The 56714-nt window shown below is 71.8% G+C and carries 47 protein-coding genes, 1 tRNA gene and 3 pseudogenes (2 of these 51 cut by a window edge); 27 read left to right on the top strand and 24 right to left on the bottom strand.

What is annotated here, in order from left to right; all coding sequences use genetic code 11:
- From CRV15_RS01830 to CRV15_RS01785, 10 genes are all read left to right on the top strand, one after another.
- A protein-coding gene (locus CRV15_RS01830) for an FAD-dependent oxidoreductase (protein WP_003962576.1) crosses the window boundary here: on the top strand, nucleotides 1–1313 show its 3' portion. Its footprint begins 517 nt before the window's first position; only the last 1313 of its 1830 coding nucleotides appear in the window; its start codon lies off the left edge, out of view; the stop codon is at nucleotides 1311–1313.
- Nucleotides 1310–2161 (top strand): hypothetical protein, encoded by an 852-nt coding sequence (locus CRV15_RS01825; protein ID WP_003962577.1) that lies wholly within the window; start codon nucleotides 1310–1312, stop codon nucleotides 2159–2161. Before CRV15_RS01830 ends, CRV15_RS01825 begins: the two co-directional genes overlap by 4 nt.
- A gap of 224 nt (nucleotides 2162–2385) precedes the next feature.
- On the top strand, nucleotides 2386–3312 hold the full coding sequence (locus tag CRV15_RS01820; RefSeq protein WP_009998062.1) for a hypothetical protein: 927 nt from the start codon (nucleotides 2386–2388) through the stop codon (nucleotides 3310–3312).
- Nucleotides 3313–3437: 125 nt separating this feature from the next.
- A complete protein-coding gene (locus CRV15_RS01815; protein WP_003962579.1) occupies nucleotides 3438–4133 on the top strand; it encodes a TNT domain-containing protein in 696 nt (231 codons plus the stop codon).
- 31 nt (nucleotides 4134–4164) lie between these two features.
- Nucleotides 4165–4452: a hypothetical protein gene (locus CRV15_RS01810; RefSeq protein WP_009998063.1), complete on the top strand. Its 288-nt coding sequence runs from the start codon at nucleotides 4165–4167 to the stop codon at nucleotides 4450–4452.
- Nucleotides 4453–4896: 444 nt separating this feature from the next.
- Nucleotides 4897–6018 (top strand): polyprenyl synthetase family protein, encoded by a 1122-nt coding sequence (locus tag CRV15_RS01805; protein ID WP_009998064.1) that lies wholly within the window; start codon nucleotides 4897–4899, stop codon nucleotides 6016–6018.
- A gap of 195 nt (nucleotides 6019–6213) precedes the next feature.
- Complete coding sequence (locus CRV15_RS01800; RefSeq protein ID WP_003962582.1) at nucleotides 6214–7029, top strand: sulfite exporter TauE/SafE family protein; 816 nt, start codon at nucleotides 6214–6216, stop codon at nucleotides 7027–7029.
- Between the two features lie 18 nt (nucleotides 7030–7047).
- Nucleotides 7048–7866: a (Fe-S)-binding protein gene (locus tag CRV15_RS01795; RefSeq protein WP_003962583.1), complete on the top strand. Its 819-nt coding sequence runs from the start codon at nucleotides 7048–7050 to the stop codon at nucleotides 7864–7866.
- Nucleotides 7863–9290, top strand: coding sequence for a LutB/LldF family L-lactate oxidation iron-sulfur protein (locus CRV15_RS01790; protein WP_009998066.1), 1428 nt, complete (start codon nucleotides 7863–7865; stop codon nucleotides 9288–9290). Before CRV15_RS01795 ends, CRV15_RS01790 begins: the two co-directional genes overlap by 4 nt.
- Nucleotides 9287–9925: a LutC/YkgG family protein gene (locus CRV15_RS01785; RefSeq protein ID WP_003962585.1), complete on the top strand. Its 639-nt coding sequence runs from the start codon at nucleotides 9287–9289 to the stop codon at nucleotides 9923–9925. The genes CRV15_RS01790 and CRV15_RS01785 overlap by 4 nt, the downstream gene beginning before the upstream one ends.
- A 143-nt stretch (nucleotides 9926–10068) precedes the next feature.
- Here CRV15_RS01785 and CRV15_RS01780 read toward each other — a convergent pair whose 3' ends face one another.
- Nucleotides 10069–10554, bottom strand: a complete 486-nt coding sequence (locus tag CRV15_RS01780; protein WP_029183132.1) for a DUF309 domain-containing protein — start codon at nucleotides 10552–10554, stop codon at nucleotides 10069–10071.
- Between the two features lie 105 nt (nucleotides 10555–10659).
- On the opposite strand from CRV15_RS01780, the gene CRV15_RS01775 reads away from it, so the two are divergent.
- A tRNA-Pro gene (locus CRV15_RS01775) sits at nucleotides 10660–10736 on the top strand.
- A gap of 316 nt (nucleotides 10737–11052) precedes the next feature.
- Here the strand turns inward: CRV15_RS01775 and CRV15_RS01770 are convergent.
- The 3 genes from CRV15_RS01770 to CRV15_RS01760 form a co-directional block, all read right to left on the bottom strand.
- Nucleotides 11053–11949: a PaaX family transcriptional regulator C-terminal domain-containing protein gene (locus CRV15_RS01770; RefSeq protein WP_003962588.1), complete on the bottom strand. Its 897-nt coding sequence runs from the start codon at nucleotides 11947–11949 to the stop codon at nucleotides 11053–11055.
- 196 nt (nucleotides 11950–12145) lie between these two features.
- Nucleotides 12146–12700, bottom strand: a complete 555-nt coding sequence (locus CRV15_RS01765) for a hypothetical protein (protein ID WP_003962589.1) — start codon at nucleotides 12698–12700, stop codon at nucleotides 12146–12148.
- Nucleotides 12701–12703: 3 nt separating this feature from the next.
- A complete protein-coding gene (locus CRV15_RS01760; RefSeq protein WP_003957002.1) occupies nucleotides 12704–14305 on the bottom strand; it encodes a flavin-containing monooxygenase in 1602 nt (533 codons plus the stop codon).
- A gap of 93 nt (nucleotides 14306–14398) precedes the next feature.
- On the opposite strand from CRV15_RS01760, the gene CRV15_RS01755 reads away from it, so the two are divergent.
- On the top strand, nucleotides 14399–15631 hold the full coding sequence (locus CRV15_RS01755) for a saccharopine dehydrogenase family protein (protein ID WP_003962591.1): 1233 nt from the start codon (nucleotides 14399–14401) through the stop codon (nucleotides 15629–15631).
- A pseudogene (locus CRV15_RS37835) lies at nucleotides 15621–16052 on the top strand (alpha/beta fold hydrolase); the annotation flags it as partial. The gene CRV15_RS01755 and the pseudogene CRV15_RS37835, both read left to right, overlap by 11 nt.
- A gap of 165 nt (nucleotides 16053–16217) precedes the next feature.
- Here the strand turns inward: CRV15_RS37835 and CRV15_RS37830 are convergent.
- A pseudogene (locus CRV15_RS37830) lies at nucleotides 16218–16826 on the bottom strand (MFS transporter); the annotation flags it as partial.
- 323 nt (nucleotides 16827–17149) lie between these two features.
- Entirely contained in the window at nucleotides 17150–18136 is a 987-nt protein-coding gene (locus CRV15_RS01745; RefSeq protein WP_009998072.1) for an Lrp/AsnC family transcriptional regulator, read from the bottom strand.
- A gap of 235 nt (nucleotides 18137–18371) precedes the next feature.
- Here CRV15_RS01745 and CRV15_RS01740 point away from each other — a divergent pair, with 235 nt between their 5' ends.
- Complete coding sequence (locus CRV15_RS01740) at nucleotides 18372–18773, top strand: Rid family hydrolase (RefSeq protein ID WP_003956997.1); 402 nt, start codon at nucleotides 18372–18374, stop codon at nucleotides 18771–18773.
- A gap of 83 nt (nucleotides 18774–18856) precedes the next feature.
- Here the strand turns inward: CRV15_RS01740 and CRV15_RS01735 are convergent, their stop codons facing one another.
- Nucleotides 18857–19636 carry an alpha/beta hydrolase gene (locus tag CRV15_RS01735; protein ID WP_003956996.1) on the bottom strand — a complete coding sequence of 260 codons (780 nt, stop codon included), beginning with the start codon at nucleotides 19634–19636 and terminating at the stop codon, nucleotides 18857–18859.
- A 587-nt stretch (nucleotides 19637–20223) separates the two neighbouring features.
- Between CRV15_RS01735 and CRV15_RS01730 the strand changes: the two genes are divergently transcribed.
- Entirely contained in the window at nucleotides 20224–21486 is a 1263-nt protein-coding gene (locus CRV15_RS01730; RefSeq protein ID WP_003962595.1) for an NAD(P)/FAD-dependent oxidoreductase, read from the top strand.
- A 355-nt stretch (nucleotides 21487–21841) separates the two neighbouring features.
- On the opposite strand, the gene CRV15_RS01725 is transcribed toward CRV15_RS01730, so the two are convergent.
- The 4 genes from CRV15_RS01725 to CRV15_RS01710 form a co-directional block, all read right to left on the bottom strand.
- Nucleotides 21842–22030 carry a hypothetical protein gene (locus CRV15_RS01725; protein WP_003956994.1) on the bottom strand — a complete coding sequence of 63 codons (189 nt, stop codon included), beginning with the start codon at nucleotides 22028–22030 and terminating at the stop codon, nucleotides 21842–21844.
- Nucleotides 22031–22108: 78 nt separating this feature from the next.
- Nucleotides 22109–22663: a GerMN domain-containing protein gene (locus tag CRV15_RS01720; protein WP_003956993.1), complete on the bottom strand. Its 555-nt coding sequence runs from the start codon at nucleotides 22661–22663 to the stop codon at nucleotides 22109–22111.
- Nucleotides 22660–24132: a sensor histidine kinase gene (locus CRV15_RS01715; protein WP_003956992.1), complete on the bottom strand. Its 1473-nt coding sequence runs from the start codon at nucleotides 24130–24132 to the stop codon at nucleotides 22660–22662. The genes CRV15_RS01720 and CRV15_RS01715 overlap by 4 nt, the downstream gene beginning before the upstream one ends.
- Entirely contained in the window at nucleotides 24129–24830 is a 702-nt protein-coding gene (locus CRV15_RS01710; RefSeq protein ID WP_003956991.1) for a response regulator transcription factor, read from the bottom strand. The genes CRV15_RS01715 and CRV15_RS01710 overlap by 4 nt, the downstream gene beginning before the upstream one ends.
- A gap of 148 nt (nucleotides 24831–24978) precedes the next feature.
- On the opposite strand from CRV15_RS01710, the gene CRV15_RS01705 reads away from it, so the two are divergent.
- The 5 genes from CRV15_RS01705 (at nucleotide 24979) to CRV15_RS01685 (ending at nucleotide 29816) form a co-directional block, all read left to right on the top strand.
- A complete protein-coding gene (locus CRV15_RS01705) occupies nucleotides 24979–25788 on the top strand; it encodes a polysaccharide deacetylase family protein (RefSeq protein ID WP_003962596.1) in 810 nt (269 codons plus the stop codon).
- A 246-nt stretch (nucleotides 25789–26034) separates the two neighbouring features.
- The gene (locus CRV15_RS01700) at nucleotides 26035–26859 is read left to right on the top strand and encodes an SGNH/GDSL hydrolase family protein (RefSeq protein ID WP_003956988.1); all 825 of its coding nucleotides are present in this window, start codon (nucleotides 26035–26037) and stop codon (nucleotides 26857–26859) included.
- Between the two features lie 100 nt (nucleotides 26860–26959).
- Nucleotides 26960–28246, top strand: a complete 1287-nt coding sequence (locus CRV15_RS01695; RefSeq protein WP_003956987.1) for an acyltransferase family protein — start codon at nucleotides 26960–26962, stop codon at nucleotides 28244–28246.
- An 848-nt stretch (nucleotides 28247–29094) separates the two neighbouring features.
- Nucleotides 29095–29295: a maleylpyruvate isomerase N-terminal domain-containing protein gene (locus CRV15_RS37825; RefSeq protein WP_157849187.1), complete on the top strand. Its 201-nt coding sequence runs from the start codon at nucleotides 29095–29097 to the stop codon at nucleotides 29293–29295.
- An 11-nt stretch (nucleotides 29296–29306) separates the two neighbouring features.
- Entirely contained in the window at nucleotides 29307–29816 is a 510-nt protein-coding gene (locus tag CRV15_RS01685; RefSeq protein WP_003956986.1) for a DinB family protein, read from the top strand.
- A gap of 47 nt (nucleotides 29817–29863) precedes the next feature.
- Here the strand turns inward: CRV15_RS01685 and CRV15_RS01680 are convergent, their stop codons facing one another.
- Entirely contained in the window at nucleotides 29864–30526 is a 663-nt protein-coding gene (locus CRV15_RS01680; protein WP_003956985.1) for a GntR family transcriptional regulator, read from the bottom strand.
- A 130-nt stretch (nucleotides 30527–30656) separates the two neighbouring features.
- On the opposite strand from CRV15_RS01680, the gene lhgO reads away from it, so the two are divergent.
- The 3 genes from lhgO to CRV15_RS01660 all read left to right on the top strand — a co-directional run bounded on the left by lhgO (nucleotide 30657) and on the right by CRV15_RS01660 (nucleotide 35956).
- Nucleotides 30657–31904: an L-2-hydroxyglutarate oxidase gene (gene lhgO / locus CRV15_RS01675; protein ID WP_003956984.1), complete on the top strand. Its 1248-nt coding sequence runs from the start codon at nucleotides 30657–30659 to the stop codon at nucleotides 31902–31904.
- Between the two features lie 96 nt (nucleotides 31905–32000).
- The gene (locus tag CRV15_RS01670) at nucleotides 32001–33404 is read left to right on the top strand and encodes an MFS transporter (protein WP_003956983.1); all 1404 of its coding nucleotides are present in this window, start codon (nucleotides 32001–32003) and stop codon (nucleotides 33402–33404) included.
- A 920-nt stretch (nucleotides 33405–34324) separates the two neighbouring features.
- On the top strand, nucleotides 34325–35956 hold the full coding sequence (locus tag CRV15_RS01660) for an amidase family protein (protein ID WP_003956981.1): 1632 nt from the start codon (nucleotides 34325–34327) through the stop codon (nucleotides 35954–35956).
- 30 nt (nucleotides 35957–35986) lie between these two features.
- Here the strand turns inward: CRV15_RS01660 and CRV15_RS01655 are convergent, their stop codons facing one another.
- Nucleotides 35987–36721 carry a response regulator gene (locus CRV15_RS01655; RefSeq protein ID WP_003956979.1) on the bottom strand — a complete coding sequence of 245 codons (735 nt, stop codon included), beginning with the start codon at nucleotides 36719–36721 and terminating at the stop codon, nucleotides 35987–35989.
- A gap of 459 nt (nucleotides 36722–37180) precedes the next feature.
- Nucleotides 37181–37621 carry a hypothetical protein gene (locus CRV15_RS01645; protein WP_003956977.1) on the bottom strand — a complete coding sequence of 147 codons (441 nt, stop codon included), beginning with the start codon at nucleotides 37619–37621 and terminating at the stop codon, nucleotides 37181–37183.
- A 648-nt stretch (nucleotides 37622–38269) separates the two neighbouring features.
- Here CRV15_RS01645 and CRV15_RS36485 point away from each other — a divergent pair.
- Nucleotides 38270–38763, top strand: a pseudogene (locus CRV15_RS36485) (response regulator transcription factor); the annotation flags it as partial.
- Nucleotides 38764–39002: 239 nt separating this feature from the next.
- On the opposite strand, the gene CRV15_RS01635 reads toward CRV15_RS36485, so the two are convergent.
- From CRV15_RS01635 to CRV15_RS01610, 6 genes are all read right to left on the bottom strand, one after another.
- Nucleotides 39003–40235, bottom strand: a complete 1233-nt coding sequence (locus CRV15_RS01635) for a GNAT family N-acetyltransferase (RefSeq protein WP_003956974.1) — start codon at nucleotides 40233–40235, stop codon at nucleotides 39003–39005.
- A gap of 50 nt (nucleotides 40236–40285) precedes the next feature.
- Entirely contained in the window at nucleotides 40286–41410 is a 1125-nt protein-coding gene (locus CRV15_RS01630) for a peptidase C39 family protein (protein WP_003956973.1), read from the bottom strand.
- A 111-nt stretch (nucleotides 41411–41521) separates the two neighbouring features.
- Complete coding sequence (locus CRV15_RS01625) at nucleotides 41522–43606, bottom strand: iron ABC transporter permease (RefSeq protein WP_003962603.1); 2085 nt, start codon at nucleotides 43604–43606, stop codon at nucleotides 41522–41524.
- A 14-nt stretch (nucleotides 43607–43620) separates the two neighbouring features.
- Nucleotides 43621–44685 (bottom strand): iron-siderophore ABC transporter substrate-binding protein, encoded by a 1065-nt coding sequence (locus tag CRV15_RS01620; RefSeq protein ID WP_003962604.1) that lies wholly within the window; start codon nucleotides 44683–44685, stop codon nucleotides 43621–43623.
- Nucleotides 44686–44813: 128 nt separating this feature from the next.
- Complete coding sequence (locus CRV15_RS01615) at nucleotides 44814–45689, bottom strand: ABC transporter ATP-binding protein (RefSeq protein ID WP_003956970.1); 876 nt, start codon at nucleotides 45687–45689, stop codon at nucleotides 44814–44816.
- A 116-nt stretch (nucleotides 45690–45805) separates the two neighbouring features.
- Nucleotides 45806–46681 (bottom strand): helix-turn-helix domain-containing protein, encoded by an 876-nt coding sequence (locus tag CRV15_RS01610; protein ID WP_009998083.1) that lies wholly within the window; start codon nucleotides 46679–46681, stop codon nucleotides 45806–45808.
- Nucleotides 46682–47773: 1092 nt separating this feature from the next.
- Here CRV15_RS01610 and CRV15_RS01605 point away from each other — a divergent pair.
- Nucleotides 47774–48631 (top strand): MerR family transcriptional regulator, encoded by an 858-nt coding sequence (locus tag CRV15_RS01605; RefSeq protein ID WP_003956968.1) that lies wholly within the window; start codon nucleotides 47774–47776, stop codon nucleotides 48629–48631.
- Between the two features lie 429 nt (nucleotides 48632–49060).
- Here CRV15_RS01605 and CRV15_RS01600 read toward each other — a convergent pair whose 3' ends face one another.
- Complete coding sequence (locus CRV15_RS01600; RefSeq protein WP_003962607.1) at nucleotides 49061–50494, bottom strand: hypothetical protein; 1434 nt, start codon at nucleotides 50492–50494, stop codon at nucleotides 49061–49063.
- Nucleotides 50495–50849: 355 nt separating this feature from the next.
- Here CRV15_RS01600 and rutA point away from each other — a divergent pair, with 355 nt between their 5' ends.
- A complete protein-coding gene (rutA, locus tag CRV15_RS01595) occupies nucleotides 50850–51932 on the top strand; it encodes a pyrimidine utilization protein A (RefSeq protein ID WP_003956965.1) in 1083 nt (360 codons plus the stop codon).
- A 130-nt stretch (nucleotides 51933–52062) separates the two neighbouring features.
- On the opposite strand, the gene CRV15_RS01590 is transcribed toward rutA, so the two are convergent.
- The 3 genes from CRV15_RS01590 to CRV15_RS01580 all read right to left on the bottom strand — a co-directional run bounded on the left by CRV15_RS01590 (nucleotide 52063) and on the right by CRV15_RS01580 (nucleotide 56115).
- A complete protein-coding gene (locus CRV15_RS01590) occupies nucleotides 52063–52836 on the bottom strand; it encodes a DJ-1/PfpI family protein (RefSeq protein WP_003962610.1) in 774 nt (257 codons plus the stop codon).
- A 170-nt stretch (nucleotides 52837–53006) separates the two neighbouring features.
- Nucleotides 53007–54083 (bottom strand): tRNA (adenosine(37)-N6)-threonylcarbamoyltransferase complex transferase subunit TsaD, encoded by a 1077-nt coding sequence (tsaD, locus tag CRV15_RS01585; protein WP_003956962.1) that lies wholly within the window; start codon nucleotides 54081–54083, stop codon nucleotides 53007–53009.
- Between the two features lie 103 nt (nucleotides 54084–54186).
- Nucleotides 54187–56115, bottom strand: coding sequence for a CocE/NonD family hydrolase (locus tag CRV15_RS01580; RefSeq protein WP_003956960.1), 1929 nt, complete (start codon nucleotides 56113–56115; stop codon nucleotides 54187–54189).
- A 226-nt stretch (nucleotides 56116–56341) separates the two neighbouring features.
- On the opposite strand from CRV15_RS01580, the gene CRV15_RS01575 reads away from it, so the two are divergent.
- Nucleotides 56342–56714: the 5' end (the start) of an AbgT family transporter gene (locus CRV15_RS01575; RefSeq protein ID WP_009998084.1), read on the top strand. It continues 1202 nt past the right edge of the window; only the first 373 of its 1575 coding nucleotides appear in the window; its start codon is at nucleotides 56342–56344; its stop codon lies off the right edge, out of view.

The following is a 56714-nucleotide window of genomic DNA, read 5'->3' as shown; positions in this document are numbered from 1 at the left end:
CGCTCCCCGGCGGCTATGTCTTCCCCATGCGGCCCATCCCCGCGAGCCATCTGGACCGGCTGTTCGCGGCCCGCCTCGACGGACGGCTGGTCACGGACCCCGTCGCCGGGGACGAGGTCGCGCTGCGCGTGGTCGGCACCCCGCACGCCCGCAACGGCGTCCCGGACCCCCGTTACGACGGCGGGCGCGGCTATGTCCCGCGCGGGCGGGGCGGGCGCCCGGACCCGGACAGCCGCTGTCTGGGCAGCGCGAGCTGCATCCCGCACTGCCCCACCCACGCGAAGTACACCCCGCTCAGGACCCAGGGCCGGTGGAGCCCGTCCGTCACCCTCCGGGACCGGTGCGTGGTCAGCCGGGTCCTCGTCGACGGCACCGGCCGCGCCACCGGCGTGGAGTACCGCGCGTACGACGGATCGGCCACGGTCGTCCACGCCGATGCCGTCGTGCTCGCCGCGCACGCCGTGGAGAACGCCCGGCTGCTGCTCCTGTCCCGGCTCGCCGACCGCAGCGGCCAGGTCGGACGCAATCTGATGGACCATCCGGTCGTGCTGACCTGGGGCCTGCTGCCCGAGGCCACCGGCGCGTACCGGGGCCCGGGGTCGACCTCCGGCTTCGAGGGCTTCCGCACGGGCCCCGCACGCGGGCGGCGGGCACCGTTCCGGATCGAGATCGGCAACTGGGGATGGGCCTGGGCCCGGGGGCCCGCCGGGACGGACGTCGCCGAGATGCTGGGGCGGGGCCTGCTCGGGGACGAACTGCGCCGGGCCGTGACGGACCGGGTGCGCCGTCAGTTCGCCCTCCAGTTCGAGATCGAGCAGAGCGCCGACCCCGCCAACCGGGTCACCCTCCACCCCCGCGAGCGCGACCCGCTGGGACTGCCCCGGCCCCTGGTCACCTATGACCTCGACACCCATGTCAGGGACGGCATCGCCGCGGCCAAGGCGGTCTCCGACCAGATCTTCGCGCTGCTCGGCGCCGAGGACCGCACCGCGTACACCCCCGACGCCGCCTGGCCGGGCCGCTTCGAGCACCGGGGCCGCCGCTACGGCTACCGGGGGGCCGGTCACGCCGCGGGCACCCACATCATGGGCGACTCCCCGGCCACCTCCGTGGTCGACTCCTGGCAGCGCTGCTGGGACCACCCCGGCCTGTACGCCGTGGGCTGCGGCAGCATGCCCTCCGTCGCCACCGCCAACCCCACCCTGACCATGGCCGCGCTCGCGCTGCGCAGCGCCGACCGCGTCGAGGCCGACCTCGCCGACCGCGACCGGCCCGCGGCCCTCACCCCCGACACCCCGGGAGCCCCCGCATGACCCCGCTGCCCCTGCCGCCCGTGCCCGAGCCCTTCCGGCTGCCCTTCCACTACGGGGCGCTGCACCACCTCGGCATCGACTGGCTGGTGGACCCCGCCCCGGTGCGCGCGCTCCTCGCCCGGCACCACCCCGCCCTGACCGCAGCCGAGTTCGGCGGGCGGGCCCTCGTCTCGCTCAACTACCAGCTCTACTTCGCGCAGTACCCGTTCGGCGGCAGTGTCACCCAGGAGATCGAGTACAACGTCGTCGCCTTCCCCACGGCCGGGCGCGAGCGTGTTCCGGAGCTGACCTATCCGCAGTACGCGCAGGGCTGGGAGCAGACCAAACTGCTCGGTATCGCCCGGATCCACGTCGTGTGCGACAACCCGTTCGCCATCACGGCCGGACGCGCGCTGTACGCGGAGCCGAAGCACCCGGGCTGGTTCGAGGCCGACCTGCCCTCCCTCAACGGCCCCGCGCACGAGACCTGGACCATCCGGTGCAACGCCGCCACCGCCGGACCGGACGACACCTTGGAACGGGAGGACACCGCCCTGCTCGGCCTCACCGCGGCGCTGGACGGCCTCACCCCCGCCCCCGCCAACACCGCCCCCGTCACCGGCTACGGCACCGACCCCGAAGGCCGGCTGCTGGCCGGCCCCATGAACGTCTACCAGCCCTACTGCTGGTACGACCTGGACGCGCCCGAGCACGCCGACCGGGTGCGGCTGACCGTCCACAGCCCGGACAGCGCACTCGGCCGGGACATCGGCACCCTCCTCACCGGCGCCCCGGCCGCCGGTGCCTGGACCTGCCAGTCGCCCCCGGTGGCCGCCCACAACCGCGCCTACTACCTGCCGGAACGCTGAGCGCGGCCCCTGCCGCCCGGTCGGCGCCCGAGGCGCCGACCGGGCGGCAGGGGGCTTCGGGGCGCCGAAGTTTCCACGGTGGCGCGTTTTTCTGTCTTGCCTTCTTTCTCATTCGTCACTTAGACATGCATGAGGAGTGTGCAGTCAAAGGAGATCTTGTGATGCCCATGAGTCCCGCCGCTGCATTACCGCCCCACGCGGTACTCGACCGTGAGCACCGCAGGATGGTGGACACCGTCCTCCGCTCCGGTCTGCTGGACCCCCTCCTGGTGGAGGCGGAGGAATTCACGCCACGGTTGAATGCCGCGCAGGCGGGGCGCAACCGTGCTGTGGTCACCGGCGAGATGCGGGAAGCGGGACTGCCCTGCCCGCCCGACGTCGCCCATGATCTGGTCGTCCTTCAACAGCTCATCCTGCCCACCCAGGACGAGGCGCTCTCCCTGGCGCTGGTCCGTATGCATGTCTTCACCACGATCATGGACGACATCGTCAGCCATGACCGGACGGCCCTGCTCGCCGCGATCGAAGGGTTCGGCGGCACCGGCCCCGCCGCCCGGACCCCCGACGGGTCCCCCTATGCCGCCTTCGCCGAGTACATGCTGAGCGAACTGGGGAGATTCTGTGACCCCGCCTTCCGTACGGTGCTCCGCTCCTTCTTCCTGGAGTCGCTGCTCGGAGTGCTGTTCGAGGCGGAGTTCACCGGGGACGCGTCCGACGCGATCGACACCTCTTTCGTACGCGGCCGTACGGGTTTCTGCGCGTTCTGGTTCAGCGCCGCCCAGTTCCTCCACCCCGGTCTGGACTTCTGCCGGAACGTTTCCTTCTGGGCCGCCGCCCTGCCCTCGATGGTGGATTTCCTGAACGACGGCAACGATGTGCTCTCCTTCTACAAGGAGGCGCTGCACGGGGGCGACTTCACCAGCAACGCGATCTACCGCAGCGCCGTCCGGCAGGACATCCCCTATCTGGACGCCTACCGGGCGACTCTCGACCGGTACCGGCGGAGCGAACGGCGCATACTCGCCCTCGCCGACGACGTCCAGCGGCCTTATCTGGCGCATCTCATGACCGGTTACACCTACTGGCATCTGCATGTGAGCCGCTACCACTGGCAGGAACTGGACCCCCGGTTCGCCCCGATCTCCCTCTGATCGGCCGGGAAGGGCCGAAAGCCCGCCGGGGAGGGCCGGAAATCGGCAACACCGTGTTGAGGCAAGGGAATCAAGGGATAGTCTCCGGCTGACCCTGATGATCATCAGTGTGAGGGAAACCCCGCATGAATCGCATACGCACCGCACTCGCCGCTCTCGGTGTCACGGCAGGGCTGCTGACCGCGCCCGCCGCCCACGCCGCCCCGCAGCACCCGGCCGAGCGGCCCCCGTCGGCCGCCGCCCCGTCCGCCGCGCCCCAGAGCAAGCAGTGCACCGGGAAGTTCAAGAACGACGCCCGCCTCGGCCCCAAGTGGCTGCCGAACAAGAACCTCGCGCCCGTGGGACCCCTGCTCAAGGGGTACCAGCGCACCGGCGCGCTCACCCCGGCCGCCTTCCTGAAGAAGTACTGGGAGGGGCCCGCCGACACCGGAAGCTGGAAGTACCCGCCGAACGACGGCTTCGCCGAGGTCAACGGAGAGGTCGACAAGGAGCCCACCAAGCTGCGGCCGGGGCAGCGGCTGGACCGCTTCGGCTCCGAGTTCGGCGGCTATCTCGCGCCCGCCGGTGACGCGTACGCCGAACGCGCCCTCCCGCCGCAGAACCTCAACACCCGGGACACGGCCGTGGCCTGCGACTACCACGTCTACAAGGTGACGAAGCCGTTCTGGGTGTGGCAGGGCGGCGTCGCCCCCTGGTTCGAGCAGCCCGGCGGCGGTCAGCAGATCAAGCTGGACGCGGTCTTCCTCGACCCCGGCGAGGGGCAGCGGCTCAACGTCAAGTGGCTGCTGGACCACGGCTATCTCGCCCCCGTCGCGCGCTAGGACCGCCGCACGCCGGAGTACCGTGAGCCGGGTGACTCCCCTGGACGCCATCGAGCCCGCGCGCCCGGTCGGCCCCACGGACCGGCGCGCCCTGCGGGAGACGCTGCGCGCGGCGGGTGTGGCCGACACGTACTACCGCATCGAGGGCGTCCACGAACCGGCTCCCACCCCGCCCGACTTCCTGTATCTGCGGAGCGACCCGGACGGGTCGGCCGGGATCTGGGAGACAGGGGTGTACGAACGCGGTGTCCACCAGGCGATCGCCCGCCACGCGCACGAGTCCGACGCCTGTGCCCATCTGCTGCGGCTGCTGAGCTGACGGCCCCGCAGCGCCCGGTCCCCTCTTGGGCCAAGGGCCCGGCGCCGGGAATCCCCCCGCACCCGGCCCGTTCCCTCGAACGGGTGAATCACGAGGGGAAACCCCTGGTCGGCGCCGTGCGGCCATCGGCCCCCGCACCGCGCTGAACGCTTCGGTCCGAGGGCGCGTGCTGACTGTGGGACGGGACTTCCGGATGCAGTGGCCCGGTATGTCTCCCGGACCGCCGGCGCGGATCGCGGTATCCGCGCCGGCCTCCGTCCGACGAGGTCTCCGGAGGCGACCGGATGTCCGGGAACGCGCGGGGCACCCGCGGCACACGTACGAGAACGAGGAACGAGGAACCACGCGCCGGCGACGTACGGCACCCCGCCGCGCGTGTACCGCCCCGGCCCCGACAGGGCCCCGGGCCACAGCCGCCCACCCCTCGACTCCCAGGAGACCACGATGTCCACGGCCCAGCCCGACCCTCTCTTACCCCCGGCGAGCGGAGCGGCCGACGCACGGCAGCGGACAGCCGCCGCCCAGGACGCCCGGCTCGCCGATCTGATCATCGGTGAACTCGACCGAAGACTGGCGTCCGTCGCGAAACACGCCGCCGTGCCCACCGCCCCCGGCACCCCGGCCGCCCGGCGCGCCCCGGCGGCCCCCGCGCCGCCCCTCGCCCCCATGGGCGGCCTGCTGCGCCCCCTCCTCCTGGTGCGCAGCGCCCTCGCGGTCGGCGGCACGCTCGCGCCGGTGCTGCCCGCGGCCGTCGGACTGGAGTACGTCCACATGGGCAGCCTCGGGCACCGCACCGGCGCCCCCGGCAGCGACCCGGGCCGCCGCGACGTCCCCGGCGCGCCGGACCCCCGTACCGCCGTGTACGACCGGCTCGGTTCGGCCACCGCGGTGGTGATGGGCAGCACCCCTCTCTACGCGTGGTTCGAGGCGCTGTCCGAGTGCGCCGCACGCGGGGTGCGCGAGGACAGGATCGCCGCGGTCTGCCGTGTCCAGGCCGAGGCCGGACGCGCGGTCCGCGCGGGCGCGACCCGGGAACGGGCCACGGCCGGACGGCTGGACATCGAGGCCGAGCACTGGCTGGAGACCGCCCGGCTCACCACGGCGGTACCCTTCGCGGCGGCCTGCCGGGTGGGCGCGACCCTCGCCGGAGCCCCACCGGAGTGGACCGACGCGCTCGCGGTCTACGGCGAACAGCTCGGCATGGCGCTGCGGCTCCAGGAGGAACTGCGGCCCTACGTCCCCGAGCGGACCAGGCGGGGCCGCCGCGCCCACCGGGGCGCGGCGTACGAACCCCTGCCCACGCTGCCGCTGCTGCTCGCGTTCGACCGGGCGGACGTACGGCAGCACGACGCGCTGTGCCGGGCGTTCGCCGTCCCCGCGGGTGCCGGGGCGTTCCGGCTGATCCGCTCCCTGGTGATCGAGACCGGGGGCCACCGGGTCGCCGCCGGATTCGTCCAGCGGTACGCCATCCGCGCCGCCGGGGCGCTGACCGCGCTGCCCGACACGTCCCACCGCCGCCGTCTGGAGGCGCTGGTGCCCACCCCGGTCACCGGTCCGCTGCGCTGAACAGCCCCCTCCCGTACGGGCGGTATCCCCGCGGCCCGCACATCCACGCCCGCTGCCGGCGCCGCACACCGCCACGGTCCGCCCGTCCCGCATCCGCCGCCGGGACGAGCGGGGCGCACGGGTCGCGCCGCGGGCCCGGGCCGCGAACCCGCCGACGGCGCCCCGGGGATCGCTCCGCCGCCCACACTGGGTGACATGGACACCATCACCGGTGCGGAGTTCGCGGCGCTCGCCGCCGCCGCCGTGCTCGTCGGTTTCGCCAAGACCGCCGTCAGCGGCGCCAACACCCTCAGCCTCGCCGTCTTCGCCGCCGTCCTTCCGGCACGGGAGTCGACGGGGGTGCTGCTGCCGATCCTCATCGCGGGGGATGTGCTCGCCGTCCTCGCCTACCGCCGCCACGCCCACTGGCCGACGCTGATACGGCTGTTCCCGGCCGTCGTCGCCGGGGTGCTCGTCGGCACCCTCTTCCTGCTGCGGGCCGACGACCGGGCCGTACGGGTCTCGATCGGGCTGATCCTGCTGCTGATGGCGGCCGTCGGCCTGGCCGGACGCCGCCGGCGGGGCACTCGACCGGATCGCGCCCCGGAACCGGAACCAGGACCGGAACCGGCGCCGGACACGGACACGGACGCGGGCCGCGCGGGCGGCACCTCCCGGCTGAGGACCGGCTCCTACGGCGTCCTCGGCGGGTTCACCACCATGGTCGCCAACGCGGGCGGCCCCGTGATGTCGCTGTATCTGCTCTCCGCGGGCTTCGCCAAACTCGGCTTCCTCGGCACGGCGTCCTGGTTCTTCCTCGTCGTGAACCTCTCCAAGGTGCCCTTCAGCGTCGGCCTCGGACTCATCGACCTCCGCTCCCTGCTGCTCGACGCCGCCCTGGTGCTGTTCGTCCTGCCCGGCGCGTACCTCGGCCGGGCCTGCGCCGACCGGATCGACCAGGCGCTCTTCGAACGGCTGGTTCTCGCGGCAGCCGCCGTCGGCGCGCTGCCGCTGCTGGTCCCGGCGGGGTGAGGCACCTATCCTCCGACCATGCGTGCGGCCCTCTTCGTCACCTGCGTCAACGACGCCTTCCACCCGTCCACCGGCATCGCCACCGTACGGCTCCTGGAACGGCTGGGCGTCGAGGTGGACTTCCCCGCCGACCAGACCTGCTGCGGCCAGCCCCCGTACAACACGGGCTACCGCGACCTGGCGGCCCCCCTCGTCCGGCGCACCGCGCGCGCCTTCGCGGGACACGAGTACATCGTCACCCCCTCCGGCTCCTGCGCCGCGATGGTGCGGGACCACTACCCCCGCTTCGGCGAACGGTCCCTGGGACCCCGGACGTACGAGCTGAGCGAGTTCCTGATCGACGTCCTCGGCACCGTGGACGTGGGGGCGTACTTCCCGTACACCGTCACCTACCACCCCTCCTGTCACGGCCTGCGCGCACTCCGCCTCGGGGACCGGCCGCAGCGGCTGCTGCGGGCCGTCCGCGGACTGCGGCTGAGAGAGCTGCCCGGGGCCGACGAGTGCTGCGGCTTCGGCGGCACGTTCGCCGTCAAGAACCCGGCGGTCTCGGCGGCGATGGGCCGGGACAAGGTCCGCAACGCCGTGTCCACCGGGGCCATGGTGCTCTGTGGCGCGGACAACTCCTGTCTGCTGCACCTCGGCGGCATCCTCCGCCGCCAGGACGATCCGCTGCTGCCGCTGCACCTCGCCGAGATCCTCGCCGCCACCGAGGACCACCCCTACCGTCTGCCGACCGCACCGGCGGGACCCCCCGTCCCAAGGACCCCCGGCTCCGCCCCGTCCCCCCGGCCCACCGGCGGCCGGGACCGCGACCACGACCAGGAGGCGCACCCGTGACCAGGACCGACCTCGGGATGCCCGCGTTCCCGCCGTTCCCCCGGGCCGCCGCCCAGGCCGTCCGCGACCCCGTCCTGCGCGCCAATCTGCGCCACGCCACCCACACCATCCGCGAGAAACGCGCCCGCGCCGTCGCCGAATTGAGCGACTGGGAGCAACTGCGCGAAGCGGGCCGCCGGATCAAGGACCACACCCTGCGGCACCTGGACCGCTATCTGGAGCAACTGGAGTCCGCCGTCACCGCGGCGGGCGGCACCGTCCACTGGGCCGAGGACGCCGAGCAGGCGGGCCGGATCGTCGCGGACCTCGTCCACGCCACCGGCGAACGCGAGGTCGTCAAGGTCAAGTCCATGGCCACCCAGGAGATCGGGCTCAACGAGGCGCTCGCGGCCGAGGGCATCCGCGCGTACGAGACGGATCTCGCCGAGCTGATCGTCCAGCTCGGCGACGACCGGCCCTCGCACATCCTCGTCCCCGCCATCCACCGCAACCGCGGGGAGATCCGTGACATCTTCCGTGACCGGATGGGTGCCTGGGGCCGGCCGGCCCCCGAAGGACTCGGCGACACCCCCGCCGAACTGGCCGAAACGGCCCGCCTCCATCTGCGGGAGAAGTTCCTCCGCGCCAAGGTCGCCGTCTCCGGGGCCAACTTCATGGTCGCCGAGACCGGCACCCTCGTCGTCGTCGAGTCCGAGGGCAACGGCCGGATGTGCCTGACGCTGCCCGAGACCCTGATCTCCGTCGTGGGCGTCGAGAAGACCGTGCCGACCTGGCGCGACCTCGGCGTCTTCCTCCAGACCCTGCCCCGCTCCTCGACCGCCGAGCGGATGAACCCGTACACCTCCCTGTGGACCGGCACCACCGGCGGCGACGGCCCCCGCGCCTTCCATCTGGTCCTCCTCGACAACGGCCGCACCGCCACCCTCGCCGACCCCGTGGGACGGCAGGCACTGCGCTGCATCCGCTGCTCGGCCTGCCTCAATGTGTGCCCGGTGTACGAACGGGCGGGCGGCCACGCGTACGGCTCGGTCTACCCCGGGCCGATCGGGGCCGTACTCAGCCCCCAGCTCCGCGGCATCACCAGCGAGATCGACGCCTCGCTCCCGTACGCCTCCTCCCTCTGCGGAGCCTGCTACGAGGTCTGCCCCGTCGCCATCGACATCCCCGAGATCCTCGTCCGGCTGCGGGAACGCGTCGCCGAGCAGGGCGGCAGGGGACACCGGCTGGAACGGGCGGCGCTGCGGGCGGCGGGCTGGCTGCTGGACCATCCGGGCGCGCTCGCGGCGGGGGAGCGGCTGGCGAACGCCACCCGGCGGGCCCAGCCGCGGCGACCACCGGGCGCGGCAGCCTGGACGGACAGCCGGGACCTGCCCGAGCTGCCCGAGCAGTCCTTCCGGGACTGGTGGCGGAGCAACCGCCGATGAACGACTCCGCACGCGCCCGCATCCTGGCCCGTATCCGCGCCGCCGTCGCGGACGCCCCCGAGGTCCCGCCCCCCGACGACCGCGCCTACCTCGAACGGCACACCGACGACGGCCCGGCGGCCCTGCTCGACCTCCTCCACCGCAACCTCGCCGACTACCGCGCCACCGTGCACCGCACCACACCCACCGGGCTGGCCCCGCTGATCGCCACAATCCTGCGCGGACACGGCGCCCGCACGGTGGTGGTGCCCGACGGCGTCCCCGACTCCTGGCTCACCGCGACCGCCGCCGAACGACGCCGTGACGACGGCCCGCTCACCGCCGCCGAACTCGACGGCTGCGACGCCGTCGTCAGCGGCTGCGCGCTCGCCGTGGCCGAAACCGGCACCCTGGTCCTGGACGCCGGACCGGCCCAGGGGCGGCGCGCCCTGACCCTCGTCCCCGATCTGCATGTGTGCGTCGTCCGCGCCCCCGCGCAGATCGTGCCGTCCGTACCGCTGGCCCTGCCCCTCCTGGACCCGGCCCGGCCCCTCACCTGGATCTCGGGCCCCTCCGCCACCAGCGACATCGAACTCGACCGGGTCGAGGGTGTCCACGGCCCCCGCCGACTGGAGGTCATCCTGCTCCGGGAGTGACCCGGCCCGCGAAGCCCGCCCGGCGGTTCGACCACCGGCCCCGCCCGGCGGCGGGCCGTCCGCGGGGCGCGCCCGGCGGCTGCGCCACGGACTCCCCTCCGCAGCCTCAGCCGCGCGCCCCGCCCATCAGACCGGCCGCCCGCTCAGCGGGTCAGCCGCGGGGCCTCGGCCACCGGGTCGACCGGTGCCGCCCCGCCCTCCACCCGGTCCGCGAGGGCACGGGCCCACCCGGAGAGACCGGCCGTGTCGATCCCGTACCGGTCCGCCCCGCCGCTCTCCCCGGTGATCCGGCCCGCACCCCGGCGCAGCAGCCGCGCCCCGCCCGTGGCGTTCCCGCGCGCCGCATGGGTGAGCCCCACCGCGAGCTGAGCCAACCCCCGCCACAGCTCCCGCTCGGCGGCGGGCCCGGACTTCCAGGCGTCCTCGAAGACCTCGTGCGCGTGGAACGGCATCCCCGCGTCCAGCAGCCGCTGCGCCTCCGCGACCGTCCGGCCCGGCGTCCGCACCACCCCCTCGGGCTGCCGCGCCACCCCGGCCACGCCGTACGGCAACGGCCGCCCCAACCCGTCCCGGGGCCGCGCACTCCGTGCCCGCCCCGCCCCGTCCCGGTCCCGCTCCACACCACTCACCCCCTCATTCTCCCGCCACCCGGCCACCGGCACGTGCCGGACCACCCCGGAAGTGCGGTAATGTTGCCCCTGCGCGCCGGGCCGAGAGGCCGGGGGCAAGCAGAACGGGACGTGGCGCAGCTTGGTAGCGCACTTGACTGGGGGTCAAGGGGTCGCAGGTTCAAATCCTGTCGTCCCGACCAGCGAATTTCGCAGGTCGCAGGCGGTATCGGAGATATCCGGTACCGCCTTCTCCGTTTGTCGTCCGTCTGTCTCACCGACCGTCCGGCCGTCGGGTCCCGCCGTGGCCTGCGCACGTCCGACGCGCGGCAGCTCCGGGCCGGACCGGCGAACACGCCGACGGCGTGGCCGGGTTCCGGATTCCGGGCGACGGCCAGGACGCGATCGGCGTCGTGGGCGTTCGCGGCCGGGTTCCTGCGGCCGTCCGGCACCCGGTGGCGCCGCGTCTGCCGGCCCCGTTCCGTGCCCGCGCGGGCGACCCGGGCGCCGACACGCCCCTCAGCCGTCGGCGGCTGCCGGGCGGACCGCGTCGCGGTAGAGGTGGAAGAGGCTGACGCGTCCGTTCTCCGGTGTGCGTTCCTCCAGGAGCGACCAGCAGCGCGCGACGAGTTCACGGGCCTGGGCGCCCGGCCAGGGCCGGGGCAGCAGTTCGGGGGGCAGCAGCGGGTCGGGCTGCATGGCGCGGGTGAACTCGGCGGCCAGTTCGACCGCGATGGTCAGCCGCTCGGGGGCGGGGAGGTCCGCGTCCTGCTGGAGTCGGCGCAGCCGTGGGCGGGCGACGGCGGCGAGCCGCCGGTAGCGGTCGGCGATCTCGTCCTGCGGCCAGAGGGCGCGGGCGAGTGCGGCGGGAGCGCGTTCCTCGCCCTGGCGCAGGTCGTCCGTGGTCAGCAGGGTGAGGTGGTCGAGCACACCGAGGCGGCGGGCGTGGTCCTCGACATGGGGCTCCCAGGCGTTGGCGCTGAGGTAGAGCCCGCCCTGCACGGCGGCGCCGCCGAGCCGGGTGAGCGCGGCCCGCAGGGCGTCGCGCGCGGTGCGGGCGCTCTCGGGGACCGCGAAGGCGACCAGGTGCCAGATGCCGTCCCAGGGGGCGAGCCCCGCGTCCTGGCGGAAGGCGTGTGCGACGAACCCGACATCCGGGCCGAGGCTCTGCTCGGTGGCTCCGGTGGCCCGCAGAACGGCCGCGCGTCCCCTGCCTTCCTGGGTGAAACGCCCCTCGGAGACCAGCCGTTTGACGCACAGCCGCACCTGCTGGTCGGTCATGCCGAGCAGCGGGGCGATGGCGTACAGCTCGCCGGAGTCGACGGTGTGGTCGGAGCGGATCAGCGCCTCGACCAGGGTACGGGTGGGCACCTGGACGGCCGGTCCCGCACAGCGGGGCGAATCGGTTCCGGTCATGGGGACGGGCCCTTCGAGCGTGGTCGAGATGGTTCGTCGGGGTGCCGCCGGGCTGCCGGTGCGGGGCTTCGCGCCGGGGGTGCCGGGTCGACGAGCGATCGGAACGCGCCCGACCGTTCGGCAAAGGGTACCTTCGGCGCCCCGGGGCGGGCCGGTCCCGGGTGCCGGGCATGTGCTCACCCCGGGGCGCCTGCGGTCAGCCGGTCACCTGCCGACGGGGCACGCCCCGGCCCGGCCCCGGCGCGCGGCAGCGGCCGGTTCCGTCACCGGAGACATGGGCACGCCACAGGAAGCCGATCGACAGCGCTGTGCCCAGGACGCTCAGGAGGGAGACGGCGGACCACAGACCCACCCAGGTCGCCGGGACCGGCAACAGGACGGCCAGAGCCGCCGGATACAGCAGGAGCGTCCGCCGCAGTCGGCGCTCCACCGACATCCGGTGGTGCCGGTGGGGGGCGGTTCCACCCGGCGCGTGGCCGCTGCGCGCGGACGGCCCGAGCCCTTGGGCCAGGGTCAGCCGGTAGGCGTGGACGGTGGCGCCCGCCAGCGCGAGCAGCACGGCCAGCCCCCACACCTGGACCCACTCCGGCACCCGGGCGGGGCCGGGCGCGGTGACGAGAAGGGTGGAGACCGAGAGCGGCAGGGTGCACAGGGCTTCGACGGCGCAGAGCCGGGCCGCGGGGGCGCGGTCCAGGGCCAGGCAGGTCAGATGCCACCGCGGCCGGGGCCCCGGCCGGGAGCGGGCGCCCACCGGTCAGTCCGCCGCGGATGTCGTGGGCCGGTGCGGCGCGGGGCCGGACGAGCCGCCCGGCCGTGCGGTCAGCGTGTACCGATCCGGGTCGAAGCCGCGGGTCCTGCGCCGGAACCGCCAGGTCGGCTCGGGCCAGATGGTGGTGATGCGCCCCTGGCGGTCCCGGTACCAGCCCGCGCAGCCGCCCGCGGCCCAGACCGTGCGGGTCATGCGCCGCTGGACCGCCGTGTTGTACGCGAGCTGGACCCCGGCCCGCACGTCCACGGCGCCGACGCGGTGCTCGTCCATGAACCGCAGACAGCCGAGCAGATAGTCGATCTGTGACTCGATCATATAGATGAGGCTGGTGTGCCCGACTCCCGTGTTGGGACCCGCCATCAGCCAGAGGTTGGGGAATCCGGCGACGGTCGTCCCGAGGTACGCCTGCGGGCTCCCCTGCCACACATCGTGCAGGGTCCGCCCGCCCGTACCCGTGACGAGCCGCGCGTAGGCGGCGTCGGTCACCCGGAAGCCGGTGCCGAGGACCAGGACGTCGACGGGATGCACGGAGCCGTCGGCGGCTGCGGGCGCCGCGCTGCCGCCGGTGGGCGCGGTGCTGTCGGCGGGTGCGGTGAGCACCGCGTCCTCGGTGACGCGGACGACCGGTTCGGTGACCACGTCCACGTTGGGCGCGCCGAGGGCGGGGTAGTAGTCGTCGGACATGAGGACCCGTTTGCAGCCCAGCGCGTAGTCGGGTGTCAGCTTGCCGCGCAGCACGGGGTCGTCGACCTGGCGGTGCAGATGGGCCAGGGCCTGCCCGCGCCCGAGGGCCGCCAGGGCGCGGTCGCCGAGCAGCGCGGGCAGGCCCGCCTCGCGGAGCGTGTACTCCCGGAGCCGGGCGAGCCGTTGCGTCCAGGGCGCCCGCCGGTACAGCCCGCGGAGCCACGCGGGGACGGGCCGGTCGTGGCGCGGCATGATCCATGGCGGGGTGCGCTGGAAGACGGTCACCCGGCGTGCCGCGCGCTGGAGGTGGGGGACGAACTGGACGGCGCTCGCCCCGGTCCCGATCACCGCCACCCGCCGGTCGCTCAGATCGAGGTCGTGCCGCCAGCGCGCGGAGTGGAACACGTCGCCGGTGAAGCCGTCCAGGCCGGGCAACGCCGGAACGGCGGGTTCCGACAGAGGGCCCTGGGCCATCACCAGATGATCCGCGGACAGGGGTCCCTGGCCGGTGCGCAGCTCCCAGCGCTGCCGGTCGGCGTTCCAGGCGGCGTGCCGCAGCTCGCAGCCCAGCCGCAGATGGGGCTCCAGGGCGTAGCTCTCGGCACAGTGCCGCAGATACCGCGCGATCTCCCGCTGAGGTGCGTAGCGACGGCTCCACTCCGGGTTGGGCGCGAAGGAGAACGAGTACAGCCGGGACGGTACATCGCAGGCGCAGCCCGGATAGGTGTTGTCCCGCCAGGCCCCGCCGACCTCGTCCGCCCGTTCCAGGATCAGCAGGTCCCAGTGTCCCTCCCGCAGCAGCCGGACGGCTGTGCCGATCCCCGCGAAACCCGCGCCGACGATGACGACGGAGACATGGCGCCCCGGTGCGGATACCGGCGCTGTCTCAGCCCGCTCGGACATGCGGTGTCCCTCTGTTCCTGTCTTTCGATTGCTCATGATGAAAACGATCGTATAGCATCCGATCGAAGTTGTTTCGATAGAAAGGGTGAGGGGATGAGGATTCTGGCACTCGGCGGCCCGGGGGCGATGGGCGCGGTCGCGGTACGGGTGGCAGCCGGACTGCCCGGTGTGACCGAGATCGTGGTGGCCGACCGCCGAATGGACACGACGGAGGCACTCGTGCGCCGACTCGCGGGCCGCGGCGCGCCGATGCGGCCGCTGTGCGTGGACGTGACCGACGAAGCCGCCCTGCGGGCCGCGATGGAGCAGGCCGACATCGTGCTCAACACCGTCGGCCCCTACTACCGCTTCGGGATGGCCGTGCTCCGCGCGGCCCTCACCACCCGCACGCACTACCTGGACATCTGCGACGACTGGGAACCCACCCAGCGGATGCTCGAACTGGACGGGGCGGCCCGGGCCACCGGCGTCTGCGCGGTGGTGGGCATGGGCGCCAGCCCGGGCGTCAGCAACCTCCTCGCCGCACGGGCGGTCGACCACCTCGACCAGGTCCGGGACCTGTACACCGCCTGGCCCGTCGACGTCTCCGGCAGGAGCGCCGGGGACGACGGCCAGCTCCTCGACGCCCAGGGCGGCCCCAGCGCCGCAGCCGTGCACTGGATGGAGCAGATCAGCGGCGAGGTCGCCGTGGTGAGCGAGGGCCGGCTCGTGCGCCGCAGACCGCTCCGGCCCGTCACCCTGACCGTCTCCGCCGAGCACTCCGGCACGGCCTACACCGTCGGCCACCCCGAGCCGGTCACCCTCCACCGCAGCTTCCGCCCCGGCGGCGAGGCCGCCAACCTCATGGTCGTCACCCCCGGCACCGCGGCCTACCTGGACGTGCTGCGCCGCGACATCGACGCGGGCAGGCTCACCAATGAGAGGGCCGCCGCCGACCTCGCGGGGCCCTCTCTCTTCCGTACGCTGTGCGCGGCGATGGGCGCCCTGACCCGGAAGGGCCCCGGATCGCTGCCGCCCTTCTTCGCCGCGGCCACCGGCACCCGTGACGGCCGGTCCGTCACCGTCCTCGCCCGGCTCGCCGAGACCCCCGGCGCGGCATCGCTGATCGAGGACATGGCGGAGGCCACCGGAATCCCCCTCGCCCTGGGGCTCGCCCAACTGCTCGACGGCAGCCGCGTCCGGCCCGGCGTCCACCCGCCCGAGACCGTCATCGACGCCGAGCGGTTCTTCGCCGACCTCGCCCGCGAGGTACCCGCCCTCGCGGGCGACGGCACCGAACCCGGCGGCGTGGTCGTCGAGGTGACGGAGACCGGCCGTGACACCTGAGACCGCCTCCGTGGACGTGGACGGACACCCCGTGCGCTATCGGGCCACCGGCACCGGGCCGCCCGTGGTCCTGCTGCACGGCCTCGGCCGCAGCCTGGAGGACTGGGAACCGCTGCGCACCGCGCTCCCCGCGCACCGGCTGCTCGCCCTGGACCTCCCCGGCTTCGGCTGGTCCCCGGCCCCGCCTGAGCCGGGGCTCGGGACCATGGCGGAGCACGTCGCCGGATGCCTGGACCGGCTCGGGATCACCGCACCCGTCCACCTGGTGGGCAACTCGCTGGGCGGAGCCGTCGCGATGCGGCTCGCCGTCCGCCACCCGGCCCGCGTGGCCTCGCTGGCCCTGGCCGCCGGCGCCGGTTTCGGCCGGGAGGTCACCTGGGCGCTGCGCGTCCTCGACCTGCCGCTGCTCTGGCGGTTCCTGCCGCGCCCCGACCGGCGCGGCGTACGGACCGCGGAACGCTCCCTCTACGCCGATCGGGCTCGCGCTGCGCCGTTCGATCAGCACGAAGGCGGTGAGGCTCACCGCGCTCAGCGCGAGTGCGGACACCACATGCGCCTCGGTGAAGGAGCCGGCGCCGCCCTCGATGACGCCGTACACCAGGGCGGTGATGGCCAGGGCGGCGGTGAACTGGCCCGGCCAGTCCAGACGGCGCGCGCCGGGGGCCCGCGAGTCGGTGAGCAGTGGTACGGACGCCGCCAGGGTGAGGACGGCCACGGGTACGGCGGGCAGGAATATCCAGCGCCAGGAGACGTGGTCGAGGATTGCCCCGGCCACCAGGGGGCCGACGGCCAGCGCCGCCATCAGCGAGGCGGCCCAGATGCCGACCATCCTGCCGCGCTTGTGCGGGTCCGGTACGGCGTGGCTGATCAGAGCCAGGGTGCTCGGCAGCAGCGCCGCCGCACCGGTACCGGCCAGGGCCTGTCCCACCAGCAGCGTCGCCGTCGAATCCGCGAACAGGGCGACCGCCGCGCCCGCGGTCGCGAACACCAGGCCCGCCTGGAAGACCTTCTTGCGGCCGTGGACATCCCCGACGACACCGGCGGTCAGGATCAGCGCCGCCATCGGCAGGACGAACGCCGCCGAGACCCAGGAGAGCTGCGCGGTCGTCGCCTGGAACGCCCGCTGAATGGCCGGCAGGCTGACGGAGACGGTGGTCACCGGCAGGTAGGCGACGAATACGCCGACGCAGGCCATGATCAGCGTTGCCGTCCCTCGCTGTCTCGCTCCGGGCACCGTCGTGGTCGGGTTGGGGGTCGCGGTCGTGGCCGCCTGGACAGTGCTCACGTCGTGCTTCCTCGCTGATGTGGGGTGGGATCGACGGCCTCCACCCTCCGCTCCCGCCGGCCCCGCACCCAGCCGGAGCCCTGGAGAGCTCGGAAACCGACATGCGTACGGAGTTCTCCCTGGTTTTCCGACATGCCTCAGGTGTCGCCGACCCAGGGCCGGGAACGGTGCGGGGGGCGAGCCGGGTGGGGGCTGGTGTCGGCCTCTCGCGGCAGCGCCGCGCGGCGGCAGTGCTAATCGGCGAGAACGAAGCGCCCGTGGGAGATCAGGGACGCCGACCGTTTGAGGCTGCGCGATCGAAGGCTGACGCTGTGGCGGCTGATGCCGGGGATCTTCGCCAGGTGATGGGTGAGATAGCGGTAGAGGTCCTCGGTGTCGCGGCAGATGACGACGGCCATCAGATTGTTGTCGCCGGTGATGGCTCCGGTGAAGGCCACCTGTGGATGGGTGGCGATGTCCGCCCCGGCATGGTGGAGGAACTCCGGTGCGACGCTGAGCCAGAGGGTGGCGGTGACGTGGAAGCCGAGCCGCTCGGGTATCAGTTCCACGTCGTAGAAGAGGGCGCCGGATTCCTCCAGGACTTCCAGCCGCCGGGCCACGCGGGCCTTGGACCAACCGGTGAGCTGGGCGAGGCGGGTGTGGCTGAGCCGGCCGTCACCGGCGAGCGCTTCCAGCAGCGGTGCGTCGTCCTCGTCCGGGAGCGCGGGTGCGCCGGCCGCCCGCGGTCTCCTTCCGGCGGTCAGTCCCCGAATCTGCTCCTCACCCAACTCGCCACCGTGCCCCGTCCAGTTGGTGCCGAGACCGCCGAAGGTGTGCAACATCATGTCGACCTGGACGTCCAGGACCGCCGTGGAGCTGTGCATCCGGTCCAGCAGGAAGGGGCTGCGTCCCGAGTCCAGGGGAGAGCGGATCGCGCACACGATCTCGGTCCCGCCGGTCGAGAGGTGGGCGTAGGCCACCTCCGGTTGCCGGACCAGCGACTGGGCCAGCGGGAGTACCCGGTCGGGCCGGCAGCGGACGCGGGCAACCCATTGGACCTGGCCCGTGATGGCCGGATCAACCAGCCCGACCACGTTCATGGCACCGGAGCGCCGCAGCGCGTGGAAACGGCGTGCCGCCGTCTGCTCAGAAACACCCACGGCCTCGCCGATGCTCTTGAAGGCGGCACGCGGAGCCCGCTGCAGGGCATGGAGGATGTTGACGTCTATGTGGTCGAGCATGGCGGAATCAGCGCTTTCTGAGCCCTGCCGAGCGGGGTTCTCCGGATTTCGGGAGATCTGCTTGGCGATCTCATCACTTGTCTTTGATTCTTGCACGGAAGCCGGACGGGACGGTGAACGCCCGAGGTGGTGAAACCATCCCTCCCGTGATGCGGCGCATCGCGCGCAGGGCACTCGGAATGGCGTGGCGCCGCCAGGCTGTCACAGCGGCAGAACGATGAAGCAAGGAGCAGAGATGAGCCGTACGGAGATCGGCCCGCGCGTGGTGGGCGGAAAGCTGATGTACAACCACGCCGTCCGGGTCGACGGGACGCAGAGCCTTTTGTTCGTCGCGGGCCACGAGGCGCGTGACGACCGGGGAACCGTCGTCCACAAGGGAGACATGGCGGGCCAGATCAGACTCACGATCGAGCGGCTCGGCAGCACGGTCACCGAAGCGGGGATGACGATGGCGGACGTAGTGCAGATCCGCGTCTTCACCACCGACCTGGCCGAGTGCAAGGCACAGTACGGGGTCCTCATGGACGAGCTCGCCGCGGTCCACTGCCGGCCGGCCAGCCTCCTGGCCGAGGTCAGCGCCCTGTCCGACCCGGACATGCTGATCGAGATCGAAGCCCTCGCCGCGACGGGCATCTGACCTGGACGGTCACCACCACGCGGCTCGCGGCCGGGACGGAGCGGGGTCCCGGCCGCCGAGCGGCGTGGCCCGGTGAGGGACTCTCACCAGGTCTTGTGAGTGAGCCAGGACTGGATGCGGTCCGCCGTCTCCCGCCAGCGGGGCTCCAGCGCCACGTTGTGCGAGCGGTCGTGCAGGAACAGGTAGTCGGAGCCGAACCAATCCGCGCTCCGGCGGACGGCCTCCGCCCGGACGATCACATCGTGTTCGGCCGCGATGAAGAGGGACGGTCCGCCCAGGCGCGTACGGTCCACGCTCACCAGGGCGTTCACCCCTTCCTTGATGGCCCGGGGCGATTCATCCGAGAGAAGCGCGTGGTAACGGCGCGCATCCTCCTCGGAGGCGCCGCCGAGGTAGAGCTCCCACGCCCGCTCGAAAGGCCCGGAATTCACCGGAGTCGTCGGATCGATCTCCACATCGACGTCGAGACCGACCTCCGCGCAGATGGCCGGTGTGATGTGGATCTGCGCGGCCACGGGATGGTTCTCGGCGTACTTCTGGGCGACGATGGCGCCCATACTGTGGGTGATGAGGACGGGCGGCTCCCCGGCGACCCCGACCACGGTCTCCAGCTCTTCCACGGTGTCGACCAGTGAGCGCTTCAGGAACTCGCCGGCGGGCAGGTCACGGGATCCGCGGTGGTTGAACCAGCTGAAGGCATAGCAGTTCCGGCCCTGAGCGGCGAAGTACCGCAGGTGGTTCTCCCACACCCAGCTCCCGTGGCCTGCGCCGTGGACGAAAACAATGGGCGGGGCGACCGGGTCGGTTTCCGGCGCCGCATGCTCGATGAAAACGCCGTCCACTGTCATCTGTTCAAAATGCATCGCGACTGTCTCCTCACCGGCTGCTCTCGCAGCCGCAGTGAATCGTCTTTCTTGCTCGCGCCATCTTCCTGCCATGGCCGAAAGCTTTTGTAAGAGCCGGCACTGCTCGAGCGGGCCGCATGAAGAAGTGGTCCTGCTCCGCTCCTGTCATTCTCTCGACAGTGCCTGCAAGCAGCCTAGTCGGCTGCGGAGCGGTGCTTTTTGGCGGCGTCCGATGCGTGGAGGATTTTCATGCTCATGCCGCTCGGTGTCAGGGATCTTCGAGCTTTTCAATCCACTTTCGGAGGTTATTTCACGGGACTTCGAAAAAATTGACAAGCTATCAACACCGGCCTTCCTTCCGGTCGGTGTCTTTTGCTCATGTCCTGTTCGGCCCGTCAAGGGCTGTAAGGATCACATCGGCAAACGTGAGCGTTTATTCCGGATGAGGGTTCGCGGAATGCTACGGTTTTCTCTGTTCGGTCCATATCGGCCATCAATTCCCCCTCCGTGTCGCGCGGCGCGTTCCCGCTGCTCTTCCGGAACCCTCATGTGAGCCGCCGACACCCCTGCTGCCCGATGAGTCACCAGAGATACGAGGTTGCGCGATGAACGAGATGCAAACGCGACAGCGGGTACGCGGTGTGGTGGTCGTCGGCGCGGGCGTGGCGGGTGTGCAGACGGGTGTCGCCCTGCGGGAAGGGGGCTTCAGTGGCCCCGTCACTCTGATCGGCGCCGAACCCCATCAGCCCTACGACCGGCCCCCTCTCTCCAAGGAGGTCCTTCTGGGCAGGGCCGAGGACTCGGCCTTCGAGGTCGACTTCGCGGCGCTGGGCATCGACCTGCGACTCGGCTGTGAGGTGACCGGCCTCCGCCACGCGGCACGAGAGCTGGACACCGATGCGGGCCCTGTCCCGTACGACATCCTCGTGATCGCCAGTGGCACCGAGCCCGTCACCCTGCCCGGCACGGCGGCTGTCCCCGGCGTGCACCTGCTGCGCACCCTCGACGACGCTCGCCGCCTGAAGCCCGTTCTCGAACGCCGGGACGACATCGTCGTGGTCGGAGCGGGCTGGATCGGTGCCGAGTTCACCACCGCCGCCCGGCACGCCGGATGCGCGGTCACCGTCATCGAGGCCGCCGCCCGTCCCCTCGCCGGAGCACTGCCCGCCGAGGTGACCGCCCCCATGGCCGACTGGTACACGGAGGCGGGCGTCACCCTCATCACCGGCGGACGCGTGTCCTCCGTCGAGCCCGGCGCCGTCGTCCTGGCGGACGGCCGGCGCGTTCCCGCGGACGCCGTGGTCGTGGGCATCGGCGCCCGGCCGGCCACCGGCTGGCTCGACGGCTCCGGGATCGGGACCGGCCCGGACGGGGCCATTACCGCCGACACTCGCCTGCGCACCTGCCTGTCCGGCGTGTACGCCGTGGGGGACTGCGCCTCCTTCCCCTCGGCACGCTACGGCCGACGGCTGCTGGTGCACCACTGGGACAACGCACTCCAGGGCCCCCGAACGGCCGCCGCCGACATCATCGCCCGTACGGTCTCGCACGGTCACCGGCCGACCGGACCGATGCCCCAGCCTCCGGAGAACCATGACCCGGTGCCGTACTTCTGGTCCGAGCAGTTCGGCCGGTACGTGCAGTACGCGGGCGACCACCGGGACGCCGACACGCTTCTGTGGCGCGGCAGTCCCGCGGACCCCACCTGGTCGGTGCTGTGGCTGTGTGACGGAGCACTCGTGGCCCTCCTCACCGTCGACAGGCCACGGGACCTGGCGCAGGGGCGCCGCATCATCGAGACGGGCAAACGTTTGAACCCCGAGATGGCCGCGAACCCCGTGGCCGCGTTGAAGGCCGCTGTCCGCTGAGCTGACCGGCCGCCGCCCGGACGGCCGAAGCGATCCCGGCCCAGAGGTCCCGGACAGCCGTCCTACCGCCATGAGCGAGGCTGGATTCCTCGCCCCCGCAGGCCCCCTGGTCTCCGCGGCGACGGTCTGCCGAAGCCTCCGAAAGGGGCGGCTAGGGTGTGTCCTTTGCGGCGGTTGCTGGAGACGTACAGGCAGGGGTAGTCGCTCTCGGTTTTCCGCCGTCGAGGCGACGCGGCGATCCCTTCGGAGCCTGGGGAACCAAGGACCAGCCGGAGCTCGTTCGGCGACGTGCGTGGCCGCGCCGCGGCGCACATGGTCGCGCGCCCCGCGCCGCATGGGAGTCGGCCGTGCTGTCTCAGGCGAACTGTTTGATCTGGCGCAGCGTCAGCGCCGTCTCCACGGTGTGGATGCCCTGGAGCGTGCCGATTCGGTCGCTGAGGCAGACGCAGAGATCCTCGGTGGTGCGGTGGAGGGTCGTGGCCACCAGGTTGGCCTGCTCGGTGACGGCGCCCGTGTGTGGCAGGACTGAGCTGGTGGACGGCATTGCACACTCTGGGGTGCCTGGGGCCTCTTGGTGATCGTGGCTGTGCGACGTGGGGCAGGCAGGTGCTCGTGCCGGGTGTCATTTGACGGGGGTCGCGGTGCCGTTGGGGCCGCAGCGGACCGTCCACGGATTCTCGGTACGGATGTTGTTCTCGTGGATGCGGATGTGGACCTGGGTCGCGGGTCTGTCGCCTGGGACCTGGGCGTGGGCGGCGGTGCAGACGATTTGGCTGACGGCCGTGACGTCCAGGTCGTCTGCGGCGACTTGGAGGGGGATGGAAACGTCGACGGTGCCGGTTGTCGTGGTGGCGGTGAGTCGACCGCCCATCGAGGGGACCTGGGTGGCCAGGCCGCGTTCGCGTTCGGCGGGGGTAGGGCCCTTCAGGAGCAGGTCGAGAGCCTGTTGCGGGTCGAGTGCCCGGTCCGTGGGGCGGGTGACGGCGCGGGGCCCGTAGGGGGAGGAGAAGTAGATGCGCACGGAGCTGTTCTCGGTGCCGGGTTGCGGAATGCCCGAGGCGGGCGCGCCCGCCTGCACCGGTCCGGTGGCGCTGATCCCGCAACCGGTGGCCGCAGCGACGAGCAGGGCGGCAGCGCAGCTGCGGAGGGCGTGCCGGCGTTGGAGGTGGTGGGTCATCGCTGTTCCTGGGGGGAGGCGGCGAGCGGAAGGGTGAGGATGAAGACGGCTCCGCGGCCGGATGTGTTGCCCGCGGTCAGGGTGCCGCCGTGCAGGAGGACGTTCTCCTGGGCGATGGCCAGGCCGAGGCCGCTGCCTTCCGAGCGGGTGCGTGCCGCGTCGGCTTTGTAGAAGCGTTCGAAGACATGGGGAAGCACGTCGCCGGGGATGCCGGGGCCTTGGTCGGTGACCGTGACGACCGCCTTGCCGTACTCGACTCGGGCGGAGACGGTGACGGGGGGACTGCCGTGGCGCAGGGCGTTGCCGATGAGGTTGGCCAGGACGACGTCGACACGACGGGGGTCGGCGTGTACCGGAACCGGGGTCGGCAGGTCGGTGCGGACGCGTTCGTCATCGGCCCAGCCGCGCAGCCGGAGGGTCTTGGACACGATGGCCCGCAGGTCCAGATCCTCCGCGTCCAGGGCGGCGGCCTTGGCATCGAAACGGGACACCTCCATCAGATCCTCGACCATCCGGGCGATCTTGCGGGTCTCCTCGCTGATCAGCCGGACGGCGTCGGCGGTGTCGGCGGGCAGGGCGCCGGACGCGGCGTCCTCGTCGAGGACCTCCGTGACGGCAACCATGGCCGCGAGGGGGGTGCGCAGCTCGTGGGCGACGTCGGCCGCGAAACGGCGCGCGCCCGCTTCCATGCGGCGCAGTTCGGCGTCGTCCTTCTGGAGGGTCGCGGCCATGGTGTTGAAGGAACGGGTCAGATCGGCGAGTTCGTCGTGTCCCTCGGCGTCGAGGCGGGTGTCGAATCTGCCTGCGGCGACGCGTTCGGCGCCGCTGCGCAGCCGTCGTACCGGGCGCAGCACGCTGCGTGCGGCGAACAGGGCCGGGATGACGGCGAGGACGAGTGAGGGTATCGCTCCGGTGCGGGCGGCGGTGACGAGAGCGGCGATGTCGGCCTGGTCGTCGTCGAGGGGGAAGGAGGCGTAGACGGTGAGTCCGGAGAGCTTGCCCGCGCTGGTGGGTCGTGTCGGGTCATGGGTGTAGGCGACGGGCATGCCGACGGACAGCCAGGGACGGCCGTCGCGTTCGGTGCGTTCGTATGCTGCCTCGCCCGTGTCCCGGACGGTTTCGCGGAGTCCGCGGGGCACGGGTGGTGCGTCGGGGGAAGCCGGAACGGGATCGCCGCCCTGGTACGAGGCGGAGGACCGCCATGCCCGGGCGCCTCCGGCCCGGTCGAGCTGGAGCGTCAGGTCGCGCAGGTCGTTGTTGCTGGGCGGCATGGTCAGGTCGGGGGCGAGGGAATCGAGCTGGGTGCGCAGGTCGGCGACGGCGGAGTCCTGGGTGCGCTCCAGGATGGCCGAGCGGGCCTGCTGGAAGGTGAGGCCCGCGGTGAGCAGCGCGCCGAACGCCGCGGCCAGAAGGAACGCCGCGACGAGCCGTACCCGCAGCCCCCGGGGGAAGGAGAGCCGGGTGTTCACTCCACGGGTCCGAAGCGGTAGCCGAAGCCGCGCACGGTCTGCACGTACACTGGCCGGCGCGGATGGTTCTCGATCTTGGCGCGCAGCCGCATCACACAGGCGTCGACGAGTCGGACGTCCCCGTAGAAGACGTACTCCCAGACCTGCTCCAACAGCTGTTGCCGGCTGTAGACCTGGCCCGGGGCTGCGGTCAGGAACAGCAGCAGCTTGAGCTCGGACGGGGCCAGGGCCAGTTCGGCGCCGTGTTTGGTCACCACCAGGGTGGTGCGGTCCACCGTGAGGTCGCCGTAGTGCTCCGCTCCTGCCGGAGGTATCGCCTCCTGGGCGTCCTGGGCGGGTGCGACCCGGCGCAGGACGGCCTTCATCCGGGCTTCGATGATCGCGCCGCCGGCCGGTTTGGTGATGTAGTCGTCGGCACCCGCCTCCAGGCCGACGACCATGTCGATCTCGTCGCCCCGCGCGGAGAGGATGATGATCGGAACCTGCTTGCTCTCCCGGATTCGGCGGCACACCTCCAGGCCGCTCATCTGCGGCAGCATCAGATCGAGCAGGACCAGGTCGGGCCGGTAGCGCTCCAGGGCGAGGAGTCCGGTCTCGCCCCGGGCGGCGACCTCCACGTCGTGACCCCGGCGACCGAGCGCGAGCGAGACGCCCTTCTGCACGGCGGGGTCGTCTTCGATCAGCAGGACTCGTGCCATGGGCGGTGCTCACTTCTCCGTCTGCTCAGTCGGGGCGAGGGGGTGTATTCGACCAGGATGCTCGAAGGGTATGACGCTTTTCCCCGCACTTCATGATGAAACGATGACAACCGGCCGCTGCCGATCCATGACCGGTTCTGTCGGAGCCATGAGCAATGACACACACAGCGCCCGGCACGCCCGCCCAGTCCGACGGGTGGTGGTCACCACCGCCGTGGTCCTCGTTCTGGCAGGAACGGCCGCCGTCGCCACGACGCTGGATACGGGCGACAAGGCAACCAGCGACAATCCGGCGGGCCCGAACACGGCTGCCGATCCCGCCCCGCCCACACCCGCCCTGCCCACACCCGCCGTGGACCCGGCCATCGTCCGGGAGTCCGAGGACAACGGGAAGACGGTGAACCTCACGCTCGACGACGGCCCCGACCCACGCTGGACCCCCCAGGCACTGGAACTGCTCAAGCGGTACAAGGCCCAGGCCGTCTTCTGCCTGACCGGCCCGAACGCCGCCGCCCACCCCGACCTCGTCAAAAGGATCGTCGCCGAGGGACACCGGCTGTGCGACCACGCGGTCAGCCACGACACCGCCATGGACAAGAAGCCCGTCGCCTACCAGCAGAAGGAAATCCTCGACGCCAAAAAGATGATCGACCAGGCATCCGGCGGAGCCCGCATCTGGTACTACCGCGCCCCCGGCGGCGCCTTCACCCCGCCGAGTCGCCGGATCGCGGCGGCCCACGGGATGCGGAACCTCGGCTGGAACGTCGACCCCGGCGACTTCCGCCGGCCCGGCGCCGACATGATCGTCCGCGCGGTGAAGAACCAACTCCCCAAAGGGCCGACCGTTCTCCTTCACGACGGGGGCGGGAACCGCGCCCAGACGATCGAGGCCCTGGAACAGCTTCTCCCATGGTTCACCGAGCAGGGCTACGCCTTCAGCTTCCCCCGGGCCACATAGCGCTCGCCCGAGAGCTCCGCTCCCGCCGCGAGATCGATGCCGCCGGCCGTACGGGACCGGGCCGGACCGCCGGAGCCGTCCTCGACAGGACGTACCCGCCCCACACTCCTGGCCGCACCGACCGGCACGGCCGGACGCTGCTTCGGTGACCAGGGCTCCGGCAACGTATGCCGACACGTCTCCCAGCACATGACGAGACGATGACAGCCCTCCCGGCCACCCCACCCGGCCGGTTTCGCTGGAGTCATGAACAGCACGAACTCTTTCTCTCCCCGACGTCGGCACACCATCGGCCTCGCCCTCCTCGCGGCGACGAGTGGGCTTGCCCTCACCGCCTGCGGTGGTGCCGACAACGCTCGTACCGGCACCACCACCACGGCAACCGCAGCACCCGGCGACCAGCCGTCCGCCGGCCGTGAGAAGAAGGGCACGGGGCCGAAGAAACTCCTGTGGATGGGCGACTCCATCGGCGAGGCACAGGCCCCGGCTCTCGGGGCGGCGATGACCGCCGGCGGCGTGGACTTCACGTCCATGGCCGCCGCCGGTGGTGGCGGCGTCATCGGCGAGATGGCCGCCCCGACCTGGGAATCACTTCCCAAAGAACTGGCCTCGTTCAAGCCGGACGTCGTCGCCTACCAGATCACCACCTTCGACTGGGGTACTCCACAGGAGCAGCGCGCCGCCTACGAGCGCCTGGCCGAGACCGTGAACGACGCGGGCGCCGAACTCGTCATCGTGTCCGCACCCCCCTTCAAGATCGACGACTTCTACAAGCCCCACGCGGCCGCGATCAACGCCGCGCCGAAGTCGGCCAAGAACGTCGCCGACCAGCGTCCGGACACCGTCCACTTCCTCGATGCCTCAACGCTATGGGGCAACGACAGCGCCGCGGCCAAGGCGCAGCGCAGCAAGGACGGCATCCACTCCTGCCAGCAGGGCTCGGCAGCGTTCGCGCAGTGGTTCGGCAAGGAGCTCAACGCGCTCTACGCCTTCACCCCGGCAGCGGCCGACCAGTGGGCCACAGGGGCATGGACCGCGGAGAAGGTCTACGGAAAGTTCGGCTGCTCGTAGCTGGCGGAGGGACACAGCGGCCCTGCCCGCACCGGACACCGACACAGAGGTGCCGCGGCCCATGCCCGGCCGCGGCACCCGGCCTTCCTGACGGAGAACCATGACCGCCCAGACGCCCCCCTCCCACCGACGCTCCCGCTCCCGGACCACGGCTCCGCCGTCACCCGCCGGGCGGCACATCGCCCCTCTCGACGGACTGCGGGGGCTCGCCGTCCTGGGCGTGCTGTTCTTCCACGCCGGCCACTTCAACGGCGGCTTCCTCGGTGTCGACCTGTTCTTCGTCCTGTCCGGCTTCCTGATCACCGGTCTGCTGCTGAGGGAGGCACGGACACGCAACGGCCGCATCGACCTCCCCGGCTTCTGGGGACGGCGCGCACGCCGACTGCTTCCCGCGCTCGCCGTCATGATCGCGGGCACCCTGCTGCTCCTGTGGACCTTCGGCCCGCCGGTCCTGCTCCGCCACGCCCTCGACGACACCCCCTGGGTGCTGTCGAACCTCACCAACTGGCACTTCATCGCCGACCAGGTCGGCTACTGGCAGGCCGGCGACACCCGGGTCTTCGGTCATCTGTGGAGCATCGCCGTCGAGGAGCAGTTCTATCTCCTGTGGCCGCTGGTGATCGGCCTCGCGGCCCGCGGCCGGCACGGAGACCGGTGCGTCGCCGCGGTGGCCGTGACCGGCGCCGCCCTCTCACTGATCGCCATGATCGCCCTCACCAACCCGGTCGACACCACCCGCGTCTACGAGGGCACCGACACCCGCGCCTTCTCCCTCCTCCTCGGCGCACTCATGGCCACCGCCCCCGCGGTTCGCCTCCTGGCCCGCATCAGCGAACGAACGGCCGGATGGTGGGCCCTCATCCTGGCCTGCGGGATCGGCGCCTACTGGATCACCGCCGACGGACAGAACTCCCCCTCGCTCTTCCACGGCGGGCTCTTCCTCCACGCACTGGCCGCGGCCCTGCTGATCGCCTGCCTCGCCCGGGCCCCGCGCACCCCCCTCGGACAGATCCTCGGCACGCGCGCCCTGCGCTGGTTCGGCCTGATCTCCTACAGCCTCTACCTGTGGCACTGGCCCGTCTACCTGATCCTCAGCGAGGAACGCCTCGGCATGGCCGGCTGGAGCCGTACGGCCCTCATCCTCGGCGTATCCATCGCAGCCGCCGCCGTCTCCAAGACGCTCGTCGAAGACCCCATCCGGTTCCGTTCCCCCTGGGCACAAGGCCGCACAGGAGCAGCCGCCCTCCTCGCCACCTTCATCGCACTGGCAGCCCTATGGGCGCTCATCCCCGAACCACGAACCGGAGCCGGCACCGTCGACATCACGCGCCTCACCTCCGGAGCACCCGCCGAACCCGGACCCCGCCCTCCCAGCGGCGCGCTTTGATCAGTTCGGACGGCCGGCGTCCCAGTCGGCCCCCTACTGTGCTCGTGCGCCCGCTTGACCAGTGCAGGCACTGTTCTCAATAGCACGCCACCCGCAGGCCACAGAGTTGTGTCAACAATCCACCAACACGACAGCCCCTGGACCGTCGGGTCGGGGGGCTGCTTGTATCTCAGGCCCGTCGGCGGCTGAAGGCCCGCCGAAGCCGCCGGGACCGGGAGTGCGACGATCCGCGCACCGTCGTGCTCCCGCGTGATCGGCGAAGGAGCGTTCACTCACAAGAGGGCCCGCTGCCGGCAGGTCGAGGGCGGGCGAGTGTTCAAGCTGGTCCCGAGCTTGGCCCGACACGCATGCTCCCGTGCTGAGACTTCCCTCCCTTCTACGGCTCCAGCTGGCTCTTGTGGTGTGGGGCTATGGTGTGTCCTTTACGGCGGTTGCTGGAGGCGTACCGGCAGGGGTAGTCGGCGTGGCTGTGGTGACATCGACGGGTCGGTGGACGGAGCGGCCGAAGAGGCGGAGTGTGTACGGGTCTCCCGCCGGTCCAGGGGTGAACAGCCGGTGATGGCCTGGCGGATTGATGTGGGTCGTTCGCCGATTGCAGTCTCCGGCCGTCCTGGTGGGAGCCGGCTGTTCCTGGTGTCCGTGACGTGCGACGGGCCGCCCCGAACCGCTGCCTCGGACGGGGTCGGGTATGTCCGCGGGGGTCGTGCCTGCGGAGATCCGGTCCGCAGGGGCGAATGCGAGCAGGGTGACAGGGCGGCCGGCCGTGTCACGGGCCTGACCGGTCGATGACGGGGTCGGCTCGGTGACATGGGCTGACACCGGAGCGGAGGAGTGAAGCGGCGTCTTCAGTGCCGGAGCTTTATGGGCGGATCGCGGAGCGTTTCGGGGAGTTGATCATTAATTGCCCGCAAGGTGGATGGAAGGCCGCGTCTCCGTGTCCTGGTTGGACGGCTGGGGACGTTGTGGCCCACGTGGTCACGAATCACCGGCGAGCCGTCACCGGGCTGGATGGGTCGGGTTACTCGGCGCCGAGGCGAGGGCTTTCCTGAGGCGGGACGCGGTGTCCGAGGAGGTCAAGGCCGCTCTGCGTAACCCGGTGAAGGCACACGCGCTCCTGGGAGAGGAGTTCGGCTTTATCCCGTTCAAGGGGTTCGTGAGGCGGATGGCGTGCGCCGATACCGTGATCCACGGGTCGGATCCGGCGTGGGTGACCGGTCAGGACGAGGTACTGGATTCCGAGGCGGTGGCGACGGCGGCCGGGATCCTGCTGCCGGAGGACGGGGATATCCGGGTGCCAGGGGCGTTTGGTGCCAAGGTTCCTTCGGCCGCCGTTGCGGATGCCCGGACCAGGTTGCCGAATTTCCTGGGCCGGCGGATTCAGCGGGCTCTGCGGGTGGGCAACCCATCCCAGCGGATTGATCACACCCGCAGGGGCACCGACCTTACGTGCGCGGCGTCCTGTCCGGTCGTCACGCGGTGCCGGCCCCGTGCCGGAGCGGCGCTGCCGCTGTACGGACAGGCCGGCCAACCTCAGGGGCAGGGGCCGGGATCGGAGGTATCGGCGAACTGACCAGATACCCGACATGACCGGATCACCTGACACAGCACTACCGGGGGTCAGCTCTTCCGCTGTGCGGCCATGACGTGATCACGGCCGCCTTCGACGTGTGCGGTGATTGCGCGGCGCAGGGCCGCGGCGTCGCGGTTGCGCAACGCGTCGACCATCTGCTGGTGTTCGTCGTCGATGCGTTCGAGGTCGTGGCCCGAACGCACCCAGCGTCGGCTGTACGGCTCGACCAGGTGCAGCAGTTGGTCGATGAAGCGCAGGGTGAGTCTGCGCTCGGACAGGGCGTACACGCGTTGGTGGAACTCGTAGTTGAGAGAGGCGCGCACCGTGGCGTCGGCGCCCTGGCGGCGCATCTCGTCGGCGAGTTCCTGGAGTGCGTCGATGTCCCGGTCGCGACAGCCGCGCACGATCTCCTCGGACAGGTACGGCTCCAGCTGGAGGCGCAGCTCGAAGAGCTCGGCGATCTCGCCGTGGCTGAGTTCGGCGACGAGCATGCCGCGCTGCGGCACCACTTCGATCAGGCCCTCGGCGGCGAGCGTGTGCAGGGCCTCGCGCAGAGGGATGCGGCTGACCTCCAACTCGGTCGCGAGCTTCTCCTGCACCAAATGGGTGCCCGGAAGCAGTCCGCCGTTGCGGATGGAGCTGCGTAGCCGTTCGGCGATGACGCCGGCGCTGTTGCTCGTGCTGCTGGGGGTCCGGGCTGCTCGCGTCACTTCGTCACTCTATCCCTTGTGCTCCCCCGCAGCGACTGTATACATTCGCCACTCGTCGGGCTGAATGTATACAGCCACTGCGGACCACGCGTTCGCGCCATGCGTCCACGCCACCAGAAAGAGCTGCCGGATGTCACGTGCCATCGACGTCGCCGTCATCGGAGGAGGGCTGCTCGGGCTCGCCACGGCCCGAGCGCTGCTGCGTACCGGTCCCGACCTCTCCGTCACGGTCCTGGAGAAGGAGGCGCACTGGGGTGCCCACCAGTCCGGGCACAACAGCAACGTGATCCACAGCGGCCTGTACTACGCGCCCGGCTCCCTCAAGGCCCGGCTCGCCCGGGCCGGCGGCGAGGAGATGATCCGGTACTGCGAGCAGCACGACGTGCCCGTCAAGCGCACCGGCAAGCTCGTGGTGGCCACCTCCACGGCCCAGCTCCCCGGTCTGGACGCACTCGCGGAGCGCGGCCGGGCGAACGGCGTGACCGTGCGGCGACTGAGCCGCGGTGAGTTCGCCGAGCGGGAGCCGCACGTCGCCGGAGTGGCCGCGCTGTCCGTCGCGGACACCGCGATGACCGACTTCGGCCAGGTGTGCCGCGCGCTCGCCGCCGAGCTGACCGAACTCGGCGCCGAGCTGCGCACCCAGTCGCCGGCCCTGTCTTTCGATACCGAGGGCGACCGGACAGTGATCCGCACGCCCCGCGAGGAGCTGCGGGCACGGATCCTCGTCAACTGCGCCGGGCTGCACAGCGACAAGATCGCGGCGGCGGCCGGTGACCGCCCGACGGTGCGGATCATGCCCTTCCGCGGTGAGTACGCGGAGGTCAGGCCGGGGCGCCGCGGGCTGATCAACAACCCTGTGTACCCCGTGCCCGACCCCGAGCTGCCCTTCCTCGGCGTGCACATCACCCCCATGCTCGACGGCACGGTCCACGTGGGCCCCAACGCCGTGCCCGCGCTGGCCCGGGAGGGCTACCGCTGGCGCGACGTCGAACCCCGCCTGCTGGGCGAACTGCTGCGGGACCCGGCCCTGCGCGGTCTCGCCCGGCGCTTCTGGCGGCACGGGGTCACCGAGATCACCCGCTCGCTGGTCTGGCCCCTGTTCGTCCGCGAAGTCCGCCGCCTGGTCCCGGCGATCGAGAGCCGGGACATGCGACGGCACGGCAGCGGCGTACGTGCACAGGCGGTCACGGCGGACGGGCAACTCGTCGACGACTTCATCATCAACCGCACCCCGCGCGCCGTCCACGTGCTCAACGCGCCTTCCCCCGCGGCCACGTCGAGCCTCCACATCGGGAGCAGGATCGCGGCCGACGTCTTCGAGCAACTCGGTCACGAGGACGCGGCCCGGGCCGCACGCGAAGAGTCCGCTGCGACCTGACCGCCCCTCCCCGACCGACGCAGACTCCGCCCCCCACTTCCCCTTTCTCTGCTCCACCCCGCTCTTTGCTCTTTCAAAGGTGATCGAGGACAGCACATGGCGAAGCACCCGCAGACAGACGCGCCGGACTCCGGACCTCCCCCCGCCACCGCCCGCCGCCGCGTCGCCACCGCCACCATCGTGGGTTCCGCGCTGGAGTGGTACGACTTCTATCTCTACGCCTCCATGGCCGCACTGGTCTTCGGCAAGATCTTCTTCCCGCAGACCGACGACACGGCCGGAACCATGGCCGCCTTCGCGACCTTCGCGGCGGGCTTCCTGGCCCGCCCGCTGGGCGGCATCCTGTTCGGTCACCTCGCCGACCGCATAGGCCGACGGAACGTACTGATCATCACCTTCGTGCTGATGGGCGTCTCCACCGGACTGATCGGACTGCTGCCCACGTACGACAGCATCGGCGTCGCGGCGCCCGCCGCCCTGGTGGTCCTGCGCATCCTGCAGGGCCTCGGTTCCGGAGCCGAGTACGCCAGCGCCGCGGTGGTCGCCTACGAGCACGCCGACGAGAACCGGCGCGGCCGGCAGGGCGCCTGGCCTGCCCTGGGGCTGAACCTCGGACTCCTGCTGTCGTCACTGACGGTCACGGTGCTGACCACCATGGACGAGGACGTGCTGCTGGACTGGGGCTGGCGCGTCCCGTTCGTCGCGAGCTTCGCCCTCGCGGGTGTGGGGCTGTGGGTGCGACGCCGGGTGCCGGAGTCGCCCGACTTCCAGCGCGACAAGAAGAAGGAGCAGGACACGGCCCCCCGGATGCCGTTCGTCACCCTGCTGCGCGAGCAGCGGCGCAGCCTCCTCGTGGTGCTGGCCGTCTCGCTCGGCTACAACGCCCTCAGCTACATCTTCAAGACCTTCTCGCTGGCCTATCTCTCGGACTTCCAGGACGTCTCGGCGAGCGTCGGCGCGTTCGGCGTCACCCTGGCCAGTGCCACCGCCATCGTCTCCGTGCCGCTCTTCGGCTGGGCCAGCGACCGCTTCGGCAGCCGTAAGGTGCTCGCGGTCGGCGGCGTCGCTTCGGCGCTCTTCGCCTTCCCGTTCTTCGTCCTGCTCGACACGCGGAACTCCGTGGTGATCTGGGTCTGTCTGATCATCGCGACGGGCGTGCTGGCGCCGATGATGTTCGCCCCGCAGGGGGCCTTCCTCTCCCGCCAGTTCCCGGCGGACGTCCGGGTCAGCGGGGTCGGCACCGGACGGGAACTCGGCGCGGCACTCTCGGGCGGTCTGGCCCCGCTGGCAGCCCTGGCCATCGTCGGCGCCAGCGCGACCAACGCCACCTGGGGTGTCTCTCTGATCCTCGTCGGCGCGGCCGTCGTGGTCGTGCTCGGTGCCGCCTTCGACGGGGGCGCCCGCCCGGCTCCGCCTGCCGCACCGCAGGACTCCGACGGTCACCGGACTCCCGGACAGGCTTCGGAGCAGGACGAGGTCCCCGCGGGCCAGGCCCGCTGACGGCGCGTAACCCGCGAGACGAGGTTGGCCCGGACCGCACGGTCCGGGCCAACGAGTGCGTATCTGATCGTCCACGCGCCCGCGTAGCGGTTGCCGGACCTGTCCGCCTCGCCGGCCGGTCCCGGTGCCACCGGTCCCCCTTGCCGCTGGACTGCTTCCCGACACTCGCCTTGTGCGAGCCGGGCAGGCCGACGCCGTACTCGGTGGCACCGGCAGCGGAGTACCGACGAGTTCCAAGGTCTTGGCGACGACTCTGACTCTGGCAGGACGGTTGTTGTGCGTCCTTTACGGCGGCTGCTGGAGACGTACCGGCAAGGGGTAGCGGCAGAGCTCACCCCCAGGATGCGGCGGCCCCCGGAATCTTCCCCGGTGGGACAGGGCCGATGTGACGAGGCGCGTGGCCTTGAGCACGCGTGACGTCGGCCCTCCGCGCACCCTCGGTGCTCCGCAGGTCTCAGGGGGCGCAGAAGGATCTCCCGGGGATGCTGCCCCGCTCGCTGTCGGTGTGCGCGCGGGGCGCCTGGGCCGGTGGCAGTACTTCGCCGACCGGGACGCGCGGTCGGCCCCCCGGGCCGCGAGCCGGCCGTGTGCGGTCAGCCGCTCCGGGCTGCGCTCGGGCACCTGGGTGCAGGTGACGCCGTACCGCGCGGCGTCCGGGTCGGTGATGGTGACGATGCGCCCCGGGCGTGCGGGCGGGCGGGCCGTCATGACGTCCCCCCTCCCGTGTGAGGCCGTCCACAGCCGGGGTCCCAGGGGCGCCTCCCCCCGGAGTCCCAGAACGAATCCGGTGAATCAGGAGCCTGCTCACTGTCGGCGACGATCCCGCCGAACCTACTGTTTCTGCTCCATGAAGCCGTACGGCGCGCCGCTGACCAGCCATAACGGCAGGGAAGCCGCGCGTTTGGGAGTAAGGAGCCACTGTGCGACCGACCATCCGGACCACGCACTGCGCCCTGGTGGCCGCTGCGGTCATCGGGTTGACCGCCCCCCTGGCAGCTCAGGCCATGACGACCACCCGAGCCGAACCCCGGCCCACCACGGTGCGGGAGGCGCACCTGGAGCGGATGACCATCCTCGACATCCAGCGGGCGATGGACCGCGAGCGGCTCACCTCCGAGCAGCTCACCGACCTGTACCTGAAGCGGATTCGCGCCCTGAACCCCAGGCTCAGGGCCGTGGTCACGGTCAACCCCGACGCGAAGGGCATCGCGCGGGACAGCGACCGGAGGCGTCGTACGGATGGGGCGCGGGGGCCGCTGGAGGGGATTCCGGTGCTGCTGAAGGAGAACATGAACACCGCCGACCGCCAGCCGACCACGGCCGGGTCGGCCGCGCTCCTCGGGGCGCGGCCGAACCAGGACGCCGAGGTGGTGAAGCGGCTGCGCGCGGCCGGAGCCGTGATCCTCGGCAAGGCGAACATGACGGAGTGGGCCAACTTCCGTGACCCGCGGGCCGTCGCGGGCTGGAGCGCGGTCGGCGGGCTGACCCGGAACCCGTACGTCCTGGACCGCAGCGCGGGCGGGTCCTCCAGCGGTTCGGCCGCCGCCGCTGCCGCGAACCTGGCCACGGTGACGCTCGGCACCGACACCGGCGGTTCCATCGTCGACCCGGCGGGCCTGACGTCCACCGTCGGCGTGCGGCCCACGCTGGGTGTGGCGAGCCGTACCGGCATTGTGCCGATCTCCTCCCGTCACGACACCCCGGGGCCCGTGGCCCGCAATGTCACCGACGCCGCGCTCACCCTCGCGGCGATCGCCGGCACCGATCCGGCCGACCCGGACACCGCTGCCGCCGCCGGAGCCCTGCCCGCCGACATCGGCGAGATCCTGGACCGGGGTGCGCTGCGCGGCAAGCGCATCGGTGTCTGGCGCGCGGGCCACATCGGTGTGGACCGTGACGTCGACCGGGTCTTCGAGGCGACCGTGCGCAAGCTGAAGGCGCTGGGCGCGACCGTCGTGGAGGGCGCCGATGTGACCGAGCCGAAGGAACTCCTCGGCCATCTGCTGCCGGCGCTGCTCTCCGAGTTCAAGCACGACATCAACGCCTACCTCGCCGCGACGCCCGGCTCCCACCCGGAGAACCTGGCCGGTCTCATCGCGTACAACGAGAAGTACCGCGGTCTGGAGCGGATGGACTGGTTCGGCCAGATGTACTTCACGGAGGCGCAGAAGAACGGCGTCGACCTCAAGGACCCGGCGTACCGGGCGCACCGTGCCGCCGCCACCGACCTCGCCCGCCGCTCGATCGACGACGTGCTGAAGGCGGAGAAGCTCGACGCGATCGTCACCCCCACCGGCCTGCCCGCGCCGGAGGTCGGCCACCAGGCCAAGGAGGGGGACACCAATCCGTTCGTCAGCACGACCAACAGCTCGGTCGCCGCGGGCTACCCCCAGATCAGCGTCCCCGCCGGGTACACCGCGAAGGGACTCCCGCTCGGTGTGACCTTCCTCGGCACGAAGGCGAGCGACGCCAGGCTCCTCGGCTACGCGTACGCCTTCGAGCAGGCGGCGCAGGTCCGTAAGGCGCCGCGCCACCTGCCCAGCGTCGGGTGAGTGTGTCGCCTTTGCCGGGGGTGGTTCTCGTTATTCGCGTTCGCCTGCTCTGACCAGGCCTGCTTCGTATGCGGCGATCACTGCCTGTGCCCGGTCGCGGACCTGGAGTTTGGCGAAGAGCGCGGTGATGTGGTTCTTCACCGTCGACGGGCTGATGAACATCTCCGCGGCGATCCCGGTGTTGTCCAGGCCGGCGGCGATCAGCCGCCACACTTCCCGCTCGCGGGGCGTCAGCCCGTCCGGGACGCCCGTGGGTCTGGTCCCGGCGGCGGGCGTCGCGGGGCGTTGGGGGACTGTGACGTAGGAGGAGATGAGGCGGGTCAGCAGGCGGGGGGCGACCACCGCTTCGCCGGTGTGGACCACGTGCAGTGCGGTGACGAGTTCTTCGGGTGAGATGTCCTTGGGCAGGAAGCCGCAGGCGCCCGCGCGCAGCGCGGCGACCACGTGTTCGTCCATGTCGAAGGTGCTCAGTGCCAGTACCCGGCAGTCCGGCACCTGCCGGGTGAGCTGTTCTGTTGCGGCGATGCCGTCCAGGACGGGCATGCGGATGTCCATGACGGTGACGTCGGGCCGCAGCCGCTGTGCGAGTTCCACGGCCTGTGCGCCGTCGGCGGCCTCGCCGACGACCTCGACGGAGGGTTCGGGACCGAGCATGAGCACCAGGCCGCGGCGGACCAGGAGCTGATCGTCCGCGATCAGCACACGGATGACGGACCCCGCCGCACCCGCACCTGCCGCACCCGCCCCGCCCGCACCCTCCGTCATCCCGCTCACCGCAGCCGCACCCTCTGTCATTCCGCCGGTACCGTGTGTCGTCCCGTTCACCGCAGTGCTCCCTCTTCGTCCGGCAGCGGCAGGCGGGCCGTGACCCGGTAGCCCCGTCCCTCGCGCCGGCCCGTCTCCAGGGACCCGCCGTGCAGCCCGACACGTTCACGCATACCGATCAGACCGTAACCGGAACCGGGCGCGGGACCAGGACCGCCGGCCGGCCCGGGGCGGGGTGCGGACCGCTCGGGCCTTCCGTCCCCTTTGGCGTCGAGCGACCTGTCATTGCAGATGCAAGCGTTATGTAGAGAATAGTCCCGCATCAAAGCGCCGACAGCACCACTGACCGGGGTCGGCAGGAACGGAACCATGCCCGCGGGTCCGCTCGTGCCGGGACAGCCCGGTCCCAGTAGAGGGCGGCCGTTCGGCTCGGCGTGAACGTGCGCTGGTGATCCTCGGTCAGCGGCGGCCGGTGGTCAGGATGACGAGGAACTGGCCGCCGCCCGCCTCGATGGCGGCGGTCACCGGCAGCCCCGGTACGAGCCGGGAGAAGCGGTCCACCAGCCACTCCGCTGCTTCCTGGGCGTCCTGCCTGGTCGGACAACGGCCCACCGTCTCGCGGCCCCCCTTGCGCTCCAGCCTCGCGGCAACGGCGATCAGCGGCGCGGGTTCGACCACGTACAGGCGGTCCGGCCAGTCGATGACCACCTTGACCGCGCCCTTGCGGGAGTTGCACCCGCGGTGCGCGAGCCGCTCGGCGACCTTGGCCTTCCGGTCGGAGGTCCGGCTGTCAACGCTGGGCCCCAGCGGGTCGTTCACCGACGTGTCGGGGTCGACGGGTTCGTCGCACACCCAGCACCGCCAGCCGTCACGCTCGGCCACATCATCGAGAAGACTCATTCGAGCAAACTACCTGCCCAGTCGCCAATCCGCGCACCAGGGCCCGGGGACCGGGACAGCCGTGGTCCGTATTGTTCCTGAGCGACATAGGAATGATCTCCTTGGCCCGTCCCGCGCGCGGGTCGTAGGGGTGAACCACGTCGCCTTGCGGGTCGGTGCGATGATCGCGTCCAGGTTGAAGTTCCTCAATCCGTACTCCGACGGCAGGGTGCCCAGATCCGGGGTGGGCCAGGCGCCCATGTCGCCACGGGGCGCCGTGGGCATCGTCGGTGCGGGACGGGGGTCGCCGGTGGTACCCGTGACCCGTGACCGCGTTGCTCGGCGCGGACCTGTGACCGGCCTGGTCCCTGGCCAGGAGGGGGACGGGGGAGAGGCCGACCAGGGCCCGTACCCGGCCCGGGGCCCGGCATCGAGCGGGCGGTACCCCGGCGGGGAGACCGGAACGGTGATCCCCGGCCAACTCCCAGGACTCCCGGCCAACTCCCAGGACTTCCGGACGATCCCCAGGACTCCCACGTGACTGCCAGGTTCCACAAGGAACTCCCGGCTTCGATCCGCCCGCACCGTGCGGCGCCGGCCGATACTGCGCGCACGACCGGGTCGAGCCAACCGCCCCGCGGGGACGTTCGAGGGGCGCGGGTCCTCGTCGTGGAGGACGAGCCGAGCATCGCCGGCGTCCTGTCCAATCGCCCTGCGCTTCCACGAGTCGACGTGTCGACCGCCGCGACCGTCTGCCAGGCACGCCACCTCGCCGAACGGTCCGCCCGGACGCCGTGCTGCTCGACGTGATACTGCCGGACGGCGACGGCCGCGAACCCGGGCGCGAACGGCGGTCGGCGCCGCCCGAGGCGGGCACCGTCTTCGCCACCGCGCGGGACGCACCCGCCGAAGTCGTCGGCGCGCTCGGGTTCGGCGACGGCTACATCACCAGACCGTTCCACATCGACGAGGTCGTCGCCGGGATCACCACCGTGCTGCGCCGCACCTGCCCCGCGGACGTGCTGCCCCGGCGCGCGCCGCCGCGCCACGGCGACCTGGAACGGGACGAGACGACGCCCACGGTGCGCAGGGGCGCCCGCAGCGCCCAGCCCACCCCGGCCGAGTACGCCCTGCCGCGCTTCCTGGTCCGCAACGCCGGCCGGACGAGGGTGAGTGGCTGTGGCGCGTCCTTTACGGCGGCTGCTGGAGGCTTTCGGGGGGAGGAACCGCCGTCAAAGCCATATTTTGATGGTGGGGCGGTGTGCCAAGGGAAGCCTTCGCCTCCGCTCCGGGCTGCCGCAGGCGGCTCGTCCGCCTCACCGCACAGGACACGGTCCAAGGGCTCACGGACGCGGTGTGGCAGGACACCGGTCGGCTGCTGTGGGCTCGCGGTGGGCGGGGCTCAGAACCAGTGCAGGCAGTGCGGCGGGTGCTCGGTGCGGAACATCGCGTCCGCGCGTGCGGTGGCGCCCGGACGGCAGGCCTGGACGTGTCCGGCGCGGACGAGCGTACTGGGGGCGATGCCGCCCAGGTAGAGCGAGCTGAGGTCGCTTATGTCCAGCGACAGATCGGGTTGCCGGTCCGTGGGGACACAGTCCGCCCTGCCCTCGCGGACGGTCAGCAGATAGCGGCCGTGCTCACCGAGGAACAGGTCGTCCACGTCGAGGACGAGGTCGCCGTCCGTGGACCAGCCGCGTGCGGTCAGGGCGCGGGGCACATCGAGGAGACGGACCCACAGCCAGTCGGTGTGATCGCCGACCTCGCCGGCGCGGAAGTCCGCGAGCTGCCAGCGCAGCGGATGCCCGGGCGGGACGTGCCGGAACACGACCTGTGAGACCAGGTCGTGGCCGAGTACGAAACGGGCCAGGGCCGTGAAGACCACGTCATCGGTGGCGATGGTCTCGTCGACCGTCAAGGTGCCGCCCTCGCCGGTCGAGTAGCTGGCGTACCCGTCCGCCACCCCGTCGGCGTCCCGGTGGACCGCGATGTAGCGCGGTGCCGGGGAGACGGGCGGCTGCCCCGCGCCCAGCGCCCACCAGCGGTGCGGCCGGGACAGCGCACCGGGCTGGGCACGGCGGTACCGGTCGTACACCTCTTCGAGAATCCTGCCGCACTCGGCACGCCGCATCACCTCGACCGTGCCGCTGTCCGCGTCGGACGCCGGTGCGCCGGCCGACGCACGGGCCCGTGGCACAGCGAGGGCGGCCCGGTGGCGCGGGACCGTCAGCCGGGTGGTGAAGGTCGCCGGTCCGTAGCCGAACCTGCCGTAGATCGGAGCTTCGGAAGCCAGCAGCACCGAGAGGAACTCCCCCCGGGCACGCACCTCGGAGAGCTGCCGCCGCATCAGCGCGCTGAGTACGCCGCGCCGGCGGTGCGAGGGCAGGACACCGACCGCGCTCACCGCGGTGACCGGAGCGATGTGCCGACCGGGCAGGGTGAGTTCGAAGGAGTACGCGGCGGCGGTGCCCACAGGGCGGCGGTCCGCGGACAGGGCGAGCAGGCCGCGGTCCATCTCCAGCGCCGACCACCAGCGTCCCCCGTCCGCGATCGGGGTTTGCGGAAAGTGCCCGAACGCCGTGTGGACGGTGGTGACGAAGACGTCCAGGTCCTCATCGGTCGTGGGCCGGATCTCCATGGCTGTCGCTTCCTTCCCGGAGTGTCGGCACGGGGGGTCAGGGTGTTCGTTCACGGGAGTGGCGCCGCGTCCCGTTCTCGCGGAGGGCCGATGGTCACCGCACCGCGGAAGCCCTCCGGCGACAGGACCGACATCATGTCGAGCGACGAGTCGGGCACCGGCAGGAGATGGGCGTCGACCCAGGAGTCACCCGTGGTCGCGTTGGTCCAGGCATCCTCGATCACGATGGCACCGGGTACGACGCCGTGACAGAGCACCCAGTGCGGCACGTCGAATCCCTGCATCCCGGCGAGCGAGAGCAGGAGCAGCACATGCTCGCGCCGGCCGATCGAGTCGCGTACCGCGCTCATGGAGAGACGGCCCGGGTCGACGGGGACACCGGTGCGCTCCGCGTCCTCCCTGGAGGCGCGCTGGAGCAGAGCGCGCCACTCCCGGTCTTTCTCCGGGTAGTGGTCGAGCAGCACCGGCCGGTCGACGTCCAGGTGGACCCTGACCGGGGACGAGGGCCAGGCCCGGCGCACGGCGACGCCCAGTCCGACGGGCTCGCACGCGAGGAAGTTGGTGGCATCGCGCCACAGCGTCAGCTCCGCCTGCCGGTCCAGTGCCTCCCACTCCACCGTCCCCGCGTGCGCCTGTGCGACCAGGGCGGTGACGGCTCCGCAGGTGAAGTGCGTGGTCTGCCCGTAGTACGGGGGTGCGGTGATGACGCCTTCGTGCAGCCAGCGGACGTATCCGGCAGCTGGTCCTGCCGCGCCCTCCGCCTGCGTCAGCGGAGGTGCCAGAACGGTGAAACCGGTGGCGGCGACGTCCTCGGCGCGCGCCGTCCACCCCTCCCACTTGACCTGTGCGAGCCCTCGGCGGTCCGCGAGGGCGACGACCGCCGCCACGGCCGCCCGCACGTCGCCGACGGCGTCGACGATTTTCAGATAGGCGGTGTTCGGGCGTGCTGTCACGAGCGCCGCAGCCGTCCACTCCTCACCGTCGTCTCCGGGAACGACCACGAGGCGAGGTGTGTGGGCGGAGCGGTCGACGGCACGCCAGCGCTCCGACACCTCGTCGCCGACGAGCCGCGCCAGCCGGGCCGGTGGGGCGTCGGGCTCGTAGGGGATGACGACGTTCTCCACGGAGCGCTCGGGCTCAGCGGGGCGCGTGGGCGGTTCCTGATGGGGCGGCATTCCGGTCTCCTGGCGGGATGGCGGGGCGAGAGGCAAAGAGAGGGGGGAGAGGCAAAGGGAGGGGGAGGGGCCGAACCCGTGGGCGCGGACCCCGCCCCCCCCGCCGTGAGCTCATGCGCGGGACTTCCGGAGCACCCACACGAAATACGGTCCGCCGACCAGCGCGATCATGAGGCCCGCCGGCACCTGCGCGGGGGCGGCGACCGTACGGCCGAGGGCGTCCGCCACACACACCAGCACACCACCGAGCAGCATCGCGACCGGGATCGAACGGCCGTGCCGGGCGCCCACCAGGGAACGGGCGAGGTGCGGGGCGACGAGCCCCACGAAGCCGACGACACCGACGGCGACCACGCTGAGCGCCGCGAGCACCGCGGCGATCGCCAGAGCGGTGAGGCGGGTGCGTTCCACCCTGACCCCGACGACGCGCGGGGTGTCCTCGTCGACGGCGAGCAGATCGAGCCGGCCGCGCAGGGAGAGCAGAACGGGAAGGGCGAGAGCCAGGCCCACCGCGACCGGGACGACGTCGGGGAACGTCCGGCCGTAGGTGGTACCGGAGAGCCAGGTGAAGATCCGGGGGGTGTTGTACGGGTCCGCGCGCAGCAGCAGGAAGGTGGTGACCGCGCTGAGGCCGTACCCCATGCCGATGCCGATCAGTACGAACCGGTCGGGCAGGAAACCACCGCGCCAGGCCAGCAGGGCGATCACCGCGAACGTGACCAGCCCCGCCGCGACCGCCACCACGACGAGTACCGTCCGACCACCGGACAGACCCGAGGTCGCGACGCTCGCCGCGCCGAGACCGGCGCCCGCCGTGATGCCGAGCACCCCGGGCTCCGCCAGCGGATTGCGCACCGCGCCCTGCACGACGCAGCCGGCCAGTCCGAGCGCCGCACCGGCCAGGATCGCGGCGGTCACGCGCGGGACCCGGTCGTCGAGCGCCTGGCCCACCAGGTCCGGAGCCGCGCCCTGGAACCACAGCACGATGTCCCCGGTCCGCAGCCACAGGCTTCCCGCGAGGACGGCCACGAGGGCCGCTGCGGCAAGGAGTACGGCCGCGCCGGACGTGACGAGGAGGAAGGCGCGGCGCGAGCGTGCGGCGACCCTCGCACGCGGGGGCTGCCGGAGCTGCCCCGTGTCACGCAGCCGCAGGGCGAGGACCACGATCACGACGGAGCCGAGCAGCGCGGTCGGCACGCCGGTGGGGATGGAAGCGGCCCCGTCCGCCCCTTGGACCGCCCGCAGGGCCGCGTCGGCGAGCAGGATCAGCAGCGCGCCGAGCAGCCCGGCCGCGGGGATCAGGAAGAGGTGCCGGCGCAGGGCGTGGACACGTCCCGCGATCAGCCGGGCGAGGACAGGGGCGCCGAGACCGACGAAGCCGATCGGACCCGCCAGGGTCACCGCCGTGCTGGTCAGCAGCACCGCGCAGATCACGGCGGTCACACGGGTGCTCCGGATCGGCACGCCGAGGGTCGACGCGGCGTCGTCGCCGAGATGCATCACGTCCAGCCGCCGGGACAGCGCCAGAGCGAGGCACAGCGTCACGGCGACGAGAGGGGCGGCGCGTACCGACGCGTCGATGTTCAACTGCGCCAGCGAGCCGCTTCCCCAGGCGAAGAGACCGGTCGTGTTCTGGTCGAACAGGATGAGGAACGTCCCGGTCGCCGCGTCCAGGGCCATGGCCGTCGCCGATCCGGCGAGGACGAGGCGGGTGCCCGAGGTACCCGCCGCGCGGCCCGACAGGAGCAGCACGAGCGCCGCCGCGACAAGACCGCCCGCGAAGGCGACGGCGCCCGACGCCCACAGCGGGACGGTCAGGCCGAGGGCGGCGACGAGCGCGAGGGTGAAGTAGGCCCCGGACGTGACCGCGAGGGTGTCCGGTGAGGCGAGCGTGTTGTGGGTGACGGACTGGAGCAGTGCCCCCGCGCAGCCGAGGGCGAAGCCGACAGCGACGCCCGCGAACAGACGCGGCAGGCGCGAGCCGGTGAGGATCTCGCCCACGGGCGCCCCCTGGGCGCTGTCGCCCTCCCCGGCGAGATGGCGCACCAGGTCGCCGACGCCGACGCCCGACGTCCCCTGGGTCAGATGCCACATGCCGACGAGCGCGGTCATGAGGAGGAGGAGTGCCAGGACGGCCGCCCCGGCGGGGCCGCCGCCGGACCGGGCGCCCGGCGGCGGCCCCGGTGCGGGGGCCATCGCGCGTACCGTGCTCACTTCTTGTCGAGTACGTCGACGTAGGCGTCGATCGCCTGTGCGCAGGAGCGCGGACCACCGGCGCCCCAGATCCCCGACGGGAACGCGTGGGCACGGCCTTCCTTCACGGCGGGGAGCTTCTTCCAGATCGGGTTCTTGTTCAGCGCCGCGACGTATCCGCCGGCGGCCTCGTCGTTCGCGTAGAAGAGATTGGCGTCGCCCACGGAGGTGAGTCCCTCGACATCGGTCTGCGCGAGGCCGTAGGAGGCGTCCACGCCCCCGTCACCGTGCTTCTTGTTGACGTCGTTGGTCCATGCCGGGGTCAGGCCGAGTTCCTTGCCGATCTCGGTGAACAGGGCGCCGTCCGCGTAGGGGCGTACGGTCAGGTTGCCTCCTTCGAGCCAGCCGTCGAAGAACAGGAAGTCCTTCGTCGGCAGCTTCGCGTCGGTGACCCGCTGCTTCGCCGTCGCGAGGTGCTGGTCGAACTCCTTGAGCACCTGGTCCGCCCGGTCCGTGCGTCCGGTCGCCTCGCCGATCATGCTGAACACCTTCCGCATGTTCCCGATCGGGTCCTTCGGGTCCGCCCCCCGCGTGGCCATCACGGGAACGCCCCGCTTCTCCAGCTTCTTGATCATCTCGTCCTTGGCGTCGAAGGCCTCCACGACGATGAGATCGGGCCTGGCCGCGTAGAGGGTGTCGAGATCGGGCTCTTCCCGGGTACCGATGTCCGTCACACCGGCGGGCAGCTTCTCCGCGCTGGTCCAGGTGCGGTATCCCTTGGCGTCGGAGACGGCGGTGGGGGTGACACACAGCGTCAGCGCGTCTTCGACCTGTTGCCATTCGAGGACCGCGATCCGCTCGGCGGGCTTGTCGAGCGTGATCTGGCGGCCGACGCCGTCCTTGAAGGAGACCGGCTTCGTCGAGGTCGTCGTGGTGTCCTGGGCGCAGTCCTTCGACGCGGGGGACCGGTCGGCGCTGCTCTTGGCTGTCGCCTTGTCGACGTCGGTCGTTCCGCAGGCCGTTGCGGTGAGCAGCACGAGTCCGGCCGAGGCCGACAGCGCCAGGCGACGGGCACGGTTCATGAGAGTTCCTCTTTCACGGGTGAGGGGGGGCGGCGCGGAGAAGGCGTGCCGGAGTTTCTTCGGGGGCGACTCGTGACGGCCGGTGCGGCGCCTGGGAGACGTGCCGCAGTGCCGCCGTGCCGCCGTGTTCAGGAGAGGTGACGTCCGAGTGGATCGATGCGGAGCCGCCCTGTGCGGGGGTCGACGTCCACCTCGACGCGGATGTCGTAGACCTCGCCGATGTTCTCGGCGGTGAGGACGTCGGCCGGTGCGCCGGCCGCGTACACCCGGCCCGAGCGCATGAGGACGATGGTGTCCGCGATCCGGGAGGCCTGATCGAGGTCGTGCAGCACGATCCCGACAGCGATGCCCTGCTCCTCGACGAGGTGCCGAACCAGGTCGAGCGTCTCGAACTGGTAGCGCAGGTCGAGGTGGTTGGTCGGCTCGTCGAGCAGGACGACACCGGTGTCCTGGGCCAGACAGGCCGCCAGCCAGACACGCTGCATCTCCCCGCCGGAGACTTCTCCGACCTGCCGTCCGGCCATGTCGTGCACTCCGGTGACCCGCATGGCGTGGTCGATGGCGGTCCGGTCCTCGACGGTCGCGCCGGCGAAGCCGCGCCGGTAGGGATGGCGCCCGAACGCGACGACCTCCGCGACCGTCAGCCCTTGGGGAACGGGCCTTGACTGGGAGAACAGCGTGACCTCGCGGGCGAACTCGTGGGAGCTGAGCAGGGCCACGTCACGTTCGGACTCTCCGCCGGGGCCGTCGAGCGTCACCCGGCCGCCGTCCACCCGGTGCAGTCGGCAGAGCGCGCGCAGCAGCGTGGACTTCCCGCTGCCGTTCGGTCCCACCAGGGCGGTCGCGCGGCCGGGTGCCAGGGCGACCGAGACACCATGGACGACCGGCCTGCCGTCGTAGTGCAGCACCAGGTCGTGCCCGGTGAGCGCGGCCGCCGGAGCGGCGGCAGAGGCGGCAGAGGCGGCCGTGGGCTTCCCGGCAGACCGGAAGAGGCTTGTGAACACGTAGCTGTCCGGACGGTCAGAGGGGCGGGGGCTGCGGCAACCTCTGTCCGGTGTCACCGGGCAGGCCGCGCGCTCGCCCACGCACGGCGGCGCGCACAGAGAACAGCGACTAAGGGTTACCTAACTCGGTGAAGCTTATATTCCGCTTGTCGTGTCGACAATCCGGAGTTCCGGTCACGCGATACGGAATTCCGGACACCCCCCGACGGACCGGCCGCCGCGTCGGAGAACGCGCCCGGAGTGATTCCCATGACCCGCCGGAAGGCGACGATGAAGGAGCTGGGCTGCGCGTAGCCGAGCACCTCGGAAACCGTCGTCACGTCGATGTCCTCGGCGAGGAGCATCAGCGCCCGGTGCACCCGCAGCATCTGCCGCCACTGGGCGAAGGGAAGCCCCGTCGCCTGACGGAAGGCACGGGTGATCGTACGGTCGCTGGTACCCAGCAGCCGTGCCCACTCCTCCAGCGAGCGGCCGTCCGAAGGATCGTCCAGCAGGGCCTCGGCGATGGCGTCGATCCGGGGGTCGCCGGGCAGCCGCAACGCGAACTGGCGCTCCGAGGGCCGGATCACATCGAAGACGACCGACTCCGCCCGCGCCCTCGCCTCCCCGTCGATGTCCGCGCAGGACAGATGAGTCAGCAGTGACTCCAGCAACGGCGTCATCGTGATCGCCATGGGTTCCGTGAACGCGAACGGTATGCGATCGGGAGCGAAGAAGGCGTGGAAGAGCTCCGCCTGCGCCGTCGCCCGGCCCTCGTGGACCATTCCGGCGGGCATCCACAGCCCGTACCCCTCGACCACGGTGTAGACGCGGTCGCCCATGCGGGACGTCAGTGTTCCCCCGCGCACCCAGACGAGCTCGTGCAGGCGATGCGCGTGCGGCGGCCACTCCGTGGGGGCGGGGACGATCCGGGACCCGGCGAGGATGGCGGCCGCCGACTCGGGGAGCGGCTCGGTCCGCCGGACCACGGTGCCCGGCTCGCGCCGCCACATCCCTGGGGTCGCCGCACCAAGGGGTGCTTGAACCATGACGAGAAGTCTATCGGTGCCCCGGTCCGGACTGATTCCAGGGCCTTCGCCCACATTGGGGGATAGGTCGATGACTTCGTCCGGGGCGGCGGCGCACATCCGGTGCGCGAGCGTGACCAGAGGGCGCACCGAGAGCACGCGTCGTGGCTGTGGGACGCCGGTCCGGCCATGTCTCGCGGGTGGCTGAGCGATGGGGCACCCGGCGAAGCGGTCTCCCGACCGCTTCAGGCCGCCGCGACGGCGTCCGGCGGACCATCCGGCGGACGGGGCCGGCCTCGACCGGGGCGGAGCAGGGCGCGGGCGGATGGCTCCTGCCGCGGACGGCATGGACGGGCGAGGAGGTGAGGCGCCGGCACGCGCCGCAGACGCCCAAAGCGAATAACGCGGCAGATATCGGACACGATGGCCAGGGTTCCATGACGGCCCGCCCGGGACCCCGGCGCTGTCGCCACCGACGGCGAACCACCGGTTCGGACGGAGTGGAGCGGGCCGTGACACCCGCTGCCGTCATGCCGTGCGGCCGACCCCACCCGAGCCGGAGCCACGCCGCCGCACGCGGCACACGGGACCGACGGGAGATCGAGTGCTGTCCGATATCCGTCCGGCGCATAGGCCGCTGATGGGGAAGCGGTCCGTGGTCGCGGTGCGCTGTTCTCCGTGCGGTGCGTGCCGTCGTCGGGTGCGTCGAGCGCGTCGGGTGCGTGATGCGGGGCGGCCGGAGGGCGAACCCCGGGGTTCGGGACGGGTCGGTACGGTGTGTCCTCACGGCGGTTCCTGGAGACGTTTCGGGGGGTAGGAACCGCCGCCAAGGTCGGATCACGGCCGTCGGGCAGACTGGATGGCCACCCGCGACATCCTTCGAGGGCCCAGCGCATCGGCGGCGTCGGGCTGACGACTGCTCATGGACGTCGATCGCTCCCGAGACCCGGACCGGCCGCTGCCCGAACCTGTGATGGTGCGGGAACGCGGGGCGTGGTCACGGCGGCGGGTTTTGCATGTGCCGTAGCGGCATGTGGTGCAGTAGGCGGCGAGCACGACATTGAGAGGTTCCCCCGCATGCCCCTTCCTGCGATTCCCCGCCGGGTCAAGATCGGCGATGCCGCCGCGTTCGCCGGGATCACGCCCCGTGCCATCCGGCACTACCACGCCATCGGGCTCCTCGCCGAGCCGGAACGCGGCAGTGATGACCGCCGCCGCTATGGATACGACGACATGATCCGCCTGCTGTGGATACGCAGGATGGCTGATGCAGGTATCTCTCTGGACGACATCCGGGCCGGATTCGAGGGCGCCACCGGCATCGAGCAGTCGCTGGCCCGGCTGGAGGAGTCCCTCGCCTCCAAGGCGGCCGCCATCGAAGCCCAGCGGGCCGCCGTGCACCGTCTCCGCGAGGTGGGCAGCCCCCTGGGCCTGCTCTCACCGCTGGTCAGCAGCCGCTTGCACGATCTGCCGCCCGGAGCCCTGCGCCCGGCCGATCTCGATACCCTCCTGGTCACGGAGCGTATCTTCGGCCCCTTGGGCGCCGCCGTCCAGGCCGACCGGTTCATCGTCCTGGCCACTCACCCCGAGCTGCGGGCCGAGGAGGACCGCCTGGCCGAGGCCGAGAAGTCCCTGGACGACACCATGTCCCCTGGCGACCCCCGGATCGAAGACCTGGCCGCCCAGCGGTGTGCTCATGAGACCGCCCTGGCAGTCACCATCGACAGATCCGGCCTGGACGAGGCCCTCGACAACCTCCTGGACCAGGAGGACGAGCACACCGGTGAGGAGGAGGGCGGGGCGAGGATGAGCGCGATGGAGGCCATCGGCAAGATGCCGTACGACTTCTCCCCGGCCCGTGTCCGGTACGAGGAACGCGTCATCGAACTGCTTCACCCGGCCGATCAGGACGGCGGCACCCCAGAAGCCTGCTGACGGACGATCTTCTGGACGGACCCCCGCCCATGACCAGGTCGGTGACAGCCGTCCTTCGGAGGACTGCCTCGCGGCGCGGTACCGAGGCGGATGCATGAAACGACCCGGGCCCTGGCCCTGGCTGCACCCCCGCCGGCTGACGTCGGCACAGCGGAGCCGTCCCTCTCCATGGTGCTCCGAACCGGTAGTCGCTGGGGCGTGGCCGCTGCCGCGGCTGCTGGAGAGCCACCGCCGTAAAGGACGCCCGCGGACGCCGGGCAGCGCCCCGGTTTCCGCCGGGCCGGGATCAGGCCGGGGTCGGGCCGGGCACGGCAGAGACGGTGACGGCCGCCGTGGCCTTCCGTCGCCGTGCAGGGGTGGTTCACCGGTCGGGACACGCACGGCTCGCAGCAGGGGATTGCACCCGTGACGGCCCGTTCCTGCGAACGGTCAACGGAGGTAGGGCCCGTAGGGGCTCCAGTCGCGCAGAAAGGGCTTCAGATCCTCGGCCCGCGGTTCGGGGATCTCGGGCAAGCGTGGGGGCTGGTTGGTCGGGTCGAGGCGTGCGACGTACCCGGAGGCCCAGGACAGCCATGATTCCGCGTCGGTCCGGGTGGGGCCTGGCGGCAGTTCGTGCACGTGGGAGCGGACCGCGTCGAGGTACTCGGTCAGGTGGGTCGCACGACGCCAGGCGGCCTCCTGGGCTTCGAAGTGCTGGACGCGGAAGGTCTCTGCGTGCTGAACGCGCGCCTCTTGCATCGCGGCCTCCCATCGCAGCTTCTGCTGCTGTGCCGCCTCCCGTTCTGCCAGCCTCTTGCGTTCGGCCGCCGCACCGCGGAGAGCTACTTCCTGCACGATCTCGGCCAGTTGCTCCTCCAAGGGACGCTCGGTGCTGTCGGCCCACTCGGACGCTCGGTGCGGCGACCCGCCGTCGAGTACGAAACGCAGCCGGTCCGAAGGCGTGTAGTCGTACTTGGGGATTTTGACCCAGGAGTATTTCTTGGCTTCCGCGAGTTCCCTCTCCGTCGCGGTGTGCTCGCTGCGGTCCTGCTCCTGGAAGACGAGGAACGCCACGGTCTGCCCCTGGGCGGTGGCCGTGAAGTGGGCTGCCGCGTGTCGGCGTCGGCGGATCGGCGGAGCCGAGTCGACTGAGCCGGCCTCGCAGGTATCACCTTGAGCTTCGAGGGCGGTGGCCAACGCGTGGATGAGGCGCAGGGCCCGTCCTTGGACGGCGCGGGGCAGGCCGAGTGGCTGCCGCTCCTTCTGCATGGCCGCAACGACGGCGTGCGGCCGGGTGAGCCGGGCAGGCACGGGCACCGGCTCCAGTGTGGCGAGCCGCCAGGCCGGGACGTCGACGAGCGTGATCTCGTAGCCTTCGCGGCACCAGCGCCCGTACAGCTCTTTTGTCCCGGGGACCCTCCCGGATCTCCGCGCTGCGGCGAGGCGGCTGGGCCATTTCTCCGTGTCCCCGGCCTGGCCGCTCTTGATGATGCGGCCACCGGACTGGGCCAGTTCGTCCAGCAGTTGCTCGGTGAAGGTCTTGCGTGTCCCGCGAGGAAAGGGCGCTGGAGCAGCGGGCTTGCTGGTGGGACTCGCCAGTGCCGTCGCGGGCGTGGTGGTGAGGGGCGGCTGCCGGCGCGCCGTGTGCCTCGTGGGTTCGAGCGCCGGGTAGGACCCATGGGCCAGATAGTGACGTCCGTTGTCCGTCAGTGCGGCACTCCACGTGTCACGGGTCCTGGTGATCTTGACCAGGTTGCGGTTCTGGAGCGCCAGACAGCTCGTCTTGTACGAGGTGGACTCCCACACCCCGGGTGGGCAACCCTTGCCCACCCACTGCAGCACTGCCAGCTGTCGTTCGTTGAGCGGCTGCTTCTTCAGAGACATCGAGACCCCGACCCTCCCCCATCGCAGGCGGAACGTGTACCGCCATCACCCCCGCCCTCAAGCCTCACACCGTAGTCGGTGCGGCGGGCGGGAGATGACAGGGGCACCCGAACGAATGTCCGCACGGAGATCCGGTTGCTCACCCCGGAGTGGGGCGCCTTCGGGTCGGCGAGGGTGACCCGGAGGCGGGTGTCCCGGTCGGTGGTGTGTCCGCCGCCGGCTCTTCGGTGGGCCGGGCCGACGCGCTGCGGCGTTGTGTACCGCAGGTGTGCCATGGGGAGGAATGACCGCATGGGCCGGCCGGTCGGGCGGGAAGCGTCGTGGCGGTTGCCCGGCCCCGGCGACAAGGAGCGGCATGGACATCGGAGTCTTCCTTCCCATCGGCAACAACGGATGGCTCATCTCGAAAAGCTCTCCGCAGTACATGCCGAGCTTCGAACTGAACAAGGCCATCGTGCAGCGGGCCGAGGAGCACGGACTGGACTTCGCGTTGACGATGATCAAGCTCAAGGGGTTCGGTGGTGAGACGGAGTTCTGGGACCACTGCCTTGAGTCGTTCACCCTGACGGCGGGCCTGGCCGCCGTGACGGAGCGGATCAAGCTGTACGCGTCCGCGCCCGTCCTCGCCCTGCCCCCGGCGATCGCGGCGCGGATGGCCGTGACCATCGATTCGATCGCCCCGGGCCGGGCCGGGGTCAATATAGTCACCGGCTGGGCGCCCCCCGAATACGCGCAGATGGGCCTGTGGCCCGGGGACGAGCACTTCGCCAACCGCTATACGAGGGCGGCCGAGTACGTCACCGTGCTGAGGCAGTTGTGGAGCGAGGGGGTAAGCAATGTCAAGGGCGAGTTCTACAGAATGGATGAATGCGTCCTGTCACCGCGCCCGGCAGGCGGGCACATCGACATCCTCGCCGCCGGGCAGAGCGGCACGGGGATGCGGTTCGCCGCCGAGTACGCCGACGGGAACTTCATCCTGGGCAGTGGGGTCAACACCCCGCTCGCACTCTCCGAAGCCGCCGCCGCCCTGGCCGGACAGGCGCGCAGGACCGGCCGCGAGGTCGGAACACTCGCACTCTTCATGGTCATCGCGGAGGAGAGCGACGGAGCGGCGCAGGCGAAGTGGAAGGATTACCACGACAACGCCGATCTCTCGGCGCTCGGGTACATGACGGCCCAGACGGCCAAGGACAAGGACGCCGACGAATCCTCGACCGCGAAGACCGTCGCGCTTCCCGAAGGGGCCGTGAACCTCAATATGGGAACCCTCGTGGGATCGTACGGGACCGTCGCGCGAATGCTCGATCAGGTCAGTGAGGTGCACGGCGTCAAAGGGGTCATTCTCGTTTTCGACGAATTCCTCGAAGGCGTGGAGAAGTTCGGTACGCGTATTCAGCCGCTCATGACGTCCCGTGCCTCCGTCTCCGGTGCGCCCTGACGGGTGGGCTTCCTCCCGGCAGAGGCAGAGGCAGAGGCAGAGTACGGAGGCCATGCTCCGCCGCGCCCGATATCGCGCGCCTCCGTGGGGACCGCTGCCCGGCGCGCGGGCAGCGGTCCCGCCCAGCGGGTCAGACCGCCGAGTCCGCGAGCAGCTTCAGCGCCAGGGCCCGGGTCCGCTCGTCCGCCGTGTCCGGGTCGCCGGTGCGGAACGGCGGCTCGGGGTCGTACTCCAGCGCCAACTCCATCGCCCGGCCGACCTGTTCGTCCGAGAGGCGGGCGGCGAGGTGGAGGCCCATGTCGATCCCGGCGGAGACCCCTGCCGCCGTGATGATCCTCCCGGTCTCGACGAAACGGCCCGGGGTGTAGACCGCCCCGACCTCCTTCACGTAGGGACGGGAGGCCCAGTACGTGGTCGCGGGCAGCCCGCGCAGCAGTCCGGCCGCGCCGAGGATCAGCGAACCGGTGCAGATCGAGGTGGTCCAGACGGTGTGCCGGTGGACCCGGCGAATCCATTCGAGAATCCGGGCGTCGGCCATCGTGGCCGTCGTCCCGCGCTCGCCGCCCCCGGGGACCACCAGCACATCGGGGCGTGTCACCTGGGGCAAGGACTTCTCCGCCGCGATCCCCAGCTCGCCGGTGTCCGTCCGGACCAGTCCGGCCCGGGTGGCCACCGTGGTCACGCGGACTCCGGGCACCCGGCAGAGCGCTTCGTACGGTCCCACCGCGTCCAGCGCCGTGAACCCCTCGTACAGCAGTACCGCGACCTCCACCCGACCGCTGTCGCCGGCTCCCGCCGCCGCGGCCGGAGCCGGTGACGCGGTGGCCGCGATCCCCGCGCCCAGCGTCACCCCCGCCGCGGCCCGCAGTACCCCGCGGCGGTCCTGCCCGTGCCGATCGCTCATCCCTCGGCCCTCTCGCTCGTCCCGACAGTCTCTGTGTCAGGAGTCGGCCGGGACTCCGGGCGGGTTCCCGGGGAGCCGGGGGGCGGCGATCCGCACGGTGCGAGGACGGCCGTGCCCGTACCCCGGGCGCGGGGGCACCGCCGGGCTCCGGCCCGGCCGGGCCGCCGGTCTCACGCCACCCGTACGGAGCGCGGTCCTGCGACCGGGTGGAGGGCCGCGTACTCCAGCGGCGCGGAGGGGTCGATCGACACACTGAGCTGCGCGGGAGCGGCCCCGGCGCGGACCAGCAGATCGCCGACGGCGGCGATCATCGCGCCGTTGTCCGTGCACAGGGCCAGTGGCGGAACCCGCAGCTCCACCCCCGCCGCCGCACACCGTTCCCCGGCCAGCTCCCGGACCCGTGAGTTCGCCGCGACCCCGCCGACCACGACCAGGGTGGAGACCGCGTACGCGCGGCACGCGGCCAGTGCCTTGCGGGTCAGGACATCGGCGACGGCCTCCTGGAGCGAGGCGGCCCCGTCGGCCACCGGAAGCTCCTCGCCCGTCTGCCGATGGCGCTCGGCCCAGCGGGCGGCGGCGGTCTTCAGACCGGAGAACGAGAAGGCGTACGGGTCGTCCTTCGCGCCGGTCAGCGGCCGGGGGAAGGCGACCGTGCAGGGGTCGCCCGCCCGGGCGGCGCGGTCGATCGCGGGCCCGCCCGGATACGGCAGGCCGAACACCCGCGCGACCTTGTCGAAGCACTCTCCCGCGGCGTCGTCGACCGTGTCACCCAGATGGAGGATCGGGTCCCGGACGAGGTCCCGCACCAGCAGCAGCGAGGTGTGTCCACCGGAGACGATCAGCACCACGCACGGATTCGGCAGCGGTCCGTGCTCCAGGGTGTCGGCGGCGACATGACCGGCCAGGTGATGGACCCCGTACAGCGGCACCCCCGCCGCGTACGCCAGGCTCTTCGCCCCCGCCAGACCCACCTGAAGCGCCCCCGACAGGCCCGGACCGGTGGTCACGGCGACGGCGTCGAGATCCGACAGCCGCAGCCCGGCCTGGCTCAGTGCCTCCCGCACGACCGGGGTGAAGGAGTGGAGATGGGCCCGCGCGGCGATCTCGGGCACCACCCCGCCGAAGCGCGCGTGCTCGTCCATGCTCGACGCCACCACCTGCGCGAGCAGTCGCCCGTCCGACACGATCCCGGCCCCGGTCTCGTCGCACGACGACTCGATCCCCAGCACGATCCGTCCCTGCGCCATCGCCGCTCCCTCGCTCCTTTGTGCACAGTGAGTGTAGTTGCACATCTTGTGCAATAAGGCCGGTGGGCCGTACGCCCGCCCGGACCCGGCGGTCCGGCCCGGGTCAGGCCATGGCGAGTGCGTCCGCCCCTCCCTCCACCCAGACCCGCAGGTGGGAGGGGCGCTCCGCGTCCATGTACACCGTGTTCGTCGCCACGGTGGTGCGCCGCGCCGACGCCTCGGGCTCGCCGGTGTTGGAGTTGACGTCGAAACGCGGGAAGTTGCTGGAGGAGATGTCGAGGCGGATACGGTGCCCGGCGGCGAAACGGTTCGCGGTGTCGGGCGCGGTGACCTCGATCGCGTACACCCGGCCCGGCGTGAGCGGCTCCGGTGTCTCGAACGAGTCACGGAAGCGGCAGCGCAGGATGCCGTCGGTGAGATTGACGGCGAAACCGTGCGGATAGTCGGCGTTGGGCGGGTGGACGTCGATCAGCTTGACGGTGAAGTCGGTGTCCACCGCCGTACTGGAGATGTACAGCCGCACCGACACCGGACCGGCCAGCACCACGTCCCGCCGCAGCGGCGGGGTGCTCACACTGATCACGTCCGGGCGGGTGTCCAGCGGCAGAAAGGGCGCGCGCGCCCCGTGCGCCCGGGCGTCCGGGGCGTTCTGGTCGTACGCCCCGCCCGCCATCACGGGCTCGCCCGAGGTGAGCTGGCCCCCCAGGGTGGGGACCGGGTCGCGGGGGTCGAAGTCGTATGTCACCGACGCCGCGTCCACGGCGGGCGGGCTCGTGGTCAGCAGGCCGTCGGGCGTCGGATACAGGGCCACGGGGGCCGTCGCCGCCGGTGGCCACCGGCTGTCCGCGCGCCAGTCACCGCCGTGCCGCATCCGCCCGGCGGCGTCCCGGCGTCCGTCGCCGCCGCCCATCAGGAAGTACTGGACCGCCGGAAAGTCTCCCCCTTCCGCACCGCCGGGACCGTCCGGGGCCACCCGCCCCAGCGCCCGGTCGAACCAGCGGCGGCGGAACTCCAGATACGAGGGCGCGAGCCGGCCGTCCAGCGTCGCCGACGGACCGAAGTCCACGTCCCCCGCGTAGGTCACCGAGCGGTGCCCGTGCGTCCACGGCCCCATCACCAGCCAGGAGGGCGCCGACTTCAGCCCGCTCAGCGCCGTGAAGTTCTCGATGGTGGAGCGGACGTACGGGTCGTACCAGCTCCCCAGGTGCAGGGTGGGCACATCCGGGAACCGCTGGTAGTGGCCCCGCCCGTAGAGCGCCGGATTGCGGTGGTACTCCCCGAAGGCGTCCTGCCGCCACTGCTCCAGCAGGAAGTCCTCGTACGCGGGGATGTGCCGCAGCGGACTGCACCCCCGCCGCCAGGGCATCGCGCCGAACCAGCCCGCCACGTCCACCCGCGCCAGCTCCTCGGCCAGCACCGGATCGGCCGCCGCCTCCGGGCTCCGCGCCGCGTGCCGCAGCGCCCAGGTCACCTGCTTCAGCTCGAAGGCACCGCCCATCCGCAGCCCCGCGTCGTACGCGGACGAGAACCCGCCCGAGTCCTGGAACATCGCGGCCAGAGCCGCCGGACCCTCGGCGGCGGCGGCCGACTGGCAGTGGGCCGAGTACGACACCCCCGTCATCACCACCCGGCCGTCGCACCACGGCTGCTCCGCGATCCACGCGATCGTGTCCGCGCCGTCCGGACCCTCGCCCAGATACTTCACGAACGTCCCCTCCGAGTCCCCGCGGCCCCGGCAGTCCTGCCGTACGACGTGGTACCCGGCGTCCGTGAAGTGCCGGGCGGCCTCCTCCGGCCGCGGCACCGGCGCGCCCGCCCGGTCCTGGTCCGAGACGCGCGCCGCGCGCCGCCCGTACGGGGTGCGCTCCAGGAGCACGGGGAGCGGGGCCGTCCCCGGCTCGGCCGACGCCGAGTACAGATCGGCGGCGAGACGGACGCCGTCCCGCAGCGGGACCCGCAGGGCACGGCGCCACAGGGCACCGCCCTCAAGGGGCTCGGGCGGACCGTCGGCATAGGTGTCGTACGAGGTCATTCCCGTGACGTTAGGCAGTGCTCCAGATCATGGCGATCACTTGACCTCATCAGGTCAACTGTTCCGCCGGACGGTGACGGGAGGGGACACGGGACCTACTGTGCAGCGCAACCCGACAGCGCCCCGCGTGCACCACGACGGATCGTCGCGTACGGGTCCCTTGCCCTTCGCCCGCGGCGTGGCCGCGCCCTGTCCCCGTTCCGCTGTCACCCCCGAGGAGCCCGTCATGAGCACACCCACCGTCCGCACCCGGGAGGTGCCCCCCACCGGGCCCGGCGCACCAGGCCGCGGCTCGCGCCTCCTCGATCTGATCGAACGCGCGGGCAACGCCCTGCCGCACCCGTTCTGGCTGTTCTGGATGTTGTGCGCCGTCGTCGCCGTCGCGAGCTGGGCGCTCAACGCCGGCGGGCTGACGGTCGAGGACCCCTCGTCGGGCGACCCCGTCGGCGTGCGCAGCGCCCTGTCGGCCGACGCCGTGCGGGACCTGATCACCGGTGCCGAGGAGTCCTTCGTCACCTTCGGCCCCCTAGGCACCGTGCTCATGGTGATGCTCGGCGTCGCGGTCGCCGAACGGTCCGGACTCTTCGAGGCGCTGGCCC

Origin of the sequence: Streptomyces clavuligerus, assembly GCF_005519465.1 — a bacterium.
In the GTDB taxonomy this organism is placed as follows: Bacteria; Actinomycetota; Actinomycetes; order Streptomycetales; family Streptomycetaceae; genus Streptomyces; species Streptomyces clavuligerus.
Note: the sequence above shows the minus strand (reverse complement) of the source record. Positions and strands in the feature narration are given on the sequence as shown.

Excerpts from the sequence above, each read along its gene's own strand:
- CRV15_RS01745 (WP_009998072.1), bottom strand. The coding sequence starts at position 18,136 with ATGCTCGACCACATAGACGTCAACATCCTCCATGCCCTGCAGCGGGCT.
- CRV15_RS01655 (WP_003956979.1), bottom strand. The coding sequence starts at position 36,721 with ATGACGGAGGGTGCGGGCGGGGCGGGTGCGGCAGGTGCGGGTGCGGCG.
- CRV15_RS01645 (WP_003956977.1), bottom strand. The coding sequence starts at position 37,621 with ATGAGTCTTCTCGATGATGTGGCCGAGCGTGACGGCTGGCGGTGCTGG.
- tsaD (WP_003956962.1), bottom strand. The coding sequence starts at position 54,083 with ATGGCGCAGGGACGGATCGTGCTGGGGATCGAGTCGTCGTGCGACGAG.
- CRV15_RS01740 (WP_003956997.1), top strand. The coding sequence starts at position 18,372 with ATGAGCCGTACGGAGATCGGCCCGCGCGTGGTGGGCGGAAAGCTGATG.
- CRV15_RS01710 (WP_003956991.1), bottom strand. The coding sequence starts at position 24,830 with ATGGCACGAGTCCTGCTGATCGAAGACGACCCCGCCGTGCAGAAGGGC.
- CRV15_RS01735 (WP_003956996.1), bottom strand. The coding sequence starts at position 19,636 with ATGCATTTTGAACAGATGACAGTGGACGGCGTTTTCATCGAGCATGCG.
- CRV15_RS01805 (WP_009998064.1), top strand. The coding sequence starts at position 4,897 with ATGTCCACGGCCCAGCCCGACCCTCTCTTACCCCCGGCGAGCGGAGCG.
- CRV15_RS01700 (WP_003956988.1), top strand. The coding sequence starts at position 26,035 with ATGAACAGCACGAACTCTTTCTCTCCCCGACGTCGGCACACCATCGGC.
- CRV15_RS01730 (WP_003962595.1), top strand. The coding sequence starts at position 20,224 with ATGAACGAGATGCAAACGCGACAGCGGGTACGCGGTGTGGTGGTCGTC.
- CRV15_RS01720 (WP_003956993.1), bottom strand. The coding sequence starts at position 22,663 with ATGACCCACCACCTCCAACGCCGGCACGCCCTCCGCAGCTGCGCTGCC.
- CRV15_RS01630 (WP_003956973.1), bottom strand. The coding sequence starts at position 41,410 with ATGCCGCCCCATCAGGAACCGCCCACGCGCCCCGCTGAGCCCGAGCGC.
- CRV15_RS01795 (WP_003962583.1), top strand. The coding sequence starts at position 7,048 with ATGCGTGCGGCCCTCTTCGTCACCTGCGTCAACGACGCCTTCCACCCG.
- CRV15_RS01705 (WP_003962596.1), top strand. The coding sequence starts at position 24,979 with ATGAGCAATGACACACACAGCGCCCGGCACGCCCGCCCAGTCCGACGG.
- CRV15_RS01820 (WP_009998062.1), top strand. The coding sequence starts at position 2,386 with ATGGTGGACACCGTCCTCCGCTCCGGTCTGCTGGACCCCCTCCTGGTG.
- CRV15_RS01670 (WP_003956983.1), top strand. The coding sequence starts at position 32,001 with ATGGCGAAGCACCCGCAGACAGACGCGCCGGACTCCGGACCTCCCCCC.
- CRV15_RS01785 (WP_003962585.1), top strand. The coding sequence starts at position 9,287 with ATGAACGACTCCGCACGCGCCCGCATCCTGGCCCGTATCCGCGCCGCC.
- CRV15_RS01770 (WP_003962588.1), bottom strand. The coding sequence starts at position 11,949 with ATGACCGGAACCGATTCGCCCCGCTGTGCGGGACCGGCCGTCCAGGTG.
- CRV15_RS01825 (WP_003962577.1), top strand. The coding sequence starts at position 1,310 with ATGACCCCGCTGCCCCTGCCGCCCGTGCCCGAGCCCTTCCGGCTGCCC.
- CRV15_RS01625 (WP_003962603.1), bottom strand. The coding sequence starts at position 43,606 with ATGGCCCCCGCACCGGGGCCGCCGCCGGGCGCCCGGTCCGGCGGCGGC.
- CRV15_RS01695 (WP_003956987.1), top strand. The coding sequence starts at position 26,960 with ATGACCGCCCAGACGCCCCCCTCCCACCGACGCTCCCGCTCCCGGACC.
- CRV15_RS01605 (WP_003956968.1), top strand. The coding sequence starts at position 47,774 with ATGCCCCTTCCTGCGATTCCCCGCCGGGTCAAGATCGGCGATGCCGCC.
- CRV15_RS01725 (WP_003956994.1), bottom strand. The coding sequence starts at position 22,030 with ATGCCGTCCACCAGCTCAGTCCTGCCACACACGGGCGCCGTCACCGAG.
- CRV15_RS01635 (WP_003956974.1), bottom strand. The coding sequence starts at position 40,235 with ATGGAGATCCGGCCCACGACCGATGAGGACCTGGACGTCTTCGTCACC.
- CRV15_RS01600 (WP_003962607.1), bottom strand. The coding sequence starts at position 50,494 with ATGTCTCTGAAGAAGCAGCCGCTCAACGAACGACAGCTGGCAGTGCTG.
- CRV15_RS01590 (WP_003962610.1), bottom strand. The coding sequence starts at position 52,836 with ATGAGCGATCGGCACGGGCAGGACCGCCGCGGGGTACTGCGGGCCGCG.
- CRV15_RS01610 (WP_009998083.1), bottom strand. The coding sequence starts at position 46,681 with ATGTGGCGGCGCGAGCCGGGCACCGTGGTCCGGCGGACCGAGCCGCTC.
- CRV15_RS01755 (WP_003962591.1), top strand. The coding sequence starts at position 14,399 with ATGAGGATTCTGGCACTCGGCGGCCCGGGGGCGATGGGCGCGGTCGCG.
- CRV15_RS01580 (WP_003956960.1), bottom strand. The coding sequence starts at position 56,115 with ATGACCTCGTACGACACCTATGCCGACGGTCCGCCCGAGCCCCTTGAG.
- lhgO (WP_003956984.1), top strand. The coding sequence starts at position 30,657 with ATGTCACGTGCCATCGACGTCGCCGTCATCGGAGGAGGGCTGCTCGGG.
- CRV15_RS01800 (WP_003962582.1), top strand. The coding sequence starts at position 6,214 with ATGGACACCATCACCGGTGCGGAGTTCGCGGCGCTCGCCGCCGCCGCC.
- CRV15_RS01815 (WP_003962579.1), top strand. The coding sequence starts at position 3,438 with ATGAATCGCATACGCACCGCACTCGCCGCTCTCGGTGTCACGGCAGGG.
- CRV15_RS01620 (WP_003962604.1), bottom strand. The coding sequence starts at position 44,685 with ATGAACCGTGCCCGTCGCCTGGCGCTGTCGGCCTCGGCCGGACTCGTG.
- CRV15_RS01760 (WP_003957002.1), bottom strand. The coding sequence starts at position 14,305 with ATGTCCGAGCGGGCTGAGACAGCGCCGGTATCCGCACCGGGGCGCCAT.
- rutA (WP_003956965.1), top strand. The coding sequence starts at position 50,850 with ATGGACATCGGAGTCTTCCTTCCCATCGGCAACAACGGATGGCTCATC.